Source organism: Arthrobacter sp. FB24 (genome assembly GCF_000196235.1).
Classification (GTDB): domain Bacteria; phylum Actinomycetota; class Actinomycetes; order Actinomycetales; family Micrococcaceae; genus Arthrobacter.
Window position 1 is genome coordinate 2870880 of the sequence record NC_008541.1, and the last position, 56242, is coordinate 2927121.

Here is a 56242-nt window from a genome sequence, read left to right on the forward strand (position 1 = left end):
GAGGTAGGGCCACATGGCTTCCAGTACTTCGCGGCGGACCGGCGTGGTGGCCGCTGCGTCCAGGAAGATCATTGCCGTTCAGCCCACCGTCAGTTCAACGTCCAGGCCCAGGTCAAGGGCGATGACGCTGTGGGTGAGGCCGCCGATGGAAATGACGTCCACACCCGTGGCAGCGATCGCTGCCACGGTCCCGAGGCTGACGTTGCCGCTGGCTTCCACCCGTGCCCGCCCGTCCACCAGGGCCACGCCGGCAGCCAGTTCCTCGAGCGTGAAGTTATCCAGCATGATGGTGTCCACTCCGGCGGCGAGAACAGGTTCCACCTGCTCCATCCGGTCCACTTCAACCTCGAAGTGGGTGGTGTGGCCGAGCCGGGCCCTGGCTGCCTTGAGCACAGCCGTGAGTTTCGCCGGGTCCCCTCCGGTGATGACCGCCAGGTGGTTGTCCTTGGCCAGCACGGCGTCGGACAGGCTGAAGCGGTGGTTGGCGCCGCCGCCGCAGCGAACGGCATAGCGCTCCAGCACACGCAGGCCCGGCGTCGTCTTCCGCGTGTCGGTGATCCGGGCTTTGGTTCCCTGGACGAGGTCCACGAATTCGGCCGTCCTGGTAGCGATCGCACTCAGCCGCTGGACGAGGTTCAGTGCCACGCGCTCCGCCAGGAGCACCGCCCGGGCGTTGCCGGTAACCCTCGCCAGCGTCGCGCCCGCGCCGAACCGTTCGCCGTCCGCTACCAGCAGCTCGACGACGGCGTCCGGGTCCGTGAGCTTCATGGCCGCGGCGAACACGGCTCCTCCGCTCAGGACTCCCGGCACCCGGGCGTTCAGCACCGCCGTCGCGCGTGCCTCCGCCGGGATGAGGACCTGCGAGGTGATGTCGCCGTAGGGGGCGTCCTCGGCGAGCGCAGCGCGCAGCACTTCCTGCACAGCGGTTTCGGGAAGGCTGCCGGTCAGTTCAACGCCCGTCGGGGCAGTCGATTCGGGGGCTGTCGTTTCCTGGGCAGTGGCGGTCATGAGGAAATCCTTTGCATGGAATGGGTATGGGCTGGGGCATGGTCCGTATCCGCCCGGTAGTGGGCGCCCACGGAGGCAGTCCGGTTCCGGGCGGCCTCCACGAGTAGCCGGGCGGCCAGCAGCAGGTTGCGGTCCTCATGCCCGCGGGGATCGTTTCCTTCCGGGCCGCCGGCGGAGTCCGCCCACCGGGCAAGCTGCGCGGCCGCGGCATCGAGTTCAGGACCCGTGCGCAGCACCCCGGCAGCACTAGTCATCAGCCGCCCCAGAGCGTCCCGGGAAAACGGCCCGGGATCAGGCGCAGTCATCACAACACCTTCGGGCGCAGCCGGTGAAATTTTCGGAGCGGCACCCAAGGCTGCGTGCCCGCCGTCGTTCGAGGGTGTTCCGGCAGCGTGCGTCAAGGGGAGGCCGCCAGCGGCCGAGACAGCACGCGGAGGAACAGCGTCGCACGACGCCGCAGGCCAGTCACTCGACGGTTCCCCGCCAAGGAAGGACTCCACAGCACGCCGCCCGAAGACAAGCCCTTCGAGCAGAGAATTGCTGGCGAGCCTGTTGGCGCCCTGGGCGCCGGTGCAGGCCACCTCGCCCGCTGCGTAGAGTCCCGGGACAGTGGTCCGCCCGTCCACGTCGGTTACCACTCCGCCCATCCAGTAATGGGCGGCCGGAGACACCGGCAGCGGTTCAGCGGTCCAGTCGTAGCCTGCTGCTGCCGTGGCGGCGGAGATCGTGGGGAACCGCCGTGCCAGGAAACCGGAACCCCTGGCCGCTTCAATGCCCCGGGCGTCGAGGAACACCGGGCTGTCCGCCGGTGCGCCGCTCCGGACCAGATGCAGCGCGATGCTGCGGGAGACGACGTCGCGCGGCGCGAGTTCCGCGTCGGGATGATAGTCCGGCATGAAACGGTGGCCGTTGGCATCCAGCAGCACCGCGCCTTCGCCGCGGACTGCTTCAGACACCAGCAGGGGCGGCGGGCCCCCTGCTGTCTCCGGCATCGCCATGGTGGTGGGGTGGAACTGGAAGAATTCGAGGTGGTCCACGGCGGCGCCGGCACGCCAGGCAAGCGCCAGCCCGTCCGCCGTGGCAACCGAAGGGTTGCTGGTGCGTGCGAAGATCCTGCCCGCGCCGCCGGTGGCGAGCAGCACGCCCGCCGCCCTCAGGCTCTTGAGTTCGCCGTTCTGCAGGTAGTTCACGCCGGTCACCCGGCCGTCCGTCGTCGTCAGTTCCGTGACGAAAGCCCCTGTTTCCAGACGGAGCCGGCCGGACACTGCACGTTCCAGGACGGCGGCGATCAGGCCGCGGGCAATGCGGGCGCCGGTGGCGTCGCCGCCGGCATGCAGGATGCGTGGCGCGGAGTGGGCGGCCTCGAGCCCCAGTGCGGTGTCCCCCTGCGCGTCGGCGTCGAAAGTGACTCCGTATCGGCGCAGCCCGGCAATGTCCCGCACTGCTTCCGTGCAGAGGATCCGCACGGCTTCGAGGTTATTCAGGCCCGCACCGGCCGCCAGCGTGTCGGCGACATGCGCATCCACAGTGTCGCCGGGGGCGGCTTCGCCGGGCTCCAGCACGGCCGACACTCCACCCTGCGCGTAGAACGTGTTGCTGTGCTCCAACTGCCCCTTGCTCAGCAGGACCACGTCCGCCGCAGAGCCACCCTCGGCGTCGGCCGCCAGCAGCGCTGCGTAGAGCCCGGCAATTCCGCTGCCCACCACCACGAGGCGGCGGCGCTGCATCACAACTTCGAGCGTGCCGTTGCCCGCCGCACGGGCCGTGGTCACGGCCGCGCCGCCAGCATCCGCTCAAGGGCCACGCGCGCCGGGGCGGCGACGTCGTCATCCACGGTGATGCGGTTCAGGGTTTCACCGTTGACCAGCGCCTCCAGCACCCACGCGAGGTAGCCCGGGTGGATCCGGTACATGGTGGAACACGGGCAAATCACGGGGTCCAGGCAGAAGATGGTGTGCTGGGGGTACTCCGCGGCGAGCCGGTTGACCATGTTGATCTCGGTGCCGATGGCAAACGTGGTCGGTTCCGTGGCTGCCGCGATGGCCTTCCTGATGAAGTCGGTGGAACCGGCGGAATCGGCGGCGTCCACAACTTCCATGGGGCACTCTGGGTGCACGATCACGTTGACGCCCGGGAATTCGACGCGGGCCTTCTCGATCTGCCCTACGTTGAAGCGTTTGTGCACCGAGCAAAAGCCGTGCCAGAGAATCACGCGGGAATCGAGCAGGGTCTGTTCGTCATTGCCTCCGAGGTCCTTGCGCGGATTCCACATGGGCATCTGCTCCATCGGCACGCCCATGGCCTTGGCGGTGTTGCGGCCCAGGTGCTGGTCCGGGAAGAAGAGGACCCGCTGGCCGCGCTGGAAGGCCCATTCGAGAACCGTGGCGGCATTGGAGGACGTGCAGACGATGCCGCCGTTCTCGCCACAGAAGCCCTTGAGGGCGGCGGAGGAGTTCATGTAGGTGACCGGGATGACCGGAACCCGGCCGTCGGCGTCAGGCTCGGTGCCGAAGAGTTCCTCAAGCTGCTCCCAGCACTCGGTGACGGAATCGATGTCCGCCATGTCCGCCATGGAGCAGCCCGCGGCGAGGTTCGGCAGGATGACCGCCTGGTCCGGCTTGGACAGGATGTCCGCGGTCTCGGCCATGAAGTGGACTCCGCAGAAGATGATGGCCTCGGCGTCGGGCCTGGTGAGCGCGGCGTTGGCCAGCTGGAAGGAGTCGCCCACGAAGTCGGCGTATTCAATGACCTCGTCCCGCTGGTAGAAGTGCCCCAGGATGACGGCCTTGTCCCCGAGGGCAGCTTTGGCCGCCCGGATACGGGCGTCCAGTTCGGCGTCGCTGGCCTTCTTGTATTCCTCCGGCAACTGGCCCTGGCGCGGCGTGGCGGCGGGGGCGACGTCGGCGCTTGAGGCGCCCGGACCGTAGGCGGGCACACCGGCGAGGGCTTCGGCGAGATCGTAGTCCCACGGCCCGCGGGCCAGTGCGGGGCTGCAGGTGGCGGCGGCCGTGGCGGTTCCTGCCGCAATGCCTGCGGCCCGCTGTTCGGCCTGTTCGCGAGTGATCAACTGGATTGCCGTGTTGACGCTGCTCATGGTGTGCTCCTGTTATCTGGGTCAAGGCCGGGGCGGCCGGTAAAGCGGTAGAGGCGGGGAGGTCGGTGTTTTCCGCCCTGCAGGTATTCGCCGGTTTCTTCGATTTCCGGCGTGGACTTGAGCTGGCGGCGGAAGTTTGCCGGGTCCAGCTCACGGTCAAGGACGGCTTCGTAGACCTCCCGGACCTGGGCCAGGGTGAAGTACTCCCCCAGCAGGTGGTAGGCAACCGAACCATAGGCCAGCTTGTTCCGCAGGCGCCCGAGGGCGTAGTCCACGATCGCGTTGTGGTCGAAGGCCAGGTCTCCCAGGCGGTCCGCGCGGAACCACCGGACGTTTTCGGACTCGTCGGCGAGCGCGGCTTCCGTGGGCTGGACCAGCGCCCAGTACACGATGGACACCACGCGCTGGGTCGGAGAGCGGTGGAGGCCGCCGAAGGCGTAGAGCTGCTCCAGGTAATTGGGGGCAAGCCCCGTGGTTTCCCGCAGGTTCCGGGACGCCGCATCCTGGAGGGATTCGGCGTGGGTCAGCGGACCTCCGGGCAGCGCCCATAGGTCCTTGAACGGCTCACGAATGCGGCGCACCAGCGGGAGCCACAGCGTGGGACGTCCGGACGTCTCGCTGGGACGGAGGGCGAAGATCACCGTGGAAATAGCGAGCGACGGCGGCGCCGATTGCCGCTCGGCAACGTTGGCAGAGCTCGTATACACAGCGGTTCACCCCGCTTTCCTCGCGCCTGGCGGCGCTTCTGGGCTTCGACCGGCGTCCCCTTCCGGGGCGCTTCGGCTAGTTATAGTCAACATGACTAGAACTAATGGTACGACTGCCGGGCTCCCAGGCAAAATGCTTCAGGTCACATTGCGGCAGCGGCCTCGAGCAACGGCAGGGTTCGGCCCTGGAAGTGGGTGTTCAGCACAATCACGGACGAGGACCGCAACACCGTCTTGGTGGCGATCATGGCGTCCAGAACCCGCTGCAGGTCAGGGTTGGACCGAGCCACGATCCGTGCCATCAGGTCCGAACTGCCGGAAACGGTGTGGATTTCCGTAAGTTCGGGAATGCGGGCCAGCGCTTCGACCACCGCGTCATGGCCCAGGTCCTGGTTGATGGTGAGCGAACAGAACGCCACCACGGGGTAGCCGAAGCGGGACGGGTCCGGCTGGGGTACCCAGGAACCGATAACCCCGCCGGCGGTCATCCGATCCAACCGGGACTGGACCGTGGCGCGGGCAATCTTCAGGACCCGCGAGGCTTCGAGCACCGATGCCCTGGGTGAATCCGTGAAGAATCGGACAATTTTGGCATCCAGCGCGTCCACGTTCATCGATTTTCCTTTCAACCTGGCCGAACAGCTCACAAATCGCCGGAAAAAAGGCGCTTTTCCCGCAAACTGCCCCCATGCTCTCACGAACGGCGTGCGAAGTGTCCCGCCCGGGGCGGTAAATTCAATATGTCCCAAAAGGACCAGACCACCGACCACAAGAAGGTTCGCAAGCATGACGATGAAGTCCACCGCAGAGCGCCCATCCACCTCGCTCGGCCACAGCATGAAACCCCGCCAGCTCACCATGATGGGGCTGGGAAGCGCTATCGGAGCCGGACTGTTCCTGGGCTCGGGGGCGGGCGTCCAGGCGGCAGGACCGGCCGTTCTGATCTCCTACCTCGTGGCCGGCACACTGATCATCCTGGTCATGTGGGCCCTGGGCGAGATGGCTGCAGCCAACCCGAGCAGCGGCGCGTTCTCCGTCTATGCGGAGAAGGCCATGGGCCGCACGGCAGGAGCAACCGTGGGCTGGCTGTGGTGGCTGCAGCTGGTGGTGGTCATTGCTGCCGAGGCACTTGGCGCAGCCGGCCTGCTGTTCACGGTGTGGCCCGTGGTTCCCGTCTGGGCGCTGTCCCTGGTCTTCATGGCCCTCTTTACCGCCATCAACCTGGCCGGCGTGAACAACTTTGGCGAATTCGAGTTCTGGTTCGCAATCCTCAAGGTGGCGGCAATCCTGATGTTCCTTGGCATCGGAACAGCCCTTCTCCTGGGCCTGCTGCCCGACGCACCAAGCCCGGGCCTGGGCAACATCACCGGCGACTTTGCGCCGGCAGGCCTCGGTGGAATTGCCACGGCGCTCTTTGTGGTCATCTTCGCCTTCGGCGGCACTGAGATCGTGAGCGTGGCTGCCGCTGAGACCGAGAACCCGCGCCACAGCGTGGGCCTGGCCATCCGCACGGTGCTTTGGCGAATCCTTGTGTTCTACGTCGGCTCTGTCTTCGTCATTGCCGCCGTCCTGCCTGCGACTTCCGAATCCCTGTCGTCACCGTTCGCCGGCGTTCTCGACGCCGCACGCATCCCGGGTGCGGGCACGGCCATCACCCTCGTGGCAGTCATCGCGCTACTGTCCGCCCTCAACGCCAATCTCTACGGCTCCTCCCGGATGATCTACTCCCTGGCCCACCGCGGCGAGGCTCCGCGCTTCCTATCGAAGCTGAACAAGGCCAGGGTGCCGATGGTTGCCGTGGGCGTATCCGTGGCCTTTGGCTTCTTTGCCGCCGTACTGGAGCTCCTTTTTCCCGAACAGATCCTGCCGGCGCTCTTCCAGCTGGTGGGCTCAACCTGCCTCATGGTCTGGGGATCCGCCCTCATCTCCCAGCTGATCCTGCGCCGCAGGGCGGACCGCGACGGCACCGAGCTTCCGCTGCGGATGAAGGGCTTCCCGGGCCTGACGATCTTCGGACTGGTCCTGCTGGCACTGATCTTCGCGGTCGGCTTCAGCGGCGCCGAGAGCAGCCGGCAGCTCTTCAGCACCATCGCCCTGGTTGCCGGGATTGCCGCCGCCTGCTGGTTCGGGGCAAAAGTGGCAGCGTCGCGCCAGGACACCGCAGGCAAGTAGCGGGCCAGCTGTACAAATTGCCATGCAGGACGGCGTACGTCATGGCAGCTTTCGGCAATCTGGCTAGTGAACCATAAACTGATTGCCCGACATTCCGTAGGTGACTAGGGTCACAGCTATGGATAGCACGCCTTCCGCCGGCAACGACGCCGGCCAGCTGCCGGAACCACTTTCCGGCCTGCTGTCCGGTCAGCCGGCCGGGCCGCTGACCGCCGGCCAGCTCCGGGAACTGTATTCGCTGATGGTGGCGGTCCGGCACCTGGACACCTCCGCGATCGCCTGGCAGCGGCAGGGCCTCATCCCCGGCTACGCCCCCGAACTGGGCCAAGAGGCCGCCCAGGTGGGAAGCGGCTACGCCGTGGACACTGCCCGCGACTTCGTCTTCCCCACGTATCGCGAAATGGGCGTGGCCCGGGCCATGGGCGTGGACATGGTGGCCTACATGTCCACGCACAAGGCCACCTGGCACGGCGGGCTCTACGACCCCCTGGAATCCCGGCTCGCACCGATCCAGGCCGTGGTGGCCGGATCCGTGCTCCACGCGGTGGGCTGGGCCCACGGACAGACCCTGGATCAGACGGACGGCGTGGCAATGGCGTATTTCGGCGACGGCGCATCCTCCCAGGGCGACGTCCATGAAGCCATGAATTTCGCGGCAGTCATGAGGGCTCCGGTGGTCTTTTTTGTCCAGAACAACGGCTGGGCCATCTCGGTTCCCACCGAACGCCAGGTGGCCGGCGGCTCGGTGGCGGCCCGCGCTGCCGGCTACGGCATCCCGGCACTGCGGATCGACGGGAACGACGTCGTAGCAGTGGTGGATGCGACCCGGCGCGCCTTTGCGCACGCCCGGGCCGGCCATGGCCCGGTCCTCATCGAGGCAATGACCTACCGCCGCGGCCCGCACTCCACGTCCGATGACCCCGGCCGGTACCGTTCGCTCAACGAAGAGCGCGACGACGCCGGGGAAGATCCGCTGGAACGGTTCCGGAAGACGCTGCTCGCCGACGGCGTCGCCGACGAGGCCTTCTTTGCCGAAGCCTTGGCAGCCGCCAAAGCCGAAGAAGAACACATCCGGGCGGGGATCCAGGCGCTCGGCTCACGCCCCGGCACCGAAATGTTCGACCTGGTCTTCCAGGAAACCACGCCTGCCCTGCAGGCCCAGGCCGCCAACTGGCGCGAGGAGTCCGAACATGTCTAGCGCCATCCTGGAAGGCGGGGCCGGCATGGCCGACGGAACTCCACGCCGCGGAGTGGAACAGCTTTCCATGCAACAGGCCCTGAACCGGGCACTGGACGAGGTGCTGGCCGGAAACCCGAAATCACTGGTCTTCGGTGAGGACTGCGGCCGGCTGGGCGGCGTGTTCCGCATTACGGACGGTCTCCAGGCGAAGTATGGCCCCGGCCGGGTGTTTGACACCCCGCTGGCCGAGTCAGGCATCCTGGGCATGTCCGTGGGCCTGGCCATGGCCGGTTTCCACCCGATTCCCGAGGTCCAGTTCGACGGCTTCGCCTATCCGGCCATCAACCAGATCGTCTGCCAGATTGCCCGGATGAACTACCGCAGCCGCGGTACCATGCCGATGCCGATCACCCTGCGCGTGCCCAGCTTCGGCGGTATCCGCGCCCCGGAGCACCACGGGGAAAGCCTTGAAGCGCTCTTTGCACACGTGCCGGGCCTGAAGGTGGTCTCGCCTTCGAACCCGCATGAGGCCTACCACCTGCTCAAGTACGCCGCCACGCGGCCGGACCCGGTGATCTTCATGGAGCCCAAGTCCCGCTATTGGCAGAAAGGCGAGGTCGACTTCGACTCGGCAGACCCGTCCGGCTCCCCCGCCGGCGGCCCGCCCACCGGCGCAAAGGTCATGCGCGAAGGCCGCCACCTCACCCTCGTTGCCTGGGGCGCCATGGTGGCCCGCTGCCTGCAGGTCGCCGAGCTCGCCGCCGAGGACGGAATCGACGTCGAGGTCCTCGACCTGCGCTGGCTCAAACCGATCGACGAAGCCGCACTGGCGGCGTCAGTGCGGAAGACGCGGCGCGCCGTCGTCGTCCATGAAGCACCGCGGACTTCGGGGCTCGGCGCCGAAGTGGCCCAACTGATCACCCAAAGCTGCTTCGACACCCTCAAGGCCCCCGTGGAAAGGATCACCGGCTTCGACGTCCCGTACCCCTCCGGCGACCTCGAAGATGAATACATCCCGAACATTGACCGGATCCTCTTCGGGATCCAGCGAGTATTGGAGTACCGCCGTGGCTGAAATTTCCTTCCCGCTTCCCGATCTCGGCGAGGGCCTGATCGAGGCGACCGTGCTTGAATGGCTGGTTTCACCCGGTGACCAGGTGGAGCGGAACCAGCCGCTCGTGGAGGTGGAGACCACCAAATCAGCTGTTGAACTGCCCAGTCCGCAGGCGGGTAAAGTGGTGCGTATCCACGGCGGGCCCGGTGACAGGATCAATGTCGGCGAGCCCCTGATTGTGTTTGAGGTACCGGACAACACCGCCGGTATCGTGGGCACGGTCCCGAAGGAAGAGGCACCGAAGCGCCGGGTCCGCCTGAGCGCCGTACTTGATGAGGACTGACACCATGAGCGGCAGGCACACCGGCGAGCAGCACCACCACACGGTGGAGGGCACCGACCCCCAGCTTTATGTGGAGGTGCACGAACCGGAAACCGATGCCGGCCTGCGCCCCGTCCTGCTACTGCACGGATTTTCCTCCTCCACCAAGCTCAACTGGCAGGACACCGGCTGGCTGGCAGCCCTGCTGGACGCCGGCCGCCGCGTCATCACCGTGGACCTGCCCGGCCACGGCCGCAGCGGAGCTCCGGAAGACATGGACTCTTACAGCCCCAGCAGGATCCGCGCGGATCTCCTGCAGGTGGCGTTCGACGCCGGCGTCCGTCCTTTGCGCGACGGCGACCCCGCCAGCGGCCTTGACGTGATCGGCTACTCCCTGGGGTCGCGGCTCGCCTGGGAATTCGGCGCCACCCAGCCGGAACTCGTTCACCGGCTGGTCCTTGGCGGCCCCAACATCGCGGACCCGCTGGCGGCCTTCGACCTGGTGGCCGCACAGCGCTACCTCGCCGACGGCACGCCCATTGCGGACGGGTCCACGGCCGCCCTCCTGAAGATGGCCCTGGGGCTGCCCAGCAACAATGTCTTCGCGCTGTTGTCCCTGGTGGAAGCGATCAAAGGTGAGCCCTTCGATCCGGCCGAAGCCGTCCCGCATATGCCCATGCTGCTCGTGGCCGGGGAGAAGGACGACCGCGCAGCAACCATGCCCGAGCTCGCTGAACTGGGGGCCAAAACAGGGGCGCTTGTGGAACAACTACTGATCCCGGGCCGCAACCACAGCAATGTGATCACCAGCAGGGCGTTCAAGCAGGCAGCAACGGAGTTCCTGGGCGTTTAGTTCGGGGCCCAAAAACGGCGGGCGCGGACCGTAATGGTCCGCGCCCGCCGTCGCACATTCGAGGCCGCCTGGTTCAGCCAGCCGTTAGTGGTGGCTGCTGACGCCCAGAGGGCGGCCCTTGGTTTCCCCGGCAAGGAGTACACCGGCTGCGGAAATGACGCAGAGGACCATGATGTAGATGCCGATCGAGCCGGTCCACTTGGTGCTCTGCAGGAGCGTCTCCGCGATGGTGGCGGCGAACGCACCGCCCAGAATCGCACCGAACGCGTAGCCGATGGAGATGCCTGAGTAACGGACGTTGGCTGGGAACATCTCGGCGTACATGGCGGACATCGGGCCGTAGGACAGCCCCAGGCCGACGGTCAGCACGAAGAGTGCCACGCCGTAAAGCATGATGTTCTTGGTGTCGATCAGGGCGAACATGGGAATCATCCAGGCGAACACGATGCCGTAGCCGATGAGGAAGGTCTTGACCCGTCCGATCTTGTCGGAGAGCCAGCCTCCCACCAGGGTGAAGATCAGCCAGCCGAAGGATGCGAGCGTGGTGGCGAGGAGGATCTCCGCGACCGGCATCTTCAATGACTTGGTGGCGTAGGAGATGAAGAAGGCGATCAGCAGGTAGCCGGCTGCGTTGTTGCCGATGAAGATCATGGTGGAGTAGAGCACGGACTTCTTGTGGAACTTGATCAGCTGGCCGAGCGGAGCCTTGGCTTTCTCCTTGCGTTCGATCATTTCCTGGAAGACCGGGCTTTCGGCCACCGCACGGCGGATCAGGTAGCCCACGACGATCAGCACGATGGACAGCAGGAACGGCACGCGCCAGCCCCAGGAGGCGAAGTCTGCCTTGGACATGCCGGTGTTGAGGAAGTACAGCAGGCCCGTTGCCAGGATCATGCCGACGGGAACGCCGATCTGCGGGTAGGCGCCGAACAGGCCCCGCTTGCTCTTCGGAGCGTGCTCCACAGCCATCAGGGCAGCACCGCCCCATTCACCGCCGGCAGAGAAGCCCTGGATGACGCGGAGCAGGATCAGCAGGATCGGAGCCCAGACGCCGATGTCGTTGTAGGTGGGCAGCATGCCGATCAAGGCAGTGGCTGCGCCCATCATGACGAGCGTGAAGACCAGCATGGCCTTCCGGCCCAGACGGTCGCCGAGGTGGCCGGCGATGATGGCGCCGAGCGGACGGAACAGGAAGCTGATGCCGATCAGCGCGAAGGAGAGTATCTGCGCAAGGCCGGGGTTGGACTGCTGCAGCGGGGTAAGAAACAGCGGCGACAGCAGCGTTGCCGTCAGCTGGGCGAAGATGAAGAAGTCGTACCACTCGATGGTGGTGCCTACCAGCGTGCCTGCGAGAACTTTCCGTTCCTCGTGCTTGCTGCTGGGACCCGCCTCTGAATCGACGTGTGAAGTTGCGGTCATTGGAACTCCGTGGCTGTGGGCAGTACCGAAAAGTGCTACTACCGAATGTGGAATGACGCCGAGCGAATTACCGATCGAACGGTCAGTTGGTATGAGGATACTCGAATGTGTGACAAAGCGCACTAATTCTTTTGGGTTCCGCTGCTTCCGGCCTTCTGGGCGGCGGCAGCAGGACCCGGCGGGCGGGACGGTCAGTCCTGCCTATTGAGGAATTCGCGGACCCTGGCCCGTACCGGCTCGCGGTCGTAGCTGTTGACCAGAGCACCGGCCATTCGGACGGGATCACCGAAGAAAAAGTACTCGTAAAGGGACTGCCGGCCCGAGAAGCCTGAGATGGAGGCGTCAAAGGCAAGCTTGAACAGGCGGACACGTTCCGGGCCGGTGAGTGTCTTACCTTGCAGGTACATCTCGATGTCCGCCCTGGCCTCGCTGTTGACATCGGCCTCACCGGGTAATGCCATCAGCCCGGACGCCGAAAACTTCCGGATGATCTGCGGGAAGCGCTGGGCAATTTTGGGGTACCAGTTCCTGGCGGCATTCAGCGTGGTCCACTTGGGCAGCATGACGCCGGCCTCGTTGAGGCCGGCGTCCGCCTCCGACGCACGGACCAGCGCCTTGCCGATTTCGACGTCGATGATCAGTTCCGCGATGTCCTCCTGGATGTGCTGGAAGCCGTCGATTCCGATGGACTCTGCCAGCTCTGATGCCAGGCCAAGGAAGAACTCGCTTTTGGCGATGGTCCGGGTCACCACCTGGTGAGTCATGAGGGCGCCCGCGCCGGTTTCCGTATAAAAGGCGTTACAGAGCTGCGGATGGCCAAGCATGAAAATCCGCTCGCTTGGCACGAAGACGTTGTCGAAGATGGCCACCGCGTCCATTTCCTCATAGCGCGAGGCAAGTGGTTCGTCATGCGTGCTGCCGCCGTTGTACAGCGAAGCGCGGCAGAGGTAGCGCAGGCCCGGCGCATCATTGGGGATGGCGAACGCGTAGGAATAGGGGGCATCCTCCGGAGTGCCCCGCAACACGGTGGACGGAAACACCAGGAGCTCGTCGGCAATGGGAGCGATCGTGGCCAGCATGCGGGCGCCGCTGATCACAATGCCGTCATCCCGCTCCTCGACGATGCGCGCCGACAACTGTCCACCCATCTGCTCGGAGCCCGAGACGGAGCGGTTGACCTGGGGCGGGATGAGCGTGTGCGTGGCCAGGACATCATTTTCCCGCGCCCATTCGTAGTATCTGCGGATGTTCTCGCCGAATTTGGGGTCGGCCTGCGAGAACCACTTTTCCGCGGTGCTGAGCGCGGTCAGGGAGGAATTCATGTAGTCCCCGGAGCGGCCAAGGAAGCCGTGGGAGGATTCGGCCCAGGTGGAAATGGCCCTGCGCCGGCGCTGCAGGTCCTCGATGGTCCTGGGAACCAGGAAGGACGCATTCACCAGGTCGCCGGTGGTGGGCGAGGTGTACGTCAGCGCTTCCTGGTGGGCGGGGTCGTGCTGCATGTCGAAGAGCTTGGCGTAGGACCTGGCCACATTCCGGAAGGCGGGATGCTCGGCGATTTTTTCACTGACGACTTCCCCGTCGATCACCACGTGGGGCGTCATGGCGTTAAGTTTGTCCAGGTACTGGCGGCCGGTGCGGATGCCCATTGTTCTTTCTCCAGTCTTCGTTGAGCTGCAGTTGTTTCTACCTAATGCGGGACGTCGGGGCTACAGCAGGTCCTCCATGCCCAGCTGGCTTTCCGGGATGGTGGTGTAGCTGCCGTTCGCGAACGCCAGGGCGTCGCCGCTGCGGTAGTCGAAGTTCACCACTTCCCCGAGATATAGGGTGTGGTCTCCGCCGTCGTATTCAGCCCAGGGCCTGCACTCGAAGTACGCAAGGACTCCGGCGAGGCGCGGCGCCGTGCCACCTTCCACCCACCGGGGTTCCGGCCCGGGCCAGCCGGCGAAATGCGTGGCCAGGTAGCGCTGTTCGGCGCCCAGGATGTTCACCGCAAAGGGACGGCCAGCGAGCTCGTCGTGCGCCCTGGCCGTCCTGGCAATGCTCACCAGGACCAGTGGCGGCTCCATCGAGACGGACGTGAACGAATTGACGGTGATGCCGTGCCGCTTGGTAGCGCCGTCGAAGGTCACGATCGCGACGCCGGTGGCGAACCTCCCCAGGCTCCCGCGAAAATGATGGGCCCTCGGAGCCGACGTATTGGCGGCGGCTCCGGGTGCCTCCCCCGGGCGGGGCTTGGCAATCATCATTGACCCCTTGGATGGTTTGCTCTGTAGTCGATCTCTAGGAGAGCCATTTCTTGCAAAGGTCCGTTCTTGCAATGCAAATCTTGCTATGCCCTATTCTTGCCTTGTTCTATAGTTGAACATATAGTTCCCATATGGAACGCTAGCCCAAAGTGAGTTGCAACACAAGACCTGCAGGGCGGAGCGCCACTGTTCCCGGCCTAGGATGGACACCATGACTCAGACCGCCGGCGCCCGCACGCAGTCCGCGACCGCCCAGGCTTCCCCGTCGCAGACCCTTTCACGCGGAATCCGCGCGCTGGAAATCCTGGCGGAAGCAGAGCAGCCGCTCACGATCGCGGAACTTGCCGACGCGATGGGCGTCCACCGCTCCGTGGCCTACCGCATCCTGCGCACTTTGGAGGATCATTCGCTCTTGGTCCGGGACGACGCCGGCAAGGTCCAGCCCGGGCCCGGCCTGGCGGTCCTGGCCCGCGGCGTTTCACGCAACCTGCAATCTGCGGCCCTGCCCGAGCTCACCCAGCTTGCGAACACCCTGAACATGACGGCCTTCGTGGCGGTGTGGGACCACCAGGACTGCATCACGCTCGTAACGGTGGAGCCCAGGCACTCGGCGGCAACAGTGGTCCAGCACCCCGGTTCCCGGCACCCGATCAGCGCCGGCGCCCCGGGTATAGCCATCCAGTCGGCCCTCACGGAACAGGACTGGACCGTGCTGGCCCCGGACATCCCCTACCGGCCCGAGGCAGCCGAAGCGCGTCAACGCGGCTACGCGGCAAGCCATGATGAAGTCATTGCAGGGGTTTCGTCCTTGGCCGTCCCCATCAACGTGCCGGGCGGCCGCCCGGCGTCGGTTGCCGTTGTCTACATCCGTTCAACGCAGGACCCGGCTGAAGTGGCAGCGGCCCTGACGTCGAGTGCCGCGCGCATCGAGAAGCAGCTGCTCTAGGGCGCCCATTGGGCGCCCCGGTTAGCGGCTGCCGGTGCGGTTGCCCCGGCGGCTTGCCCTGCCTTTTCGGAGGACGACGGCTGCGGCGGCCCCCAGCAGGAAGAGCGCCGCTGCGGCACAGACCGGTACCAGGAACGCTGCGGAGTACCCGTGGTGCTGCGCCAGCTGTCCCGCGACCGAGGACCCCAGTGCCGTGCCGGCAACAATGCCGCTGGCCAAGGCTGTCATCACGGTTCCCAGGCGCCCGGCAGGAGCCACTTCCCCGCCGATGGCGAACACGGTGACCATCAACGGGCCCACCGGCAGTCCCAGGACGAGAAGCACAAGCACCATGGGGAGCGCCGATTCCGGCAGCAGCAGGAGCACCGCAAGGCCGGCCATCAGCATGGCGCTGACCATCCACCGTGCCGGGAAGGTGAATCTCTTGGACCAGTAGGCGACACTCAGTGCGGCCGCGGCGGAGCTGAGGCCCATGACGGCATACAACAGTCCGGCAATCTCGGCCGTGGCAAAGCTCGCCGAGAAAGAGCTCAACCCCGTCTGGGTGGAACCGAAGAATGTTCCCATGCACAGCATGGCAAGGAAAGGCAGGGCAACGGCAGCCATACCGCGGGAGTCCGTTTTCCGGGAACCGGCAGTGGAGTCCGCGTTGGTGGCCACGGCGTCGCGCGGCGCCGCAGGGTCCGCAACGGCCGGGGTGCCCCGGCGGCGACGGCGCACGCTTAGCGGGACGGCGAGGTGCGTGCGGTGGACGGCGAATGCGGGAACGAGGGTGAGCGTCAGGCTTGCGGCCACGGCTAGCGGGAGCCACGGGGCAATCAGGCTTGCGAGGATGCCCACGAGTGCAGGGCCGAGAACGAAAGTCAGCTCATCCGCGGTGCTCTCGTACGACAGGGCGGCATCCAAATCCTCCGCTTTGCCGCTCTGGCTTCTCGCGGTAAGGGCCATCCAGCGGACACGGGCGAGCGGGCCCACCTGGGGGCAGCTGGCTCCCGCCACGAAAGCCGCGGCAAGGACGGGGAGCGCCGCTGCCACGTCCTGGCCGGCGGGTACGAGGTACGCCATGAGGATCAGGGCCACCACCGCGGCAGTGTTGAAGACTGCGGCGAACAGCAGCACGGGGCGCTGTCCAAGCCGGTCCGCCCATGCACCCAAAACAGGCGCTCCCAGAGCTGAACCGATGCCTACGGCACCGGCTGCTGCCCCGCCAACTGCGTACGAGCCGGTGACGGCCGTAACGAGTGTCAGGGCGCCCACCGTCAGCATGGCCAGGGGCAGCCGGGCAAAAAGGCCAATCGGGATGAAGCCCTTGCCGGCTAATAGCGGAAGCCGGGCAAAGCGGCCTCCCGTGCTCGCAGGAGGGCTCGGGAAAGCCTGCCCGGGCGGGGCGGAGGGCTTTGCGCCGTCTGTAAGTTCGCTTGCGGCAGTGCTTGTGGCGGCGGATGCCTGGGAAGATAGTGAAGGGGTCATTGTTCCGGGTTCGCTCAATGGTGCGCATCGTCCCTCCTCCCGATGCGCGCGACCCGGTAACTCCACAATTGTAGCCGAGGGCCCGGAGCGTGGCCGGGTGCACCGGGCATAAAAAGCGCGCGGACCCGCGGCGTCAGGCCAGGGCGTCGTCCGAAATATGGAGAGTGGAACCGTTCCGCCCCTTGACCACCTGGAGCTGGGTGCTGATGCGCTGCTTCATCTCGGGCACATGGCTCACCAGGCCGACCACACGGCCGCCGTCCCGAAGCCCCTCAAGGGCATCCATCACTTGTTCCAACGCCTGCTCGTCGAGGCTGCCGAAGCCCTCGTCCACGAAGAGTGTCTCGATGTCCACTCCGCCGGACTCCTGTTGCACCACATCCGCCAGACCCAGCGCCAGGGCCAGGGAAGCCATGAAAGATTCACCGCCGGACAGCGTGGCGGTATCCCGGCGGTGACCGGTCCACTGGTCCACGACTTCCAGGCCAAGACCGGATTTGGCACCGCGGGCGGCCTTGGCGTCCGTGTGCTGCAGGGTGTACCGGCCATCGCTCATGCCGACCAGCCTCTCCGAAGCGGCAATGGCCACTTGCTCGAGCCTCGCCGCGAGTACGTAGCTGTTCAGGCTCATGCGGTAGGTGTTGTCGCCGGCGCCGCGGGCGGCCTCGGCCACCGCCGTGAGCAGCGCGGCACGTTCCCGCGGACCTTGGCCCGATGCCGCCAGCCGGCCGTAGTCCTCCGCGATCCGACGGAGGGTAAGGACTGACTTCTCGGCGAGCCCCGCCGCGACAACGGCTTGCCTGGCCATTCGTTCAGCGGCAGCGTCCTCCGCGCGAAGCTGTTCCAGCACGCTGGCCTCTACCGGGCCGTCGTCCTCAAGCTCGCGTGTGGCAAGGATCAGTTCCTCGCTGGCGAAGAGTTCCCCGACGCGGGCTTCTTCGTCTTGGCCGGCCCGGATCGCGGCTTCGAGCATGGCTGCTTCCGGGACCGGGAGCAGGACGGACCGTGCCGCCGCGGCTGATTCGAACCCGGACTCCGGAAGCGCCTTGTCCAACTGCTGGCGGGCATCCCTGGTGCGCAGCCCGGCCTGTTCGAGGCCGCTCCTCGCGGCGTCTGTTCGTTCCAGGAGCGCCGTGGATTCGTCGAGGGAGCTCAGGCGGCTGCCGAGGGTCGGGTAGCCCGCACGCAGTTTGCCCAGCGCATCATCCAGGGCGTCCGTCTGTTCCAGGACTTCCATGAGGGTGGATTCAGTCTTCGCCATTCCGGAATCGGCAGCGGCCTGGGCCGATTCGGCAGCATCGATGTGTTCGTCCAGTTCTGCCTGGCGCTCACGGCTGGCGGCGAGGTCCGCGGCCGCCCTGACTGCCTCGTCCGCTCGCTCCTTCGCCTGGGCCGCGTCTGCGCGGGCTTCCTCCAGCGGGAGATCACCGCCCTGGGCCGCCAGCACGGCGACCAGCTGCCGCGCTTCGGCCAGTTCTTTGCCCAGCGCCGCCAGGACCGCTTCCGCAGCCTCGCAGGCTTCCTGGGCCGCGCGTTCCGCGTCAGCAACGGCCAACGCGGCGGTGGCCGCCGGAGCCGGAGAAGGGTGCTCGGGGCTGCCGCACACGGGGCAGGGTTCGGTCGGCCGCAGCTGGGAAGCAAGCTCCGCAGCTGCATTGGCGAGCCGCTCCTCCCTCAGGTCCAGCCACCGCTGGCGGTGGTTCTGGTGGTCGTCCCGGGCCAGGCGGTGCCGTTCGGCAACGCCGGAACTGACCCGGACCGCTGCAGCGTGGCGGCCGACGACGGCGACGAGTTCCTCCGCAGCTGCGGCCTCCTTGGTCCGCAGCTGGGCTTCGGCAGCGAGTTCCTCGAGGGGCTTCACGCCCGCTAGCAGTTCGGCGGCCTCCGCCCGCAAACCTTCAAGGGCGGCAGCGCCGGCCCGCCTTCTCTCACGCAACTCGGTGAGGGTTTTCCGAAGTTCCGCGCCGCGGGCCACCATCCCGGACAGCCTGGCCTCGTCCGGCAGCCGTTCCTCAAGCACCGCGCGGAGGGACCGCAGGCGGCTGAGTTCACTCCGTACTACTGCAGCATCGAAGAAGTGCTCGTCCGCGCTGCCGCTTTCCTGGCGGGCGTAAGCGGACAGGGCTGCGAGTTCGGCGTCCACGAGGACCGCAGCGCGCAGTTCGTCGACCGCCGCTGCCATAGCCCGGGCGGCCCGTTCTTCAGCGATGTCGGCCTTGTCCAGGGCCTGCAATTGGCCGCCCAGTACCTCGGCCTTGCGGTGCAGGCCAAGTTGCCGTGCCTTGTCCCGGAGTTCAGGCGCTGCGGCGTCTGCAGCCGATCTCCGGCGTTCCGCCGCAGCGAGTTTGACCTGGCGGGCAGCATGCGCTTCGGCGGCTTCAAGGCGGCGGGCAGCCCCGGCGCGTCCTGCGGCCGCTTCGTCCGCTTCAGCATGCGCTGTCACGGCCCTGGCCGCGGCGGTGTCCTGCAGCCATTCGAGAAGGAGGTCTGCATCCTCCGGTGCTGCCGGGACATCCGGCAGTTCCTGTTCCGGCGGAGTTACTTCAGACCTGGCCTGTGCAAGCAGGAGGTCCAACTGGCTGTTGAGGCTGGCCACCTGTGCGCGGGCATCCGCGGCACGCCGGGCCAGCTCCTGTTCCACGGCCTCAAAACGCTCCGTGCCGAACAGGCTTTGGAGCAGTTCCAGCCGCTCGGCCGGTTTGGAGCGGAGAAAAGCGGCGAAGTCACCCTGCGGCAGCATGACCACCCGGGTGAACTGCTCACGGTCCATGCCCAGCACGGAGCTGATTTCCGCGCCGGCTTCATCGTTCCGGCCGGACTTCTCGATCCACTGCCCGTCAACGCGTTCGCGCAGCAGGGTGTTGGCCTTCTGTTCAGTAAATCCGTTCCGGCCCCTGGCGCTGGGCCTGTTCCACGCAGGAATCCTGGAGACTTCAAAATGCCGCCCCTTGGCTGAAAACTCGCAGGTGACGCGCGGTTCCGCGGCGGCGTCAGCGTGGTCGCTGCGGAGGCGCTTGCCCTCCTGGCGTGCACCGGGCACGGACCCGTACAGGGCAAAGCAGATGGCATCCAGCACGCTGGTCTTGCCGGCGCCGGTTGCGCCGTTCAGCAGGAAGAGCCCGTGCGCGCTGAGTCGGTCAAAGTCGATGTGCTCGGTGCCTGCGAAGGGGCCGAAGGCGGATATCTCGAGCCGGTGGATCCTCACAGTGACACCTCTGCCAGCCGTGCGGCGTCGAGGGCTTCCCGCAGGACAGCCGCCTCGGCGTCGTCCGTGCTGCGGCCGCGGACGTGTTCCAGGAAGCCGCAGCAGATGGACAGATCGTCATCTGCTGCGGCGAGCCTGGTGCTGTAACTCGTCCTCACGTCAGCCGCAGCGCCTTCGGGCTCGAAACCGAGGACCAGGGTGCCGGGAAAGCGGGCCCGCAGTTTGTCCATGGCCTGGGCGGGACGCTGCGGGTCCGTCAGGGTGATCTGGCAATAGGCGGCCTCGGCCCAGGCATGTTCCTCGGCTGAGAGGAGGTGGTCGATAGTGCCGCGCAGCACGGCGAGTGCCCGCGGCGCTTCCCAGAAGACCTCCGTCACGTCGGTGATGCCGGTGGCATCCGCTTCGATCAGCCAGCCGCCTTTCCGGTGCCTGGCTTCCGAGAAGGAGTAGGCAAGGGGCGACCCGGAGTAGCGGACGGTTGGCGACAGCGACTGCCTGCCGTGCAGGTGGCCCAGCGCGGTGTAGCCGAACCCGTCAAAGAGGTCCAGCGGGACAGCTCCGACTCCACCGATGCTCAGGTCCCGTTCGCTGTCCGAGCTGATCCCGCCGCTCGCGAATGTATGGGCCAGCACAACCGAATGGACCGTCCTGGCCTTGGACCGGGCGGCCACGTCGGTCCGGATCATTTCCGTCGCCGCACGCGTGACTTCGAAGTGGCTTGCGGGTTCGACGCCCAGTTGCCCGGCGACCAGCCGGGGCTCAAGCCAGGGAATGCCGTAGACGGCCAGCACTGGACCATCCGCCGCGGTGTCCAGCGGCAGCAGGACCGGTACGACCAGTTCGGCGAGCCGCGTACGCAGGTGCACTCCCCCGCGCTCCAGCAGCCGTGAGGCAAAGCCGAGGCGGATGGCGGAATCGTGGTTTCCGCTGGTGAGAACCACCTGCGCACCCGCCTCCGTCAGCCGCACGAGGGCGTCGTCCAGCAGGCGGACCACATCAACACCCGGCAGGGCGCGGTCGTAGACATCACCGGCGATCAGGACAACGTCCACCTTCTCGTCACCGACGAATTCGACCAGCTGGTCGATGAAGCGCTGCTGGGCATCCAGCATGCCGACGCCGTGGAACGACCTGCCCAGGTGCCAATCGGAAGTGTGCAATAACCGCATGTTCTTAAGCTATCCGCGGGTACCGACAGTTTTGCGGCACAGACACGGCACAGCTGAGCAACTACTGTCCGCGCTTGCCGTCAAAGAAGTCCCGGACGTCATCGTTGGCAGAGGCGCCGGCAGCCGGCGCGTCGGAGCGGCCGGCGGCGTCACCTTCAAAACCGGTGGTGTCATCGTCAACATCGTCGTGCAGATCGTCATCGGACTCGTGCGCAGCGTCGTCGGCGTCCGCCTGGGCGGGGGACGGAGCAGCCGCAGGGGTGTCGGCGAACCCGCGGAACACAAGGCCCGCGATGGCGGCACCCACCAGCGGGGCCACCCAGAAGAGCCACAGCTGCTCGAGGGACCAGGTGTTGCTGAAGATGGCCGACGCGGTGGCGCGCGCCGGATTGAACGGTGTGTTGCCCACGGCCTGCCCCAGCTGCAGCAGGACGGCGAGCGTGAGTCCCACCGCGAAGGGGGCTGCGGCTTTGTTGGTGTTGCGGGCAGCTGTGGTCCCCAGGAAGACGGCTACCAGGAGCGCAGCGCCGAGTACCTCGACGAGCAGGACTCCGGCCATGGGAGCCTGGATGATGGAATGCTCGCCAAAGCCCGCCGTCACGGTGTCAAAGGCGGCGCGGGTGTCTTCGATTTTGGGCACCGTTCGCAGGATTCCGAACAGTGCCAGGGTGCCGGCGGCGGCGCCGACAAGCTGCGCGCCGACGTACGCCGCAGCTTCCGGCAGCCTGATGCGGCCCGCGATGGCGTTGCCCAGGGTCACTGCCGGGTTGAAGTGGCCGCCGGAGATATAAGCGAAGGCGAGCATAGCGGCCGTGACGGCAAGCCCGGCGGCCAGCGAGGCGGACAACGGGTTGGACTGCGGAATCGTGAACAGCGGCACGCCCAGTCCGGCGATCACCAGGAAAAGGGTTCCAAAGGCCTCCGCCGACAGACGTGCCGCAAGCCCGGGTGTGAAAGCCTCCGGAGCGGAGCGCAAATCGGGACTTGTGGTCTGGCGTGCAGGCACGGGGGAGGTCATGTTCTGGAAATCCTTTGCTTCGTAGCCCGCCCGGTGATTCCGGCGGGCGTGCGGGCGGCAGTGCGCCCGGCAATGTACTGTCCGACGTATTCTGCCAACTGAGTCTGGACGCTTGCTGGGTTCGAGCTTAGCCCGCGGCACGCCGTCGCAGCGACCGGGGCCCCTGCTACCGGCGACTCAACGGGCCTGCCCGGGGTAAATTTACAGTCATGAGCACTGAACCTTCCCGCCCGCCGGCACCGACGCCCCAGTCCCGGATCCATGGCTGCCTGCTGGGCGGCGCCCTGGGCGATTCCCTCGGCTATGCCGTGGAATTCGACGATATTTCCGCCATCCGGAGCCGCTTTGGCCCCGCGGGACTTCAGGATTTTTCAGCGCTCGACGCCGGCAGCCACTTTTCGGACGACACCCAACTGACGCTGTATACAGTGGACGGACTCGTGGAGGCGCTGGAGTGGGCCAATGCCGGCACAGCCGCCGATGCCAACGCGTGTGTGTGGCTCGCCTACCTGCGTTGGCTGGCCACGCAGGGTGTGCCTGTCCCTCCGTCGGCTCCGGTTCCGCAACCGCGGTGGATCGACGGCCAGGCGGCCCTGAAGCACCGGCGTGCGCCCGGAAACGCCTGCCTCAGCGGCCTGGCCACGGGTGAAATGGGAACCGTGTACCGTCCGGTCAATCCGGAGTCGAAGGGCTGCGGAACGGTGATGCGCTCGGCGCCGTTCGGCCTGATTCCGCATATTCCTGCCGACGCGATGTACAAGCTGAGCACCGACGCGGCTTCATTGACCCACGGCCACCGTTCAGCGCGGCAGAGCGCAGGGACTTTCAGCCTCCTGATCCATGCCCTTGTAAGTGGCCAAAGTCTCCTGGACGCGGCCAACTATGCCTTCGCCCATGCCCGGGGCCGGGACGACGCAGAGCCGGCGCTTATTGCTCGGCTGGAGCGGGCCTTTCAGCTCGCGGGAGTTTCCGGGCACGCGGGTGCCGGCCGCCGCCTCGGCCCCGAGGACCTGGTGCGGGAACTCGGAGAGGGCTGGGTGGCAGAGGAAGCCCTCGCCGTCGCGCTATACGCGGTGCTGGCCACAGCACCGGCACGGGATAAGGCGGCCGACGCCGCGCCGGAGATCGCGGGCGTGGACCCGCAATCACATTTCCGCGAGGCCATTGTGCTGGCCGTGAACCACAGCGGAGACAGCGACTCCACCGGTTCCATTGCCGGAAACATCCTGGGAGCCCTGTACGGCGAGGAAGGCCTTCCGGCGGAGTGGCTGGAGTCCCTGGAAGCACCGGAGGTCATCCGGGGCATGGCCGGTCAACTGGTCAAGGTTACGATCGCCTGAGGGCGATGTTGTTGCAGGCCTCGCAGATGTCCTCCGGGATGAGCCCGCGGCTCTGAAGGAAACCGAAGATCGCGCAGCCCAGGCAGAACCCTGCGAACGCCTCCAGCGAGGCTGCAAGGACCAGGACCGCCAGGAGCACCCAGGCAGCCGGTGCGAGCCCTGCCGCGAGCAGCAGCGCCGCGGCAGTCGACATGGCTGCACCGATGCCCTGCGCGAAGCGCTTGGGCGGACCGGGCACAAGCTTGGCCCGCCCGAGGCGCGGCGCCAGGACCTTGACGGAGAGCTGGGCCAGCGGGGAAATCCTGGGGCCGAACAGCACGCGCAGCCAGAAGCCGGCGGCAATGACAGCCAGTCCCCAGCCCCAACCGGTCAACAGCGTGACGGCGGCCAGCACCACAACGAGGCCCGCGGTGATCCTGGCGGCATACTCGTTGACCGGGTTGGGGAACTCGAACACCTTGCGCCAGTCCACCCCGGCGCGCCGGTTGTCCTCCGCAATGGCAGCGCCGGCGGCGGGGGCGGCATCAGCCGCGGTGACAGTGGTGGAATCGGTGACCCGCAATTTGCCCATGGTGCAAGGCTAGGAGGCCGCCGGCAGCACCGGAAGCATTGTTGCGCCGTATGACCGTCCGGCGCCCCTCCGGCGACCGCCCGTGAAGCAGCAGCTACATCAGGGCGGCGGCCGCGGTCACCTGCCCGCCGACCATTTGCAGGAACTCACCTTCGGACAGCACCTCGATGCGCTGGCCCCGCTCGTGGAGTTCCAGGACCCGCCGCGCCTTGCCCGTCAGGCGGCCGGAGCGGAGGTCCGAAGCCACAAAGCCGTCGCCGACCACCAGCACCGTGGTCCGGCCGGTCACCCGGCTTTCCGGCTGTGCACCGAACTCCGCGGACAGGACCTTGGCTTCGGGCCTGGGCATGGCCAGCTCGCCCGTGAACACGACAGTCTGCCCGAACAGCGGATGGCCGGGTTCGGCGTCGGAATTCGGCGCGGGGTTGGCCCCTTCCTCAGGCCAGCCTGGCGTGAACGGCCGTGCCGCGGTTCCGGTGCCGCCCGCCGCGCCCAAGGCTGTCAAGGTTGTTTTCGACAGACCGTCGCGGGCGGGATCAAACGCCTGCTGGTGCTGCAGCGAAAGCCCAAGGGACAGATAGAGTTCGGCGATGCTGCCGGCGCCGTTCCGTCGCGCAATGTCGATCAGGATTCCAGCACATGCCCTGGCATCCTCAGCCGCGTCGTGGTGGTTGACCAGCGGGACGCCGGCTTCCTCGGCAGCGTAGGGCAGCGAATTGGAGACCAGCGAATAGCAGCGGCGGGACAGCATCACCGTGCACACATAGTCGTAGGCGGGGCCCGGCAGCCCGGACACTTCCAGTGCTGACCGGATCACGCCCAGGTCGAAGGCCGCGTTGTGCGCGGCCAGGACATCGCCGCCAATGAATGCGCCGATCTCGGGGAAGAGTTCGCCAAAGCGCGGCAGGCCGGCCACGTCCTCGGGCCTGATGCCGTGGATCCGCACATTGTGGTAGTCGAACCGGTCGTGGTCTTCAGGCGGACGCATCAGCCAGGAGGCCTCCTCCACCACCACGCCGCCGCGGACCTTGCTCAGGCCAACGGCGCACGGCGAACCGCGGAAGCCGTTGGCTGTCTCGAAGTCGATCGCCGTAAAGTCCAAACCCACGGCTCAACTTTACCGCCGGCCGGCCCGTGCCCCGGCACCGCACCCCCGCCTGTCGCTGGTGTCGGTGGTCACGCGACGCCCTTGCGGGACGGGCCCGGCACCGGCGGTCCAGTAACCTTGAGTGGTGAACCTACATGCGATGAGTGACTTTGCCGTGTCCACCCTCGGGGGTGCGGGACCGGTGCAGCCGCACCTGGCCTCGTTCCTTCCCGACTGGCTCAACCCCCAGATCTTCCTGGCCGATCCGGCACTTGCCCCCTGGGTGGTGCTGCTGGTCTGCGGCATCATTTTCGCCGAGACGGGTCTGCTGATCGGATTCTTCCTCCCCGGCGACTCCATGCTGTTCACTGCCGGCCTCCTCGTGGCCACGGACACCATCAAGTTCAACATCTGGCTGTTCTCCGCGCTGATCATCGTTGCGGCCATCATCGGCAACCAGACCGGCTATCTCATTGGTTCCAAAGCCGGCCCGGCCATTTTCAACAAGCCGGACTCAAAACTGTTCAAGCGTGAAAACGTCGAAAGCGCGCACGCCTTCTTCGAAAAGCACGGCGGCAAGGCGCTGATCCTGGCGCGCTTCGTTCCCATCATCCGCACGTTCGTACCGGTCATCGTGGGCGTCGCGCAGATGAGCAAGCGGAAGTTCTTCCTCTTTAACGTCATCGGCGCCGTGCTCTGGGGCGGCGGCGTCACGCTGCTCGGCTACCTGCTGGGTGACCGGGTGCCGTGGGTCCGTGAAAACCTGGACATCATCTTCATCGTGATCGTGCTGGTCTCCGTGATCCCCATCGGCATCGAAGTACTCCGCGGGCTGTCCGCCAAGCGTCAGGCCGATCACTTCGGCACGGACGCCGTGGACGAGTTCATCGAAGAGCACGAACCGGAAGAAGAGCGAAAAACGAACATGTAGCTCCGGCTGACGGATAGCACTGCACATGACTGAAGGCGCCCCCGTGCGGGGGCGCCTTCAACCGTTTCCGGGACCGCTAGACCCTGTTCCGCAGGCCTTGTTCGGCCAACGCCTCGACGATGGACGGCAGCAGCGCCCTGAACGCCTGGCCCCGATGGCTGATGGCGTTCTTTTCCTCCGGGCTCAACTCGGCGCAGCTGCGGTCAAGGCCACTCGGCTGGAGCACGGGGTCGTAGCCGAATCCGCCCTCGCCACGCGGCTCGCGCAGCAGCGATCCTTCGAGCTGGCCATACTCCACCACCTCGCGCCCGCCGTCCGCTGCCGGGCCGGGCACGGCGAGCGCCGCGGCACAGACGAAAGCGGCGCCGCGGTACTCGTCCGGAACATCGGCAAGTTGCGCCAGCAGAAGCTGCAGGTTGGCGTAGTCGTCGCCATGCCGGCCGCTCCACCGTGCCGAAAAGATTCCCGGTGCCCCGCCAAGGACATCCACCGAGAGGCCCGAATCGTCGGCAATGGCCACCAGGCCGGTAGCCTCCGCCACTGCCCGGGCCTTCAGCAGCGAGTTCTCGGCAAACGTCACGCCGGTTTCGGCGACATCCGGCGCGCCGACGGCACCGGCGTCCACCACCTGGGTGTCGACGTCGAGCCCTGGCACCTGTCCGCGCAGCAGCTCCCGCAGTTCCCTGAGCTTGCCCTTGTTGTGCGTTGCCAGGACCAGCACCGGAGCCGCAGCGGCGGGGGCGGGCAGGCCGTCATGGCGGATCCCGTCGGGCTGGGTCACGGGGCTTCCGCCAGGGTCTCGCGCTGGATGGCGGCGAGCTGCTCGGTGCCCAGCAGGGCCAGGTCCAGCAGCTGGTTCAGCTCGTCGCGGTCGAAGGGTGCGCCCTCCGCGGTGCCCTGCACCTCCACGAACTTGCCTGAACCGGTGACCACCACGTTCATGTCGGTCTCGGCGCGAACATCCTCGACGTAGGGCAGGTCCAGCATGGGGACGCCGTCGATGATGCCGACCGACACGGCGGCGATCGTGTCGATGAGCGGCTGGGCGTTCTTGGAGATAATCTTGTTTTCCCGTGCGAAGCGGATGGCTTCCGCGAGCGCCACATAGGCTCCGGTGATGGCGGCGGTGCGCGTGCCGCCGTCGGCCTGCAGGACATCGCAGTCCAGCACGATCGTGTTTTCGCCAAGCGCCTTGGTGTCGATGATGGAACGGAGCGAACGGCCGATCAGCCGGGAAATCTCGTGGGTGCGGCCGCCGATCTTGCCCTTCACGGACTCACGGGCGGATCGGGTGTTGGTGGCGCGGGGCAGCATGGCATACTCGGCGGTGACCCAGCCACGGCCCTCCCCCTTGAGCCAGCGCGGCACGCCTTCGGTGAGGGAAGCCGTGCACAGCACCCGGGTATTACCGAATTCGATCAGGGCCGAACCTTCGGCCTGCTTGGACCAGCCGCGGGTGATGCTGATCGGGCGGAGCTGATCAGGGGTACGGCCGTCGGCACGAATGACGGGGGTGGCAATTGCTTCAGAAGTCATGCCTTTAGCTTATCGACCCGCCCCGGCCTGCCCGGACCACAACTGCCCCGTGCGGCCCGCGCCTCAGATGGTGTAGTGCACGCCCGCGACGGCCACAGCAACGTGCTGGCCGAAAACCTTCTTGGCTTCCGCCATTACGGTTGTCTGCGAAGTCCACACCGGAATGTGGGTCAGCAGCAACCGGCGGGCACCGGCGGCCACAGCGGCCTCGCCAGCGCGTTTGCCGGTCAGGTGGACGTCCTTGATGTCGTCGTCGCGGCCTTCCTCGAAGGCTGCCTCGCACAGGAACAGGTCGGCGTCCTTGGCGGCGTCCTCCAGCCCGGAACACGAGTCGGTGTCACCCGAGTACGTGAGGACACGGGTGACGGGCATGCCGTCCCCGGACGGTTCGGTGACTTCGACGCGAAGGGCATAGGCCTCCTCCACGGGGTGGTTCACCGCGAAGGGCGTCACGGTGTACGGCCCGACAGACACCGACTGCCGTTCCGTCCAGTTGGTGAAGTCGAATTCCTCATGCATGCCCGGGTCCAGTTCCAGCCCGTACGCCGTGGCCATCCGGTCGGCCGTGGCGGCAGGTCCCCAAACCGGGATCCGGTCACGGCCCCAGCCGCCCGGCTTCCAGCGCACGGCCACGTGCAGCCCGCACAGGTCCATGCAATGGTCCGGATGGAGGTGGGTGAGGAAGATCGCGTCGATGTCCTCCAAGTCCGTGTACCGCTGGATGGCGCCCAGTGCCCCGCTGCCAAGGTCCATGACGATCTTCCAGGTCCGCTCGCCGTCGTGGGCAGTCAACAGGTAGCACGACGCCGGAGAGCCCGGTCCGGGGAAGGACCCGGTGCAGCCAACAATGGTCAATTTCACCGGCGGGACCCCCCGGCCGCGGATCCGCCGACGAAGTTGGAAATCCGTGGCCGGGAAGCGCCGGCCTGCGCGGCCGCGATCATTTCGGGCGTAATTTTCGCCAGGCTGCCGGTGGGGTACTGCGCGGCGACGTGGTCCACATGCCGGACGCTGAGCACCTCGGGCCCTAGGAAACGCCTGGCCAGGGTTTCGAACTGGCCTGCTTCACCAGTGGCAATGAAGTGGTGCTCGGGCGGTGCTTCAAGGGTCCGCTGCAGGTCGTGCGAGACAAGCGCCCGGTACACGTCTTTGGCGGTTTCCTCGGCGCTGGACACGAGGGTGACGTCCTCCCCCATGACGTAGGAGATCACTCCGGTGAGCAGGGGGTAGTGCGTGCAGCCAAGCACAACCGTGTCCACGCCGGCGGTGCGAAGCGGCTCCAGGTACTCCCGGGCCACGGCCAGCAGTTCCGGGCCCGTGGTGATGCCGGCCTCCACGTAGCTGACGAATGCCGGGCATGCCACGGAGGTGATGTGCAGGTCGGGCGCGGCGGCGAAGGTGTCCTCGTAGGCGCGGGAGCCTATGGTGGCGGAGGTACCGATGACGCCCACCCGGCCGCTCCGGGTGGCGGCCACTGCCCGCCGCACGGCAGGCTGGATGACTTCGATGACGGGGATCCCGTAGCGGGCCGTGTACCGTTCACGGGCGTCCCGCAGCACGGCGGCGGAGGCCGAGTTGCAGGCGATGGTCAGCAGCTTGACACCGGAGTCCACCAGCTCATCCATGACGCCGAGGGCGTTGGCACGGACCTCGGCGATGGGCAGCGGGCCGTAGGGGCCGTTGGCCGTGTCCCCCACGTAAAGGATCGATTCATTGGGCAGCTGGTCGATGATGGACCGCGCCACGGTCAGTCCTCCGACGCCGGAGTCGAAGATGCCGATGGGCCGCGAGCCCATGGGGCTGTCGTCCGGGCTGCTCGCTGGGGATTCCGCCACAGCTGGCGCTGCCGGATCCATGCTCGATGCTGAAGTCATGATTATTCGAGGATAGGGCTTCCCTGATGGTGCGGCCATTACATTGTGTCGCCCGACTCATGTCGGATGGGTCACACTTGGTCGGCCGCCCGCACGGGAACGCGGGCCGGTTCGGTCAGCCGCGCGACTCCATGGACTGCAGCATGGCCTGCACCAGCGATTCCTGCAGCCACGTGGTGAAGTTGTAAACCAGCGCGAGGTAGCTTTCAACATCCTCGGCCTGGGACCAGTCCTGCATGGTATGGACATGTTCGGCGTCGGCGTCATCCCGGATGTCGAGTCTTTCGGCCAGGACAAGCCGGACGTCGTTGAGCGCCTGCGACCAGTGCCTGGCATCGGCCTGCGAAAGAACCAGTTCGTTGGTGTCCAGCCCCAGGGCGGCTGCCCGCAGGGCGCCGATTTTGTTTTCCCGCAGGGAGCGTTCCGTGAGCTGGCGGAACTCCAGTGAGGCGGCGTCGTCGTCCTTCGTCACATTGGGCAGCAGCCGCCGCAGTGCGCGGTCCGACGGTTCCCGGACATTCATGTCCAGCCCGATCAGGGCGGTGAGCGGATCTTCGCTGGCACTTTCGGCCGGCTGAAGCATGGAAATGACGTCGTCGATCAGGCTGCGCAGCAGTTCCCGTTCCGCCGGCTCCAGGTACCCGGTAATGCCTTTGATCCCGTATTTGAATGCCTTAGCCACGTTTGCCTTTGCCCTTGCCGGATCCGCCGTCTTTTCCGCCGCCGGCGGCTTTTTCCACCGTCGCCCACAACCCGAAGCCATGCATGGCGACGGCGTGCTGTTCCACCTGCTCCTTGCTGCCGTGCGCCACGATGGAACGTCCCTTCTTGTGGACCTCCATCATGAGCTTGTTGGCTTTGGGCTCTGAATAGCCGAAGTAACTCTGGAAGACGTAGCTCACATAGCTCATCAGGTTGACGGGATCGTTCCAGATCACCAGGTTCCAGGGAATGTCCGGGGCCGTCAGGGCGTCGGTGGACGTCACAGTTCCGGTCTGGGTGCTCTCCCGGGTGTCAGGGCCGAGCGCAACGCTTAGGGTCATCTGTCCATTCTAGGGCGATGCGCACTAGAGTGAATTCGTGAGTACCTCTGCTGGCTGGGACCATCCCCGCACGTCCTTGTACACCGACCATTACGAGCTGACCATGCTCCAGGCCGCGCTGCACTCCGGTGCCGCACACCGGAAGTCGGTGTTTGAGGCGTTCGCCCGCAGGCTCCCGGACGGCCGCCGCTACGGGATCGTGGCCGGAACAGGCCGGCTGCTGGAGGGCATCGCGGACTTCCGGTTCGGCGGCCCCGAGCTGGATTTCCTCCGCAGTTCCGGAGTGGTCAACGCCGAAACCCTGGACTACCTGGCCGGGTTCCGTTTCACCGGGGACATCTGGGGCTATGCCGAGGGCGAAGCGTATTTCCCCAACTCCCCCATCCTGATTGTGGAGTCGACGTTCGCGGAGGCCTGCATCCTGGAAACCTACATTCTCTCGGTGCTCAACCACGACAGCGCCATCGCCTCCGCGGCGTCCCGGATGATCACCGCCGCAGGCAACCGGCCCTGCATCGAAATGGGGTCCCGGAGGACCCAGGAGGAGTCTGCGGCCGCGGCAGCACGTGCCGCCGTCATCGCCGGCTTCGACAGCACTTCCAACCTCGAAGCCGGCCGGCGCTACGGCATCAAGACGGTGGGCACCGCCGCCCATTCCTTCACTCTTCTGCACGACACCGAACGGGAAGCCTTTGAGGCGCAGATCGCCTCCCTGGGCAGCGGAACCTCGCTGCTGGTGGACACGTACGACGTCGAAGCGGCCGTCCGTACGGCCGTTGACCTGGCGGGTCCCCAACTGGGGGCCGTCCGGCTGGACTCCGGGGACCTCGTGGCGCAGGCCCAGTGGGTACGTCAATTGCTGGACGAACTGGGCAACGAGAACACCAAGATCGTGGTCACCTCCGACCTGGATGAATACGCCATTGCGGCGCTGCAGTCGGCGCCCGTTGATTCCTATGGTGTGGGCACCTCGCTGGTCACCGGCTCCGGCGCCCCCACCGCGAGCATGGTGTACAAGCTCGTCAGCCGCACGGACGACTCCGGGGAATTCGTGTCCGTGGCCAAAGCGGCCAAGAACAAGACGAGCAAGGGCGGCCGGAAGTACGCGCTGCGGAGACTGAATGAACGGGGCGTCGCCACCCACGAGATCCTAGGGGTGGGCTACCGTCCCGAGGACGACGGCAACGACCGCCAGTTGCTGCAGCAGTTCATCAAGAACGGCGAGCTCCTCCCCGGCTGGACCGGAACCGAGGGCGTCTTCCGCGCCCGCCAGCGCCACATGGACTCGATGGCGGAACTGCCGCCCGTCGTCAACCGCCTGCAGCGCGGCGAGGCGGCCATTCCCACCGTTTATGAGGAGAACTGATGTCACGCGCCCTGATCATTGTTGATGTGCAGAACGATTTCTGCGAGGGCGGATCCCTGGCCGTCAAGGGCGGGGCCGACGTCGCGGGCGCCATCAGCGAGTACGTGGACGCCTGCCACGGTCAGTTCGACCACATCGTGGCTACGCAGGACTGGCACATCGAGCCCGGCGCCCACTTCTCCGAAGCCCCCGACTTCATCGACAGCTGGCCTCCGCACTGCGTTGCCGGCACGCCCGGCGCGGAGCTGCATCCGGACCTGGACACCGAGTACATCCAGGCCTATTTCCGGAAGGGCCAGTTCACTGCCGCCTACTCCGGCTTCGAAGGCATCCTGGCTCCGGAGGACGAGGTGCCTACGGGCGAGAGAAAACCCGGTGCCCTTCCTTTGCCGGACGACGCTGAGGAGCTCACCGCGGCTTCATTCGCCGACGAGGACGCCATCGGCCTGGACGACTGGCTGCAGAGCCACGACGTGGAGGACGTCGTCATCGTGGGCATCGCCACCGATTACTGCGTCATGGCAACGGCCCTGGATGCCGTCCAGGCCGGCTATTCGGTTACGGTGGTCCGGAACCTGACGGCCGGGATCGCTGCCGACCTTGACGACGCCTTCGCCGAGATGGAACTCGGCGGCGTGGACCTCGCCTGATCCGGCGCTCCTTCGACAGCCCGCCCCGGCCGCGCCCTACCTTGCCGCGCCCTACTTGCGGCCGATGAACCAGTCCTGAAGCTTCCGCAGCCTGGCCTGCAGCTGTTCCTCATTCGCCTGCGCCACCGGCGGGCCGCCGCACACGGTGCGGAGCTTCGTGTGCACCACGCCGTGCGGAGTCCCGGTCCGGGCGGACCAGGCAGCCACGTTCTTGGCAAGTTCGTTGCGCAGGTCCATCAGCATCCGGTGGTCCGGCACGGTGGGAGCCGGTGCGCTCTCGGGAGCCCTCAGCTTCTTGCGGCTCTGCTGTTCGTGCTGGCGCTGGCGCAGCAGCGTTCCCACCTGCTCGGCGTCCAGCAGGCCCGGAATGCCCAGAAAGTCCAGTTCGTCGTCGGATCCGATGTCGCCGCCGGTGCCGAACTCGCCGCCGTCGAACAGCACGCGGTCGAATGATGCCTGCGAGTCCAAGGCCTCGAACTTGCCCTTGGTGAGGCTGTCGGAGGCCTTGTCCTCCCGGTTGGCCTCGTCCATGAGCGAGTCTTCGGGGTTGAACAGGCCGTCAGCGTCCTCTTTCTCCGGCCGGTCCAGGGCGTGGTCCCGTTCGGCTTCCATCGAGTTCGCCAGCGCGGTCAGCTGGGGCACTGACGGGAGGAACACGGAGGCGGTTTCGCCGCGCTTGCGGGCGCGCACAAAACGGCCCACGGCCTGGGCGAAGAACAATGGCGTGGACGTGGAGGTGGCGTAAACGCCCACCGAAAGCCGGGGCACGTCAACGCCTTCGGACACCATGCGGACGGCCACCATCCAGCGTTTCTCGCTGGCGGTGAATTCCTCGATCTTGCTGGAGGCCTTGGCGTCATCAGAAAGGATCACGGTGGGAGATTCACCGGTGATCTTCTTCAACTGGCCGGCGTAGGCGCGGGCAGCGTCGTGGTCTGTGGCGATCACGAGGCCGCCGGCGTCAGGCACGGTGCGGCGGACCTCGCTCAGGCGCTTGTCCGCCCCGGCCAGGACAGCCGGGATCCACTCGCCGGCCGGGTTGAGGGCCGTCCGCCAGGCGTGGGCAATGATGTCCTTGGTGACTGCCGATTCACCCAGCGAAGCCGCCATCTCCTCACCGCCGCTGGTGCGCCAGCGCATTTGTCCCGAGTACGCCATGAACATCACCGGACGGACCACATGGTCGCGGAGGGCGTTGCCGTAGCCGTACGTGTAGTCCGCCTTGGAGCGGCGGATGCCGTCCCGGTCCTCGGCGTACTCCACAAACGGAATGGGCGATGTGTCGGAGCGGAAGGGCGTTCCCGTCAGCGATAGCCGGCGTGCGGCGGGGTCGAAGGCCTCACGGAGGCCGTCACCCCAGGACAGCGCTTCGCCGCCGTGGTGGATCTCGTCGAGGATCACCAGGGTCCGGGCCGCTTCCGTCTTGGCGCGGTGCAGCATGGGCTTGCTGGCCACCTGGGCATAGGTCACGGCCACGCCGATGAAGCCACGGCCGTGCTGTCCGTCCGAGTTCTTGAAGTTGGGGTCGATCGCGATGCCGACCCGTGCCGCCGCATCAGCCCACTGGCGTTTGAGGTGGTCCGTGGGCGCCACGATGGTCACACGGTTCACGGTGCCGGCCTCGATCAGCATCGACGCCACGCGCAGGGCGAAGGTGGTCTTGCCTGCCCCGGGGGTTGCCACCGCCAGGAAGTCCTTGGGGCCGGTTGCGAAATAGCGGTCGAGCGCTTCCTGCTGCCATGCACGGAGCTTCGGCGCGGTTCCCCACGCTGCCCGTTCCGGGTAGGCCGGTGGCAGCGTTGGCCCGCCAAAGAGTGTCTCCGTCACGCAGAGCCCTCAATTCCCCGCATTGCGGCAGCCGTGAGCGAAAGACACATAAACATAAACACCAATCTGTTCCGGAGGAGCCGCACTGGTCCGGTCATCAAAATCTTAGTAGGCACGGGGACACGCGCAGCAGAGATCAGCGCCCCGTGGTTGTATTGCCCCGCCACCGCAGGACGGGCCGGTCACCCGAATCAGCCGGGTGACCGGTAACCGGCACTACTTGCCGGAATCGCCGTCGGAGCCCTTGCCGCCGTCCGAACCGGGACGCAGGCCTTCATAGACCTCTTTGCACTGCGGGCAGACCGGGAACTTCTGGGGATCGCGGCCCGGGGTCCACACTTTTCCGCACAGTGCGATGACCGGATCGCCCGTCATGGCGGATTCCATGATCTTTTCTTTGCGCACGTAGTGGGAGAACCGTTCCCGGTCGCCGGGTTCCACTTCCTGGCGCAGTTCCTCGCGCTCGATAGTGGCTGTGGACGTTCCTGCTCCGGAAAGCTCACGCATCGGGTCGTTTTCGAGGGGGTCCGTCATGCTAGTCATGGCATCCATCTTAGCCGTTGCGCCGGACAAAAAACCGGACCTCCGGGCTACAGGCCCTGCCAGGCTGGCTTGCTGTCATAGGTGTGGCGGTAGTAGTCCGCCAGCCGCAGGGATGACGCGGCGGCCTCGTCCACCAGGACGGTGACGTGCGGGTGCATCTGCAGGACGGACGCGGCACAGATGGCGGCCACCGGACCTTCCACGAAGTCCCGGACCGCCTGCGCCTTCTGCGCACCGGTGGCAATCAGGATGACATGGCGGGCGTCCATGATGGTGCCCAGCCCCTGGGTGAGCACATGGTGGGGAACATCATGGATGTTTGTGAAGAACCGGGCGTTGTCCCGGCGTGTCTGTTCGATGAGGCTCTTGATCCGCGTCCTGGACGCCAGCGAGGAGCCGGGCTCGTTGAATCCGATGTGGCCGTCGGTGCCTATCCCCAGCAGCTGGAGGTCCACCCCTCCGGCGGCCTTGATGGCGTCTTCGTAGGCCTGGCAGGCCGCCGGAATATCCGCCGCGGAGCCGTCGGGGTGATGCACGTTCCCGGGAGCAATGTTCACCCGGTCCGTGAACTCCCGGCGGATGACCTCGCGGTAGGACTGCGGGTGCCCCGGTTCAAGCCCCACGTATTCGTCCAGCGCAAACGCCTGGACGCGGCTGAAGTCAAGGCCGGCCTGCCCGTGCCGGCGGGCGAGTTCGTCGTAGACCGGCAGCGGTGAGGACCCGGTTGCCAGACCGAGCACCGCGTCCGGTTTCCGGCGCAGCAACGCCTCGATGGCATCCGCGGCGAGCGCCCCGATCTGTTTGCTCCCCGGAAGAATAACCACTTCCATGGCCTACCGCCTTTCGCATCCTGTAGTACCCATCATGCCCCTAACGGTTGACTGAGAGCTGAGCCAGGAGTTCAGGGCCGCGGGCGTCGAGCCATTTCCCGCCGAGTCGGACCCCTGCGGCGAAGAGGAGCAACCCCAGGGCCGGGCCCAGCACCAGGTTGATCCATCCTGGCACCATGCTGCCCGTGACGGACTGCGCGACCACCAGGGCAGCTTCCGGCAGCACCAGCACCAGCAATATGCCCATCCCGCCGAACTGCACCGCCATGGTCTGGGCGACGTTTCCCGGTGGCTTCTTGAACGGACTGTCGCCCGGAAGCGGGACCGCCACCGTATACCGTGCCGAGATGACCGATGCCAGGCCAAGGCCGGTGAACAGGACACCCAGGGAGAGTCCGAGCCGCGCCGGCAGCCATTCCCAGTCGCCGGTAAAGAAGAACGGGCCGACGCTGAAGACCAGCACGATGGGAAATGCGAACGCCAGGCAGGCGAGGGCGCGCCCGAGCCTGTCATGGACGCCGCGGACCCCGCTGGACAAATGCAGGGCGAACGCCGTGTTGTCATAGGACACATCCGCGGAAATCGACCACGCCAGCAGGAACGCTGCCAACGGACCGATGATCGCCAGGACCCCGTAGTTCCCGGTCTGGCTCGCCTGGAAGAACATGAGGACGGGCAGCAGCGGAATGACCACCAGGGATCCCGAGTACCGGGGGTCCCGGATCCAGTACGTGAGGGCCCGGGCCGTTATGGCGCCGGTGGGCGTGGCCGGCAGCACCCCGAAGAGGCCCATCCGGCCGGCGCGCTTCCTGCCGCTGGCAGCGTAGGGCGGTGTGACCAGGGCACGCTGCAGGAGCATCTTCCAGCACCAGGCCAGGCCTGCCAATGTTGCCAGGGCGATCAGGAGCTTCAGCACGGCAGGTCCGTACTGGCCTGCCGCGGTGTCTCCGCCCAGCGACCACGCGGCACCGGCCGGTGTCCAGGCCAGGATCCGTGCGAGGCCGGACAGGAAACCGGCGGAGCCGGCGGCTCCCTGGGCCAGGAATGCCACGATCGGCCCCATCAACATCAGCGGCACCATAAAGGCGAGCGCACTGACGTCCTTGAACCGCCGGGAGGATGCCAGGCCGGCAGTCGCCGTCGTCACCACTTTGGAAAGGACAATGCATGTCAGCACGCCCAGGACGGCTCCCGCTAAGGCGGCCACAGCCGGGGGCCATCCCCTGCTCCAGGTGCCCACCGTGGCCAGCGCTACGAGTGCGGTTGCGATGCCGGGGATCCCGATCAGTCCGCCGAGGGCCAGGCCGGTGAGCAACTGGGGCATGGGGACTGCCGCGGTGGTGAAGCGCGCCGGGTCCAGGGTCATGTCAGCTGAAGAGGCAATGACGGGAACCAGTGCCCAGCCCAGGAACGCTGCGACACCGCCCAGTACCACCACGGTCTGGGCGAGCTCCAGGCTTGCGGTCCGGAGCAGCACAAGCGCCACCCCAAAGAAGCCGGCAATGCCGACGGCGTACAGTCCCCCGATGATCAGCCCCAGCAGCTGCCAGGGGCTGCGCCGGAGGCTGTTGCGCAGGAGCGTCACTTTGAGCCTTAGAAGGTGCGCAACCATTCCAGGCCCTCCGTTTGGCTGCGGCCGCCCACCAGCTGGACAAACCGGTCCTCCAGCGAAGCTCCGGCCCGGACTTCCTCCACCGTGCCGGCCGCCAGCAGCCGGCCTCCGGCAACCACGGCAACGTGGTCGCACATCCGCTGCACCAGGTCCATGACGTGGCTGGAGACGATCACCGTCCCGCCGGATTCAACATAGCGGTCCAGGATGTCCCGGATATTCGCCGCGGAAACCGGGTCAACCGACTCAAAGGGTTCATCCAGCACCAGCAATCTGGGGGCGTGGATGAGGGCGGAAGCCAGGGCGATCTTCTTGGTCATGCCGGCGGAATAATCCACCACGAGGGTTCCGGCGTCGGCGCTGAGATCAAGTGCGGCGAGGAGTTCCGCCACCCGGGCGGACACCACGTCCTTGTTCATCCCCCGCAGCAGGCCCGCATAGCTCACCAGCTGTTCGCCCGTCAGCCGGTCGAACAGCCGGACGCCGTCGGTGAGGATGCCCATAAGCTTCTTGGCGTCAAGGGGCCGGGCCCAGACGTCCACGCCGTGCACCAGCGCCGTGCCGAAGTCCGGCCGGAGCAGCCCCGTAGCCATGGAAAGCGTGGTGGTCTTCCCTGCGCCGTTGGGACCCACAATCCCGTAGAAGGACCCTGCCGGCACATCCAGGCTGATCCCGTCCACCGCGATCTTCCCGCCGAAGCGTTTTGCCAGGCCGCGGATCGACAGGGCGGGAACAGGGTGCTGCTGGGGGCTGGCCGGCGGACGTATCCCGGGTTGCGGTTCAGTCATGGTGCCAGCGTAGCCTCCCGGGCGCCTCGGGAGGATCGTCCGAAAGGGCTACTTCCTAGAACGAGTGGCGCGGAACGGCGCGTTCATATTGCGGGACCCACGGCAGCTCGTGGCCGAGCTCGAAGGCGGCGCGCAGCCACCAGTGCGGGTCGCGGAGGGCAGCGCGGGCAATGAAGACCCCGTCCGCCTGTCCGGTGGCCACAGCGTGTTCCGCCTGCCCGGCCGACGTGAGCAGTCCCACGGTGCCGGTGCGGACGCCTGCCTCGCGACGGATCCGGGCCGCGAACCCGGTCTGGTAACCCGGGCCGGCCGGAATCTGCTGGTGCGCCACGGCACCTCCGCTGGAGACGTCCACCAGGTCCACACCGCGTTCTGCGGCGGCACTGGCCAGCCGGACCGAGGCGGCGGCGTCGATACCGCCGTCGGCCCAGTCCGAGGCGGAGATGCGCAGCAGCAGCGGCATCGAATCAGGGATGACATTCCGTACTGCATCCACCACGGCCAGGGTAAGCCGGTTGCGCCCGGGCTCGTCGCCGCCCCAGGCATCTGTCCTGTCGTTGATCAGCGGGCTCTGGAACTGGTGCAGCAGGTAACCGTGGGCGCCGTGGATTTCAATTGTGTCGAAACCTGCGTCGACCGCCCGGACGGCAGCCGCTGCAAAATCCGCAATGACGCCGTCAATCTCCGCCGCTGTCAAGGCTGCAGGTGGCGCATAGCCGTCGAACGCCCCGGTGCCGGGCCCCACTGTCTCCCAGCCGCCGTCGGACGCCGGCACTGAGCCGTGCTTCCCCGAGAAGGGCCAGTAGGTCGAGGCCTTGCGGCCCGCGTGCGCCAGCTGCGTGCCGATTTTTGCGTCAGCAGCGCCGTAGCGGTGCACAAACGCCGTGATCCGCTCCCACGCCGCGGCCTGTTCGTCGTTGTAAAGGCCTGCGTCACGCGGGCTGATCCGGCCTGCCGCATTCACTGCGGCCGCCTCGGTGAGGATCAGGGCCGCTCCCCCGGCGGCGAAGGACCCCAGATGCATGAGGTGCCAGTCATGCGGGACGCCTTCACCGGTGTCCGGGCCGCAGCTGTACTGGCACATGGGCGAAACCCAGCCGCGGTGGCGCAGCTTCAGCGAGCGCAGCTCCAGCGGTGAAAACAGGGCCGAGTGCATTAAAACAGCACCCGCGCCAGTCCCTGCCGCGCCTTGGCAACGCGTTCGTCAGACGGACCCACCACCTCGAAGAGCTCGAGCAGCCGTACGCGGGCGGTCTCACGCTCCGGGCCGAAGTTCCGGCCGATGAAACCGACGATCCGGCCCAGGGCGTCATCGATGTGCCCGCCGGCGATGTCCAGGTCCGCCACGCCCAGCTGCGCATCAAGGTTGTCCGGCTCTTCGGCCGCGAGTTTGCGGAGCGCTTCGCCGTCCGGACCGGTCAGGGACTGCAGCCGCGCCATCAGCTCCACCTGGGCGACTCCTGCCTTGGCTTCGGCATCCGCCGGCATCTCCAGCAGGGCCTGGCGGTAGGACGCGGCAGCGGCAGCGTAGTCTCCCGCCTCGATGGCGTCGAAGGCTGCCTGGTGCAGTGGCGGCAGCGGGGCCGGTTCGGCCTCGGCAGTTGCGGTGCCTGCACCGCCCAGGCTGCCGGTGACGCCGTTGGCGGCTGCAACCTTAAGCAGTTCATCCAGCAGGCTGCGCACCTGCTGTTCGTCGGCTCCGCCCTGGAACAAGGGAACGGGCTGTCCCTTCACCACCGCCACGGCGGTGGGGACAGCCTGGACCTGGAATGCCTGGGCAAGCTGGGGGAAGGCGTCGATGTCCGCGGCACCAAGGACCAGCCGGCCGCCATAGCTGTTGATGATGCCTTCAAGGACGTTGATCAGGTCGCCCGAGGCGGGTGAATAGCTTGCCCAGAGGCCGAAGACCACAGGCACCTGCGCGGACAGCTCAACGAGCTGCTGGAAGTTTCCCTCGGTGACATCCACGCGGAGCGGCTGGCCGCCGGTGTCCGGCGCCGTCCCCTGGGCAGAGGCCGGCTGGCCGGGGCCAGGCTGCCCGCCGGCGGGCGACTGCCCGGCCGGTGGCGCGGTGCGCTGTTTCAGGCTGGAAAGGTCGACGGCGCCGCGCAGGTTGAGCTGGCTGGCAGCGGCTGAAGGGACTGGACGGGAGGCTGGCGAACTCATAGCCTCCACTCTAGCCACTCCGGCCGCTGCCGGTCATACCCGCGTCGGAGGCTACTTGAAGCTGGCTCCCACAAGTCCGCGGGTGGCGGCCACGAGCTTCATCGGGTCCTTGGATCCGGCCGGCGGGATGTAGACGGCCGCTGACTCGGCGAAGTTGAGCACCATGCCGGAGCTCGTTTCCTTGCCGCCGGCCAGCACGGCTGCGTCGTCACCGATCGCCAGCTTGTCGCCCTCAGCCTTGGGTGTGCCGTCGAACGCGAAGTTCAACCGGCCCAGGACCAGGGCGCCGCCGTCCGCGGTGCGGAATACCACGGTGTCCTCGGGGACCACCTTGTGCGTGAAGCTGAAGTTGCCGTTGACACCGGTCTTGGCCACATCGGCCTGGTAGGCCAGGGTGTCGGCGATGTACGGCGAGGACTGGCCCTCCACGAGCTTGTCCTTGAACGTCGAATCTGCCTTGGTCAGGCGGTCGCCCAGTCCGGCTAGGGCTTCCTGGCCGCTGTAAAGCAGGCCGGACTTGTCGTCAGCGGCAAGGGTTTCCGTTCCGGTGCGTCCGATGGCGGGGAACGTGGTGCCCGGCTGCAGCGGGGTGGTTTCTACGAGCTTGTAGTTCTCGCGGGGGGATTTCTGCACGAGGGTCAGTAGCTGGGGCACAACGTTGCCCTCGCCCTGGGTGACCGCCAAGACCGAACGGGGCCACGCGCGCTTGCTGGTGACGACGGTGGTCAGCAGCTTAGTGGCGCGGACAGGCATGCGTGCCTCGTATGCGCCCACCTGCGAGCGGATTTTGTAGTTCTGGGTGCGGACCTCAAGCTCGGTGCGGTCCACACGGGGCTTCAGCTTGGCTGCGTCCTTGGCGGCGTCGCCGGCGTCCACGGTACTGGAAACCTGTTCCAGGATGCGGCGGAACTGGGCATCCAGCAGCACCGGTGAGTCGGGGGCGGTGTCCGCGCCGGCTGCCTCGCTTGATGACGGCGACGGAGCGGGGCTCGTGGCTGCCTGGGCAGCTACGCCGGTTCCGGCCACGATGGTGGCGGCAAGGGCGGCCATGGCCACTCCGGCGCGCGTGGGGCTGAAGGTGGCGGTGCCGGGACGCTTGTCGACGGGCGACTCAGCGGGCGAGGGTGCGTCAGGCGCCGGCGTGCCGGCCGGGCGGGCTGCGCGTGCACGGCGGATCAGCTTGTCCTTCAGGGATTCGCCGGCGTCGTCCCCGCCAACTCCGGCGGGCTTGCCGCCCTTGGGCTTGATCACCAGCAGCGCCAGACCGGCCAGCATCAGGAGTCCGCCGAGCACCATCAACGGCACGGCCCACGGAGTTGACGTGTCATTGGGGAACGTCATGGAGATGGACGACGGTGCCGGCTTGGTGCCGTCCGAGGCCAGCAGGAGCGACCACTCGCCGTCTGCGGGGGCGCTCCAGGTGTAGTTCAGTTCACCGCTGGCGTTCTCGGTGGTAACCCAGAGATCGGAGCCGGCGGGCGATGGCGCGGCTGCTTCGCCGTCCGTGTGCGTGAGCTGGAGCGATTTGCTGTCTTCGGAAACGCCGGAGACCGTGTTGTGGGCCGTTTTGCCTACCCAGGCGTCGACGTCGTCGGGACGGCCTGCCGCCAGCATGAAGCTGCCTTCGCCCTTGACATTGATCTTGACCGTACCCCCGTGAAGGGTCCGCAATTTTTGGTCGATAACGGTCAGTGGTGCGGCGGTGCCGTCGGATGGCGCCGAGGCTGTCACGGTCTCGGCCGGAGCCCAGATGGTCTTCTGTCCTACGCCGGCCAGCAGTGTCAGGAGGCCGAGCAGCACTAGTGCAACTGCAGTCTTGAAACGCAAAGGGATACCTATCATCAGCGGGGGTTTACTTTCAATAGTAACCATTTTGTTACCAATGAGTCAGATCGGAGCTTGGTTCCCAGCCTAGGGCAACCGGCCGCGCCAAGGGGAAAACAGGGCGCTGACAGGCCTGCTGATAGTGTTTGCGATGATCATCACACGGTCCCGCAGCAGCGGCGCCACAGACGGTAAAGGGCCCCAAAACGCAGTGACTGAACACACGGATTCGTCCACCCCAGGACACGAAGCCACGCCCGAATCCGGTCCCCGGGAGAATGCCCCGGGCAGTTCGCAGCACGAGCGCAAACCGGTGCTGCCGGGCCTGGCCGCGGCACTGCTGCGCAGGCTGCGGACGCCCCTTCCCGGTGCGCAGCCCCGGCTCCGCTTCGAGATGCCGCCCGACTTCGATGAAGATTCCATTACACCCGAAACCGAGACCAGTACCCGCTTTGGGCATCCCGGTCCGCGGATGTCGTCCCAGCATCCCTTATATATGGGTTTCATGGGCACCGTGGGCGTCGGGCTGGCCTTGCTCGTGTATTGGATTGGGTCGAACACCACACAGCTCCTGCTCTGGATCGTGACCGCGCTGTTCATCGCCCTGGGCCTGGACCCTGTGGTGCGCTGGCTGGAAGGACGCAAGCTCCCGCGGCCCATCGGCATCCTGGTCTCCGTCACGGTCCTCGTCTCCGCTGTTGCCGGATTCTTCGCCACGCTGATCCCCACCATCGTCCAGCAGGTCACCCAGGTCGTACAGGAAGCACCCCGCTGGATCCAGGACTTCATCGATTCGGATTTCTTCCGCAGTGTTGACGACCAGTTCGGCGTGCGGGAACGCATCACGCAGGAGCTGGAAAAGTTTGTCAACAATCCGGATGCCATGGGTGGCATCTTCGGCGGCGTCGTGGGCTTCGGATCGACGGTGGCCAACGGACTCTTCGGAACCCTGATCGTCCTAGTGCTCAGCCTTTACTTCCTCGCGGCCCTTCCCGCCATGAAAAAGTGGGGGTACCGGCTGGCGCCCCGCTCGCGCCGGGCCCGGGTGGAGGCGCTTTCGGAAGAGATCACCGGGTCCGTGGGCAACTACGTTATCGGCCAGGCCTGCGTCGCCCTCCTCAACGCGACGTTTGCGTTCATCGTGATGTCCATCGTCGGCGTTCCGTTTGCCGTGCTGCTGGCGTTCGTCGTGGCCCTGCTGGCTTTCATCCCCCTGGTCGGCGGAATGATTGCGGGCGTGCTGGTCACGCTGATCGCGCTAACCGCAGGCTGGCAGACCGCCCTTGTCTACGCCATTTGCTACTTTGCCTACCTGCAGTTCGAGGCCTACTTCATCTCACCCCGCATCATGCAAAAAGCTGTGGCTGTGCCGGGCGCAGTGGCTGTCATCTCGGTGATCGCCGGAGGCAGCCTCCTCGGCGTCCTCGGCGCCCTCATCGCCATTCCCACCGCTGCCGCGGTCATGCTGCTCGTGAAGGAAATCTTCATCGTCCGCCAGGATAAGCACTAGCCCCGGGGCTTACGGCGTTGCCGAGGCGACGGGCCCGCTCCATTCCTGTGGCAGGCCGTCGGGGCCAGCGCCCCGCACCGTGACCTCGTCCACGATTTCGTTGAGCACCCGGGAGGCGTACTTCTCCCCCACCCACAGGTGCTTGGCGCCGTCGACACCCACAACCTCCGCCTGCGGCACCAGGCTGAAGCGCTCTGCGGCGGCCGCCGGCTGGAGGTAGTCGTCATGTTCGGGGACCAGCACTTTCATGGGCTTGCCGGAGGCGGCCCATTCCTGCAGGTGCGCGTCTGTAGCACGGTGCAGCGGGGGTGAAAGCAGCACGGCGCCTTCCACCAGTGATGCCACGGGATCCGTTGCGCCGTACATGAGGGCCAGCTCCGTTCCGAACGACCAGCCCACCAGCCAGCGGTTGGGCAGATCCCTGGAAGCTGCGAACCGCACGGCCGCCTCGACGTCGAGCCGTTCACCGATGCCTTCCTCGAACCGGCCCTCGCTAGTGCCGCGGGGCGAACTGGTCCCCCTGGTATTGAACCTGAGGACAGCGACGCCGGCGAGTGCCGGCAGCCGGTAGGAGGCCTTGCGATAAACGTGCGAGTCCATGAAGCCGCCATGGGTGGGCAGGGGATGCAGTGTGATCAGCGTGGCACTGATCCCGCCCGATTCGGGGACAGCCAGCTCGCCAACGAGGACGTGACCATCCTCGGTACGTAGTTCGATGTTTTCCCGGCGGGCCGGGAGGACGGTTGAAGCCCGGATGGCGGTTGCTTCGGAGGGCTGGCTGAATACGAACGACGCCGGGTCAAAAGTCATGACTAACAGCTTAGCGATAGCGGTACGTGCGTGACGTCCAGCAGTTCGAGTGCCAGTGCCTGCGCTCCGCAAGCCCCGCGGCCGCGCCGAAGAGGTGGTCCTCCGCCCAGACCACCAGGTGCTCCACGCCGGGAAGGACTGCAGTCGAGCAACCCGGACAGATGTAGGCTTTCTCGGCCCGTTTGGCCGTCATGGTGCGGACCATCCACTCGCCGTCGGGGGCACTTTCCCGCCGCGCGATCCCCGACCGGGCGCGCTCAAGGTCAAGCTCCGGCACGGGACCCGCGGCGTGCTTGCGGCTGGTCTGTCCCAGCTTTCCGGAGGCGGCACGGCGGGGGCGGTTGGAACGGGGCATGCTTCCATTCTGCCCCAGCACACGACCGGCGCTGTCGCTGCGCTGTCGCTGCGCTGTCGCTGCGCGGCGCCCAGAAGGTAGTGTTTACCGGGTGCGTTTAGTCATAGCCCGTTGTTCTGTTGATTATGTCGGCCGCCTCAAGGCCCATCTGCCTCTTGCCACCAGGCTTCTGCTGGTCAAGGCGGACGGGTCCGTGCTGGTGCACTCCGACGGCGGCTCCTACAAGCCGCTGAACTGGATGAGCCCTCCGGCCAGCCTTCGGGTCTCCACTCCCGACGAAGTGGACCTGGAGCTCGGCGTCACTGAACAGTGGACGGTCCAGTCCGCGAAGACCGACGACCGGCTCATCATCAACATCCACGAGCAGCTGCACGATACCTCCCACGAGCTGGGCCAGGATCCGGGCCTCATAAAGGACGGCGTCGAGGCTGACCTGCAGCGGCTGCTGGCTGACCAGATCGAGCGCCTCGGCACCGGATTTTCCCTGATCCGGCGCGAGTACTTCACCGCCATTGGTCCCGTGGACATCCTCGCCAGGGACGCCGACGGCGCCACGGTGGCCATTGAACTCAAAAGGCGCGGCGACATCGACGGCGTCGAACAGCTGACCCGCTACCTTGAGCTCCTCAACAGGGATCCGCTGCTGGCACCGGTCCGCGGCATCTTCGCCGCGCAGCAGATCAAGCCGCAGGCCAAGGTGCTGGCCAACGACCGCGGCATCGACTGCGTCACCCTGGACTACGACGCCATGCGCGGCGTGGACGACAGCGAATCACGCCTCTTCTAATAGGCGGCCGGTCATTCGCCCGGTGCTCTGTCATAACGAAGCGGTTCACAAGGACTTTACGCAAAATTTATCGAATTCCCTCTTTTGCCCGTTGACCTGACGCAACCCACGTGAAATTCTTATATAAGTCTTTGTGTAGGTGTTTTTCATGCTCGCAAGACATGTTGCGAGCGCGAAGCTTCGTCAGCTAGTGTCCGGTACCACCGGGCGGCAAGCCAGGATTCTTCTCGCGGAGTGACCAAGTACGGCACGAAGTGTGCCGCACTTAAGCAAGTTCCATAATGAGGAGAAATAAATGGCACAGGGAACCGTCAAGTGGTTCAACGCTGAAAAGGGCTTCGGCTTCATTACCCCGGACGACTCCGATGGTGATGTCTTTGTTCACTACTCTGAGATCCAGACCGGCGGATTCAAGACCCTCGACGAGAACCAGCGCGTTCAGTTCGAGATCGGTCAGGGCGCCAAGGGCCCCCAGGCTACCGGCGTAACTCTGGTCTAGTCCCTCGTCGGATTGCCGCCTGTCGGCGGCTTCCTGCGAATCAATGATCCCCGGCATTAGTGCCGGGGATCATTTTTTTGGGAATTTTCCATTGGCCGTTCGACGCATTGTTGCTTGTCACAAATGTTTTCGGAATCTGAAATCATGATGCCCGGAAATTTCAACGGGCGTTACGGAATTAGCTGACCATTGTCCTCAGCAGCCGGGCGCTCTGGCGGACCGATAGACCCGGCAGATAGGCGCGGCTCAGGGCCCGGCCAATCGCCGGCAGTTGGAGGGGGTCCTGGTAGTAGAGGTAGAGCGTGCGGTAATCAGGCTTGAACCGGGATTTGAAGGTGGCCAGGGAGCGGAATCCGTACACCGGTTCGAGTGCCCGCCCCACCACATCAAGGATCGCCGTGAGGGCCTCGGGCTCCCGCGCCCTCCCCCGGTCCGGTTCCTGGTCCTTGTCACGGCCGGTGTCCTGGTCCGAATCCCGTGGTGCGTCGGACACTGCCGCTTCCTCCGGCTCCTTAGCCAGGGGCGAGCCGGAGAGGGAAATAACTTCCACCGAATTCCGCAGCTCCAGTACTGCGGAGGCAATCAGGAACTCCATAACTCCGGGGAATCCGTCCTCCCGCCGGCGCATGAAATCGAGCGTCCAGCTGACCACCCGTCCCTCCTCATATACCGGCAGCCAGCTGGTCACGCCATGCACCAGGCCGTCAGGGTCGACTGCGACGCAGCACAGCACGTCGTCGTCCATCAGTTCGTCCATGCCGCCGAGCGTAAATCCCATCTCCGGAACGGATTTCTGCGCAGCCCATTCCTCGGATACCTCGAGGAGCTGGGCGCGCAGCGCGGCGGGGAACCCGCTGTAGCGTCCCCAGACGGCCGTCACGCCGGTCTTTCGGGCACGGTTCAGTGCAGTGCGGACGTTTTGCCATTCCTTGCCTTTGAATTCGAGTTCCCTGACAGCGAGCCGCGTCTCCTGCGCGACGGCCACCCTGCTGAACGCACGGGAGTGCAGCATGGGCCACAGCTCGTCGGTGCAGGAATAGAAACATGGCACCAACGCATGCTCGGCGCAGTACTGCATGAATCCGGCAGCGGCTTCCTCCCGCAGCGCCGGGTCTCCGAAGGGACCGCCCAGCGTGAGGGCAACACTGCCATGCTGCTGGTAGGCCACCCCGGCATCCCCGGCCGGTGTGAACCAGTACTTGTTCGGTTCCCACAGCGCCATCCAGGAAAGTGAGTCGCCGCCGCGGCGCACCAGCCGGCGGGCCACATCCCTCTCCACGACACCAGCGCCGGCGCCGTGGTGCCGCCCCAGCAACACCATCCACACGCCTACGAGTGCCACCGCCCAGAACGCGATGCCGGAATAGGCAAACAGGAAAGCCTCCACAGATTGCCTGTCCTGGAAAATGCGGTTGTAGAGACTGGGGATGGGAACCGGAAGGTATTGGCGAGCCAGCTCGGCCGCGAGCCCGGACAGTCCGCCGTCGCGCTCCATTCCGCCGGCACCCAGCCATGCGATGGTGTAGGTACCGGCAAGTGCAAGCCACGTTGCTGCCAGCACCCGGGTCAGGGTACGCCGTCCCCTTGCCGAAGTTTCCACACGGAACTGGCGCCGGTTGATCCACAGCAGCAGGATGAGGAGCAACGGGACAGCCACGAGCGGGAGCACGTGGACGAATCCTGAGCCCATCACGGCCGTGTGCGGCCGTGACGGGTAGTGGGGTATCCGGGCAAACAGCGTGAGGTACACGGCAGACAAGGCCGTGACGGCCAGCTGGACCCCGATGGTGATCCGCCAGGCAAGCCTGCGGCCACGCCGCAGGCCGTCCGCGCAGATCAGCAGGAGCAGTACCGGCACTACGGCCAGTGCAAGGCCCAGCGGTCCGGCGAACCCCGTCCGCCCGATTTCCAGGCAGCTCACGTCAACAGTGCCGCCGCAGTTCTGCTCAAGCTGGCTCAGGGTGGGCAACGGGTTGAGGACCACGTCCCGCAGCAGCGCCAGCGGCCCGGTGGGACTGCGGACGGCGGCGGTCAGGATGGGGCCGACGGCGAAGATCCCCACGATCAGGGCCAGCAGGTTGCGCGTCTCGCGGCCGGTGGAGCGGTGCCGGTGTAGGGTCCCCTGGTCGCTCTGGATCCACCACCCGGCAGCAAGCCCCGCCAGGGCACCCAGGAAACCGACGACCGTCTCCGGATGCCCCACATAGAGGACGAGCAGCAGCGACGCTGACACGATGCCCGTACGCAGTCGCCGCTGCCACAGGGTGGGCGCTAGGCCGCTGGCCCCCAGCACGGCAGCCAGGACCGCAGCGTAGGGGCCAATGAGCCGGGCATCCACCATCAGGCCAAGCCATCCGTCCCCGGCGAAGCGGGCGAGCTGGGTGACCAGCAGAAACAGTGAGACGGCCGCGAACTGCCCGCCGAAGAAGAACGCCGCGGTCCGCAATGTGCCCAGCCGGCGCTCGGCCAGGCCCAGGAACAGCAGGATCATTGTTGCGGCGGTGAGGTACGCGGCGGGGTTCGTGGCAAAGAAGAGCGATGTAAACATGGACCACCAGCGGCCGTCCTTCAGGGCGGCCGCGTGCACCGAGGCCACGTCAAGAAGTGCCTCCGGAGGCCCGGACAGGAAGCTGTTGGTCGCCGCGCCGGCGCCAAGGAACAGGCCAAGGACGGCCAAGGTAAACGGCACGGCCTTGAAGTGCTCCTGCATGCGGCGCAGGGCCCGAAGCGCAACGTCAGACCACCTGACGCCGCCGTCCGGCACGGAGCCCTTCCTGACGATCACCTGAGTAGAGTTCCCTTGCCCGTTCATGGCGCGATTCCCCACCGTGGTGCCAGGAAATCCAGGGCGGCCGGGAGTGCCTTGGATGCCGCCTCCCAGGAATGTCCGGTATTGGCAACCGGGTCGGCCTGAACGGCGAAGCCTGCCCGCCGGGCCGCTGCGGACAGCTCATCCATGTAGGCGAGGAATTCCGGGTCCCTTGCTCCGGCGCCGAAATATATGGCGTGACCCTCAAACCGTGTTCTAGCCATGATGTTCAAGGGAGTCTGCTCATCAAAGGCTGCAACATCGCCGCCGAACGACGCGTCAATGGTCTTCTGCCGCTCCTTCGCCAGTGCCGGCTCCCGTTCGCTCGAGAACGCAAGGACCGAGGCGTAAGTGCCGGGATGGCGGGTTCCCATCTGCAATGCGCAGGTGGCACCAAAGGAAAATCCGCCCGCAGCCCACTGCCGGTGGTCCGCGGAAACGTCCAGGGTCTGCTTGATCCAGCGAGGTACATCCCGCGCAAGAAACGTATCAGCCTTGGCTATGCGGCTATCCATGCAGAGAGTATTGGCCGACGCTGTTCCGTTGGGATCCACCACCACGACAACCGGGGCCACGCCGTCGTGGTCCGCTGCGAAGCGGTCCATCCGGCTGCGCAGCGCCCCGCCTGTGAGCCAATCGGCCGGCCCTCCGGGCTGTCCTGAAAAAAGAACAAGGACGGGAAGCGCCGGGCGGGGCACAGCCTGGTAGGCGGGCGGCAGGTAGACATATGCCTCACGGCTGCTGAAACCCGAATCAGTGCCCGGGATTTGCGCCTTCCGCACAACGCCGTCGGCAGGCATTCCCTCCGGCGGCCGCCAGGCTGCCAGGGCCGTAGGGGCGGCGGCCGCGGGCTGGCGTTCCAAACCGGCTTCCAGCGGCTGGATCCTGGCTACGGCGGTGCCCATCACATCACTCACCGTATGGTTGAGGCCGAAATAGGCGTTGATCTGGACGGCACCGAGCAGGAGGACTCCCAGGATCGACGCCACGGCGGCGGCCCTCCCCCGCCAGGTGTGCACGCCGGCCGGCGGGGAAGGTCCCTCCGCCGGAGAGGAGCGTCGAAGCTTCCACAGCCGGAGCACCCCTAGGAAGAGGGCGAAGACCATTGCCACAAACCACGCGAGTACTTCGCGCGGGAGACTCTCGGGCAGGGCCGAAAAAGTGTAAATCAGCAGCCAGTGCAAGGCGGCCACAACGCCGGCCGCCAGCAGGAGGGCAGCGCCGGCGCTCAGGGGCCAGCGGCGTCCGCGTGCCCACAGCAGCCAGCCAAAGCCGGCGGCACCGGCGGCCCAGGCAACCCACAGCACAGGTCCGTCGGTTAGATGGACATCAGCGACGAGATCCACCGGCGTTAGCGCCAGGTGCCCACACCGATGACCGGCCCGGCTTCCAGCCACGAGGACAGTCCTGTGTAGGCGTCGAACTTCATGGCCAGCAGGACGTCCTGGCCTTCGTAGTGAAGTTCCACGATGACTGAGTCAGGCTGGACCTTCACGAGTTCCGCTTCGGTGGGCTGGCGGCGTCCCACGAGTTCCAGTGAACTGCGCCGGAACGTGTATTTGGGGCGGACGCTGAGCGAGAGCAGCTTGAACCACTCAAGGTCGTTGTCCTGATAACGACAAACCCCCATCTGCCAGCCCTTTCCGGCCGTGCAAATGGAGGCGTCCACTGTGCCCAGGGCACGCCGCAGGTTAAAGCGGCGTACCCCGGACAGGCACAGTGCAAAAATCAGCAACGCAAGGACAGTTGCCAATGCGATGAACGGAAAACCAGGATCGTTCATCAAGGTCGGGCTAGCGGATCCCCGCAGTAGCTGCTTCACCCATTTGGGCGTTGTCAGCGACAATGACCACCCTGTTGTTGTCGACGGAGAAGAATCCGCCGTCGACAACTACAGCAATGCGTTCACCGGAAACCGGCTCAATAGCCAGTTCACCCTCGGCCAGAATCGCCAGCAGGGGCGAGTGGCCGGGCAGGATTCCGATTTCACCATCGCTGGTGCGGGCCTTGACCATCTTGGCCGCTCCGGACCACACGAAGTGGTCCGCTGCGACAATCTCAACCTCAAGCTCAGCCATATTACTTGGTCTGTTCCTGGATCTTGGCCCACTGGCGCTCAACGTCATCCAGGCCACCGACGTTGAAGAACGCCTGCTCTGCAACGTGGTCAAGCTCGCCGTCGCAGATGGCGGTGAAGCCTTCAACCGTGTCCTTGATGGAAACGGTGGAGCCTTCGACGCCGGTGAACTGCTTGGCGGTATAGGTGTTCTGGGAGAGGAACTGCTGGATGCGGCGTGCACGCGACACGACGATCTTGTCCTCTTCAGACAGTTCGTCAACACCGAGGATGGCGATGATGTCCTGGAGTTCCTTGTTCTTCTGCAGGATCTGCTTCACACGGACAGCCGTGTTGTAGTGGTCCTTGCCGATGTACTGGGGGTCCAGGATACGGGAGGTCGACGTCAGCGGATCCACGGCCGGGTACAGACCACGCGAAGCGATTTCACGGGAAAGTTCCGTGGTCGCGTCGAGGTGTGCGAAGGTGGTGGCCGGTGCCGGGTCGGTGTAGTCATCCGCGGGAACGTAGATGGCCTGCATCGAGGTGATGGAGTGGCCCTTGGTGGACGTGATGCGCTCCTGGAGGAGACCCATCTCGTCGGCAAGGTTCGGCTGGTAACCCACGGCGGACGGCATGCGGCCGAGAAGGGTGGAAACCTCGGAGCCTGCCTGCGTGAAGCGGAAGATGTTGTCGATGAAGAGCAGCACGTCCTGGTTCTGCACATCGCGGAAGTACTCCGCCATGGTCAGAGCGGACAGCGCCACACGCAGACGCGTTCCCGGCGGCTCATCCATCTGGCCGAATACAAGGGCGGTGTCCTTAAGGACGCCTGCCTCTTCCATTTCAACCCAGAGGTCGTTACCTTCACGGGTACGCTCGCCGACACCGGCGAACACCGAGGTGCCGCCGAAGTTGCGGGCAACACGGGTGATCATTTCCTGGATCAGCACGGTCTTGCCGACACCGGCGCCACCGAACAGGCCGATCTTTCCACCCTTGATGTACGGGGTGAGGAGGTCGATCACCTTGATGCCGGTTTCCAGCATCTCGGTGGAGCCTTCGAGGGTCGCGAAGGCGGGAGCCTTGCGGTGGATCGCCCAGTGGTCCGAAGCCTGGATCTCGGACTCGTCAACGTCGAGCGGCTTGCCGAGGACGTTGAAGATGTGACCCTTGACGCCGTCGCCGACGGGCACGGTGATGGGCGAGCCGGTGTCCACGACGTTGGTGCCGCGGACGAGTCCGTCGGTGGCCTGCAGGGAGATGGCGCGAATGAGGTTGTCACCCAGGTGGAGGGCGACCTCGAACGTGATGGTCTTGGTCTCACCGTTGAGAGTAATCTCCGTGGTGAGTGCGTTGTAAATCGAGGGGATTGCGTCAGCCGGGAATTCGACGTCGACAACCGGGCCAATAACACGTGCAATACGGCCGGTAGCACCGGACGTTGCGGCTACGTGTTCGGTAGCGGTGGCAGTCATCTCTCTCACTTCACTCAGTAGATGGCGTGGGGGTTAAGTTTATCTTTTAGTGCAGGTACAGCTGGATCCGGAACCGTGCTGGCTAGGACGCGTTCAAAGCGTCGGCACCGGCCACGATTTCGGAAAGCTCCTGCGTAATTTCAGCCTGGCGGGCAGTGTTGCGCAGACGCGTGTACTTCTTGATGAGGTCCGTGGCGTTGTCGCCGGCAGACTTCATCGCCCGCTGACGGGCTGCGAGCTCGGAAGCTGCTGCCTGCAACATGGCGGCGAAGATACGTGATTCGATGTAGCGCGGCAGCAGGGCATCGAGCACCTGCTCCGTTTCCGGCTCGAATTCGTAGAGCGGCAGGAGGTCCGATTCGGACGCGGCCTGCTCTTCGACGACCTCGAGGGGAAGCAGGCGGATGACCGTCGGTTCCTGCGTCACCATGGACTTGAAGCGGGTGTAGACGACGTGGATCTCGTCCACGCCTCCCTCTTCGTAGGCGGTGGCAAAATCCTCGAGCAGCGCTGCGCCGATTTCCTGAGCGGTCGCAAACACCGGCGAATCGGTGTTCCCGGTCCATACCTGTGCGTAGGGACGGTTGCGGAAGTCGAAGTACGCCTGGGCCTTGCGGCCGACAACGTATGTCTTGACTTCTTTGCCTTCCTCACGGAGCAGCTCGGTGAGGCCTTCCGCCTGCTTGAGCACACTTGCCGAGTACGAACCTGCGAGGCCACGGTCCGAAGTGATGACCAGGACGGCGGCGCGGCGGATCTGCTCGGGCTCGGTGACCAGCGGGTGGTCGATTTCACTCTGGCTTGCGACAGCAGAAACGGCACGCGTGATCGCGTTTGCGTAAGGCAGTGAAGCCGCTACGCGTGCGCGGGCCTTGCCGATGCGCGAGGTAGCGATCAGTTCCATCGCCTTGAAGATCTTGCGCATCGACGTCGTCGAGCTGATCTTCTGGCGGTAGACCCGAATCTGGGCTCCCATACTTATCCTTTCCTAAGATCCCGGTGGCCGGGACTGCCGGAACCCGTCTGGGTCCCGGCAGTCCCTGCCAGCGAAACTAGCGCTTCTGCTTGACGATTTTTTCCTGGTCGACCTGCGCCTCGTCGATGGGAGCGTATTCCTCGTGCCCCGCACCAACCAGGAGGTTGTCGCCCTCGCCGAAGAAGCCCTTCTTGAAGGCCACGATCGAGGTCTTCAGTGCTTCAGCGGTGTCATCGTCCATGACGTTGGTCTGTGCCAGCGTCGTCAGGATGGAGGACTTGTGCTTCAGGTGCTCCAGGAACTCGGTCTCGAAGCGGCTGATGTCCTCAACCGGAACGTCGTCCAGGTAGCCGTTGGTACCGGCCCAGATGGACACAACCTGGTTCTCGACCGGGAACGGCGAGTACTGGCCCTGCTTGAGCAGTTCCATCAGGCGTGCACCACGGGTCAGCTGCTGGCGCGATGCGGCGTCGAGGTCCGACGCGAACATTGCGAACGCCTGCATGTCGCGGTACTGGGCCAATTCCAGCTTCAAAGTACCGGAGACCTTCTTCATCGACTTCACCTGCGCTGCGCCACCCACGCGGGAAACGGAGACACCCACGTCGACGGCGGGACGCTGGTTGGCGTTGAAGAGGTCCGACTGCAGGAAGATCTGGCCATCGGTAATGGAGATCACGTTGGTCGGGATGTAAGCAGAGACGTCGTTTGCCTTGGTCTCGATGAGCGGCAGGCCGGTCATCGAGCCTGCGCCGAGCTCGTCGGAGAGCTTGGCACAACGCTCCAGCAGACGGGAGTGCAAGTAGAAGACGTCACCCGGGTAGGCTTCGCGTCCCGGCGGGCGGCGGAGGAGCAGTGAAACTGCACGGTAGGCCTCAGCCTGCTTGGAGAGGTCATCAAACACGATGAGGACGTGCTTGCCGCCGTACATCCAGTGCTGGCCGATAGCCGAACCGGCGTAAGGAGCCAGGTACTTGAAGCCTGCGGGGTCGGACGCCGGGGAAGCCACGATGGTGGTGTATTCCAGTGCGCCGTTGTCCTCGAGCGTCTGGCGAACAGCCGCGATGGTGGACGCCTTCTGGCCGATGGCCACGTAGATGCAGCGCACCTGCTTGGTGACGTCTCCGGAAGCCCAGTTGGCCTTCTGGTTGATGATGGTGTCGATAGCGATTGCCGACTTGCCGGTCTGGCGGTCGCCAATGATCAGCTGACGCTGGCCGCGGCCGATCGGGATCATGGCGTCGATAGCCTTCAGACCGGTCTGCATCGGTTCGTGAACCGACTTGCGCTGGGTCACGCCGGGCGCCTGGAGTTCCAGTGCACGGGTGGTCTCAGCCTTGATTTCGCCGAGGTCGTCGATCGGCTGGCCCAGCGGGTCAACCACGCGGCCGAGGAAGGCGTCGCCAACCGGCACGGACAGAACCTGACCCGTGCGGTGGACTTCCTGGCCTTCTTCGATTCCGGTGAAGTCACCGAGGACGATGACACCGATTTCGCGGACGTCGAGGTTCTGGGCCAGGCCCAGCGTGCCGTCTTCGAAACGAAGCAACTCGTTCGCCATGACCGAGGGAAGGCCCTCAACACGGGCGATGCCGTCACCTGCGGTGGTCACACGGCCGACCTCTACGCGCTCTGCGTTTCCGGGTTCGTAGGACGCCGCGAACTCGTTCAACGCAATACGGACGTCGTCGGCGTTGATGGTCAATTCGGCCATCTGCAGTCCCTGCTCTCCTGTTTTCGTGATCATCGTTGTCACGATGACCGGGGTTTCTATCAGTTAAGTTGTGCTTGTCCGGTTAGCCGGCAAGCTGACGCTGGAGCTGGCCCAGGCGGGTGAGCAGCGAAGCGTCTACCACTTCATCACCAACCTGGATCCGGATGCCACCGATCAGTGCCGGGTCAACGTTCATGTTGATCTTGAGCTCGCGCCCGTACAGGGCGTTCAGCCCTGCCTGCAGCCGGCCGGTCTGCGACTCCGTCAGCGGACGGGTGACGCTGACCGTTGCGATCCAGCGCTGCTGGCGCTTGGCTGCAAGTTCTGCGAACCGACGCACAAGGTTGGTCGCCTTGAGGCCACGGGGATGCGAAACTGCCTGTCCGATAAGGACTTTCGCTTCCTCGCTTGCATTGGGAACGAGCTTTTCGGCGAGGGCAATCTTGGCAGCCGGGCTCGCCTGCGGCTCGGACAGAGCACGCTGTACCTCGTGGCTGGAATCAACGGCGTGGTTGAAGGCGAACAGATCGTTCTCCAGCGCTTCCAGTCCGGTGATTCCTGAGGCAGAGACGGCCGACTTGTTCTCAGCAACGGCTATTACCACCGAAGCGGCAAGAGTCTCGAGTGCATCGCCGATATCCCGAGCCGACGCCCAGCGTGAACCGGCCAGTCCGCTCGCAATTTCCGCAGCATCGGTGGAGACTTTTCCACCGAAGAGCTGCTTGACCAGTGCCGACTTTTCGTCGCCGCTGCGGGACGGGTCAGTCAGGGCACGGCGCAAGCCAGCCGAGCTGTCCACTGTTCCCAGGATTCCGAAGAGTTCCTTTGCCAACTGCAGCGAAGCGAAGGGAAGCTTGGCTTCCAACGCAACCAGCGCCGCGGTCAGCGATTCGCTCGATACACCTGCCATTACTTAGCTGCACCTGCGTTCTGGTTCTCCAGATCTGCCAGGAAACGGTCAACCACACGGGCTGCACGTGCATCATCGCTCAGTGACTCGCCGACGATGCGGCTTGCCAGGGTGGTGGCCAGCGTGCCGACTTCGGCGCGCAGGGACACAACGGCCGCCTGGCGCTCGGATTCGATCTGCGCGTGGGCGTGGGCGGTGATGCGGGCAGACTCTGCAGCTGCCTTTTCCTTCAGGTCCGCCAGGATCTGAGCGCCTTCTGCACGGGCTTCCTCGCGGATGCGGTTGGCTTCTGCACGGGCGTCGGTGAGCTGCTGCTTGTACTCTTCGAGTGCAGCAGAAGCCTCTGCCTGGGCCTTTTCGGCCTTGGCAATGCCACCTTCAATAGCCTCGGCCCGCTCTGCGAACGTCTTCTCGAACATCGGGACAACGAACTTGACCACGATGTAAAAGAGGACAGCAAAGCCGGCCAGGACTACGCCCATTTCCC

General features: G+C 66.0%; 53 protein-coding genes (2 of these 53 only partly in view). 13 read left to right on the forward strand and 40 right to left on the reverse strand.

The genetic code is table 11. The annotated features are described in order from the left end of the window. The 6 genes from ARTH_RS12990 to ARTH_RS13015 all read right to left on the reverse strand — a co-directional run. Nucleotides 1–72, reverse strand: partial view of a cysteine desulfurase family protein gene (locus ARTH_RS12990; RefSeq protein WP_011692398.1) — the beginning only. 1074 nt of this gene lie to the left of the window's left edge; only the first 72 of its 1146 coding nucleotides appear in the window; it begins with the start codon at nt 70–72; its stop codon lies beyond the left edge, outside the window. Nucleotides 73–78: 6 nt separating this feature from the next. Then, the gene (gene nadC / locus ARTH_RS12995) at nt 79–1008 is read right to left on the reverse strand and encodes a carboxylating nicotinate-nucleotide diphosphorylase (RefSeq protein ID WP_011692399.1); all 930 of its coding nucleotides are present in this window, start codon (nt 1006–1008) and stop codon (nt 79–81) included. After that, entirely contained in the window at nt 1005–2735 is a 1731-nt protein-coding gene (locus tag ARTH_RS13000; RefSeq protein ID WP_043430804.1) for an L-aspartate oxidase, read from the reverse strand. Before ARTH_RS13000 ends, nadC begins: the two co-directional genes overlap by 4 nt. A 41-nt stretch (nt 2736–2776) precedes the next feature. Continuing rightward, nucleotides 2777–4102 carry a quinolinate synthase NadA gene (nadA, locus tag ARTH_RS13005; RefSeq protein ID WP_011692401.1) on the reverse strand — a complete coding sequence of 442 codons (1326 nt, stop codon included), beginning with the start codon at nt 4100–4102 and terminating at the stop codon, nt 2777–2779. Further along, nucleotides 4099–4809 carry an NUDIX hydrolase gene (locus ARTH_RS13010; RefSeq protein WP_011692402.1) on the reverse strand — a complete coding sequence of 237 codons (711 nt, stop codon included), beginning with the start codon at nt 4807–4809 and terminating at the stop codon, nt 4099–4101. Before ARTH_RS13010 ends, nadA begins: the two co-directional genes overlap by 4 nt. Nucleotides 4810–4952: 143 nt before the next feature. After that, on the reverse strand, nt 4953–5423 hold the full coding sequence (locus ARTH_RS13015; RefSeq protein WP_011692403.1) for an Lrp/AsnC family transcriptional regulator: 471 nt from the start codon (nt 5421–5423) through the stop codon (nt 4953–4955). A 172-nt stretch (nt 5424–5595) separates the two neighbouring features. Here ARTH_RS13015 and ARTH_RS13020 point away from each other — a divergent pair, with 172 nt between their 5' ends. From ARTH_RS13020 to ARTH_RS13040, 5 genes are all read left to right on the forward strand, one after another. Beyond that, complete coding sequence (locus ARTH_RS13020) at nt 5596–6981, forward strand: amino acid permease (protein ID WP_011692404.1); 1386 nt, start codon at nt 5596–5598, stop codon at nt 6979–6981. A gap of 118 nt (nt 6982–7099) precedes the next feature. Beyond that, on the forward strand, nt 7100–8179 hold the full coding sequence (locus tag ARTH_RS13025) for a thiamine pyrophosphate-dependent enzyme (RefSeq protein WP_011692405.1): 1080 nt from the start codon (nt 7100–7102) through the stop codon (nt 8177–8179). Further along, nucleotides 8172–9236: an alpha-ketoacid dehydrogenase subunit beta gene (locus ARTH_RS13030; RefSeq protein WP_011692406.1), complete on the forward strand. Its 1065-nt coding sequence runs from the start codon at nt 8172–8174 to the stop codon at nt 9234–9236. Before ARTH_RS13025 ends, ARTH_RS13030 begins: the two co-directional genes overlap by 8 nt. Further along, entirely contained in the window at nt 9229–9558 is a 330-nt protein-coding gene (locus ARTH_RS13035) for a biotin/lipoyl-containing protein (protein WP_011692407.1), read from the forward strand. Before ARTH_RS13030 ends, ARTH_RS13035 begins: the two co-directional genes overlap by 8 nt. A 4-nt stretch (nt 9559–9562) precedes the next feature. After that, nucleotides 9563–10390, forward strand: coding sequence for an alpha/beta fold hydrolase (locus ARTH_RS13040; protein ID WP_011692408.1), 828 nt, complete (start codon nt 9563–9565; stop codon nt 10388–10390). An 84-nt stretch (nt 10391–10474) separates the two neighbouring features. Here the strand turns inward: ARTH_RS13040 and ARTH_RS13045 are convergent, their stop codons facing one another. From ARTH_RS13045 to ARTH_RS13055, 3 genes are all read right to left on the reverse strand, one after another. Next, nucleotides 10475–11809, reverse strand: a complete 1335-nt coding sequence (locus ARTH_RS13045; RefSeq protein WP_011692409.1) for an MFS transporter — start codon at nt 11807–11809, stop codon at nt 10475–10477. Nucleotides 11810–12000: 191 nt separating this feature from the next. Further along, nucleotides 12001–13455, reverse strand: coding sequence for a 4-hydroxyphenylacetate 3-monooxygenase, oxygenase component (gene hpaB / locus ARTH_RS13050; protein ID WP_011692410.1), 1455 nt, complete (start codon nt 13453–13455; stop codon nt 12001–12003). A gap of 60 nt (nt 13456–13515) precedes the next feature. Then, nucleotides 13516–14052 carry a flavin reductase family protein gene (locus tag ARTH_RS13055; protein ID WP_011692411.1) on the reverse strand — a complete coding sequence of 179 codons (537 nt, stop codon included), beginning with the start codon at nt 14050–14052 and terminating at the stop codon, nt 13516–13518. 214 nt (nt 14053–14266) lie between these two features. On the opposite strand from ARTH_RS13055, the gene ARTH_RS13060 reads away from it, so the two are divergent. Continuing rightward, nucleotides 14267–15001 (forward strand): IclR family transcriptional regulator, encoded by a 735-nt coding sequence (locus ARTH_RS13060; RefSeq protein ID WP_011692412.1) that lies wholly within the window; start codon nt 14267–14269, stop codon nt 14999–15001. 21 nt (nt 15002–15022) lie between these two features. Here the strand turns inward: ARTH_RS13060 and ARTH_RS13065 are convergent, their stop codons facing one another. The 4 genes from ARTH_RS13065 to ARTH_RS13080 form a co-directional block, all read right to left on the reverse strand. After that, nucleotides 15023–16471, reverse strand: a complete 1449-nt coding sequence (locus ARTH_RS13065) for an MFS transporter (protein WP_011692413.1) — start codon at nt 16469–16471, stop codon at nt 15023–15025. Nucleotides 16472–16604: 133 nt separating this feature from the next. Further along, nucleotides 16605–19676, reverse strand: a complete 3072-nt coding sequence (locus ARTH_RS13070; RefSeq protein ID WP_011692414.1) for an AAA family ATPase — start codon at nt 19674–19676, stop codon at nt 16605–16607. Beyond that, a complete protein-coding gene (locus ARTH_RS13075; protein WP_011692415.1) occupies nt 19673–20845 on the reverse strand; it encodes an exonuclease SbcCD subunit D in 1173 nt (390 codons plus the stop codon). Before ARTH_RS13075 ends, ARTH_RS13070 begins: the two co-directional genes overlap by 4 nt. A gap of 61 nt (nt 20846–20906) precedes the next feature. After that, on the reverse strand, nt 20907–21863 hold the full coding sequence (locus tag ARTH_RS13080) for an MIP/aquaporin family protein (protein WP_011692416.1): 957 nt from the start codon (nt 21861–21863) through the stop codon (nt 20907–20909). A gap of 209 nt (nt 21864–22072) precedes the next feature. Between ARTH_RS13080 and ARTH_RS13085 the strand changes: the two genes are divergently transcribed. Further along, on the forward strand, nt 22073–23203 hold the full coding sequence (locus ARTH_RS13085; protein ID WP_011692417.1) for an ADP-ribosylglycohydrolase family protein: 1131 nt from the start codon (nt 22073–22075) through the stop codon (nt 23201–23203). Here the strand turns inward: ARTH_RS13085 and ARTH_RS13090 are convergent. Together ARTH_RS13090 and ARTH_RS13095 are read right to left on the reverse strand one after the other, a co-directional pair. Beyond that, a complete protein-coding gene (locus ARTH_RS13090) occupies nt 23190–23774 on the reverse strand; it encodes a DUF4395 domain-containing protein (protein ID WP_011692418.1) in 585 nt (194 codons plus the stop codon). The genes ARTH_RS13085 and ARTH_RS13090 overlap by 14 nt on opposite strands. A 94-nt stretch (nt 23775–23868) precedes the next feature. Then, complete coding sequence (locus tag ARTH_RS13095; RefSeq protein ID WP_011692419.1) at nt 23869–24882, reverse strand: exonuclease domain-containing protein; 1014 nt, start codon at nt 24880–24882, stop codon at nt 23869–23871. Between the two features lie 139 nt (nt 24883–25021). Here ARTH_RS13095 and ARTH_RS13100 point away from each other — a divergent pair, with 139 nt between their 5' ends. Continuing rightward, entirely contained in the window at nt 25022–25792 is a 771-nt protein-coding gene (locus ARTH_RS13100; protein WP_011692420.1) for a VTT domain-containing protein, read from the forward strand. Between the two features lie 76 nt (nt 25793–25868). Here ARTH_RS13100 and rdgB read toward each other — a convergent pair whose 3' ends face one another. From rdgB to clpS, 6 genes are all read right to left on the reverse strand, one after another. Continuing rightward, complete coding sequence (gene rdgB, locus ARTH_RS13105) at nt 25869–26573, reverse strand: RdgB/HAM1 family non-canonical purine NTP pyrophosphatase (RefSeq protein WP_011692421.1); 705 nt, start codon at nt 26571–26573, stop codon at nt 25869–25871. Beyond that, nucleotides 26570–27328, reverse strand: coding sequence for a ribonuclease PH (rph, locus tag ARTH_RS13110; RefSeq protein ID WP_011692422.1), 759 nt, complete (start codon nt 27326–27328; stop codon nt 26570–26572). The genes rdgB and rph overlap by 4 nt, the downstream gene beginning before the upstream one ends. A gap of 63 nt (nt 27329–27391) precedes the next feature. Continuing rightward, on the reverse strand, nt 27392–28189 hold the full coding sequence (locus tag ARTH_RS13115) for an MBL fold metallo-hydrolase (RefSeq protein WP_011692423.1): 798 nt from the start codon (nt 28187–28189) through the stop codon (nt 27392–27394). Continuing rightward, nucleotides 28186–29241: a glutamate racemase gene (gene murI, locus ARTH_RS13120; protein ID WP_011692424.1), complete on the reverse strand. Its 1056-nt coding sequence runs from the start codon at nt 29239–29241 to the stop codon at nt 28186–28188. The genes ARTH_RS13115 and murI overlap by 4 nt, the downstream gene beginning before the upstream one ends. Nucleotides 29242–29317: 76 nt before the next feature. Then, entirely contained in the window at nt 29318–29884 is a 567-nt protein-coding gene (locus ARTH_RS13125) for a DUF2017 domain-containing protein (RefSeq protein WP_011692425.1), read from the reverse strand. Further along, complete coding sequence (gene clpS, locus ARTH_RS13130; protein ID WP_011692426.1) at nt 29877–30245, reverse strand: ATP-dependent Clp protease adapter ClpS; 369 nt, start codon at nt 30243–30245, stop codon at nt 29877–29879. Before clpS ends, ARTH_RS13125 begins: the two co-directional genes overlap by 8 nt. Nucleotides 30246–30282: 37 nt before the next feature. Between clpS and ARTH_RS13135 the strand changes: the two genes are divergently transcribed. After that, the gene (locus tag ARTH_RS13135) at nt 30283–31611 is read left to right on the forward strand and encodes a nicotinate phosphoribosyltransferase (RefSeq protein WP_011692427.1); all 1329 of its coding nucleotides are present in this window, start codon (nt 30283–30285) and stop codon (nt 31609–31611) included. Further along, nucleotides 31611–32261 (forward strand): isochorismatase family protein, encoded by a 651-nt coding sequence (locus tag ARTH_RS13140; protein ID WP_011692428.1) that lies wholly within the window; start codon nt 31611–31613, stop codon nt 32259–32261. The genes ARTH_RS13135 and ARTH_RS13140 overlap by 1 nt, the downstream gene beginning before the upstream one ends. Before the next feature lie 51 nt (nt 32262–32312). On the opposite strand, the gene ARTH_RS13145 is transcribed toward ARTH_RS13140, so the two are convergent. The 8 genes from ARTH_RS13145 to ARTH_RS13180 form a co-directional block, all read right to left on the reverse strand. Further along, nucleotides 32313–34088, reverse strand: coding sequence for a DEAD/DEAH box helicase (locus ARTH_RS13145; protein WP_011692429.1), 1776 nt, complete (start codon nt 34086–34088; stop codon nt 32313–32315). A 216-nt stretch (nt 34089–34304) separates the two neighbouring features. Further along, complete coding sequence (locus ARTH_RS13150) at nt 34305–34640, reverse strand: DUF3039 domain-containing protein (RefSeq protein ID WP_043429870.1); 336 nt, start codon at nt 34638–34640, stop codon at nt 34305–34307. A 38-nt stretch (nt 34641–34678) separates the two neighbouring features. Next, nucleotides 34679–35461: a glucosamine-6-phosphate deaminase gene (gene nagB, locus ARTH_RS13155; RefSeq protein ID WP_011692431.1), complete on the reverse strand. Its 783-nt coding sequence runs from the start codon at nt 35459–35461 to the stop codon at nt 34679–34681. Between the two features lie 40 nt (nt 35462–35501). Next, on the reverse strand, nt 35502–37073 hold the full coding sequence (locus tag ARTH_RS13160; protein WP_011692432.1) for a hypothetical protein: 1572 nt from the start codon (nt 37071–37073) through the stop codon (nt 35502–35504). Beyond that, entirely contained in the window at nt 37055–37861 is an 807-nt protein-coding gene (locus ARTH_RS13165; RefSeq protein WP_011692433.1) for an ABC transporter ATP-binding protein, read from the reverse strand. The genes ARTH_RS13160 and ARTH_RS13165 overlap by 19 nt, the downstream gene beginning before the upstream one ends. Before the next feature lie 55 nt (nt 37862–37916). Continuing rightward, nucleotides 37917–39017, reverse strand: coding sequence for an NADH:flavin oxidoreductase/NADH oxidase (locus ARTH_RS13170; RefSeq protein ID WP_011692434.1), 1101 nt, complete (start codon nt 39015–39017; stop codon nt 37917–37919). Further along, on the reverse strand, nt 39017–40027 hold the full coding sequence (locus ARTH_RS13175) for a tetratricopeptide repeat protein (protein ID WP_043429872.1): 1011 nt from the start codon (nt 40025–40027) through the stop codon (nt 39017–39019). Before ARTH_RS13175 ends, ARTH_RS13170 begins: the two co-directional genes overlap by 1 nt. A gap of 51 nt (nt 40028–40078) precedes the next feature. After that, nucleotides 40079–41869 carry a hypothetical protein gene (locus ARTH_RS13180; protein WP_052309695.1) on the reverse strand — a complete coding sequence of 597 codons (1791 nt, stop codon included), beginning with the start codon at nt 41867–41869 and terminating at the stop codon, nt 40079–40081. 193 nt (nt 41870–42062) lie between these two features. On the opposite strand from ARTH_RS13180, the gene ARTH_RS13185 reads away from it, so the two are divergent. Then, the gene (locus tag ARTH_RS13185) at nt 42063–43361 is read left to right on the forward strand and encodes an AI-2E family transporter (RefSeq protein WP_043430814.1); all 1299 of its coding nucleotides are present in this window, start codon (nt 42063–42065) and stop codon (nt 43359–43361) included. Between the two features lie 9 nt (nt 43362–43370). Here the strand turns inward: ARTH_RS13185 and ARTH_RS13190 are convergent, their stop codons facing one another. Then, on the reverse strand, nt 43371–44171 hold the full coding sequence (locus tag ARTH_RS13190) for an alpha/beta hydrolase (protein WP_011692438.1): 801 nt from the start codon (nt 44169–44171) through the stop codon (nt 43371–43373). Between the two features lie 10 nt (nt 44172–44181). Then, the gene (locus ARTH_RS13195) at nt 44182–44526 is read right to left on the reverse strand and encodes a hypothetical protein (protein ID WP_011692439.1); all 345 of its coding nucleotides are present in this window, start codon (nt 44524–44526) and stop codon (nt 44182–44184) included. Between the two features lie 91 nt (nt 44527–44617). Here ARTH_RS13195 and nucS point away from each other — a divergent pair, with 91 nt between their 5' ends. Both nucS and ARTH_RS13205 read left to right on the forward strand, forming a co-directional pair. Further along, a complete protein-coding gene (gene nucS, locus ARTH_RS13200) occupies nt 44618–45313 on the forward strand; it encodes an endonuclease NucS (RefSeq protein WP_011692440.1) in 696 nt (231 codons plus the stop codon). A gap of 295 nt (nt 45314–45608) precedes the next feature. Then, nucleotides 45609–45812 (forward strand): cold-shock protein, encoded by a 204-nt coding sequence (locus ARTH_RS13205; RefSeq protein WP_011692441.1) that lies wholly within the window; start codon nt 45609–45611, stop codon nt 45810–45812. 178 nt (nt 45813–45990) lie between these two features. Here the strand turns inward: ARTH_RS13205 and ARTH_RS13210 are convergent, their stop codons facing one another. The 9 genes from ARTH_RS13210 to ARTH_RS13250 form a co-directional block, all read right to left on the reverse strand. Next, the gene (locus tag ARTH_RS13210; protein WP_052309791.1) at nt 45991–48522 is read right to left on the reverse strand and encodes a bifunctional lysylphosphatidylglycerol flippase/synthetase MprF; all 2532 of its coding nucleotides are present in this window, start codon (nt 48520–48522) and stop codon (nt 45991–45993) included. Between the two features lie 98 nt (nt 48523–48620). After that, a complete protein-coding gene (locus ARTH_RS13215) occupies nt 48621–49967 on the reverse strand; it encodes an alpha/beta hydrolase (RefSeq protein ID WP_011692443.1) in 1347 nt (448 codons plus the stop codon). Between the two features lie 5 nt (nt 49968–49972). Beyond that, complete coding sequence (locus ARTH_RS13220) at nt 49973–50404, reverse strand: DUF2550 domain-containing protein (RefSeq protein ID WP_011692444.1); 432 nt, start codon at nt 50402–50404, stop codon at nt 49973–49975. A 10-nt stretch (nt 50405–50414) separates the two neighbouring features. Next, the gene (locus tag ARTH_RS13225; protein WP_011692445.1) at nt 50415–50699 is read right to left on the reverse strand and encodes a F0F1 ATP synthase subunit epsilon; all 285 of its coding nucleotides are present in this window, start codon (nt 50697–50699) and stop codon (nt 50415–50417) included. Between the two features lies 1 nt (nt 50700). Then, nucleotides 50701–52155: a F0F1 ATP synthase subunit beta gene (gene atpD, locus ARTH_RS13230; RefSeq protein ID WP_011692446.1), complete on the reverse strand. Its 1455-nt coding sequence runs from the start codon at nt 52153–52155 to the stop codon at nt 50701–50703. A gap of 82 nt (nt 52156–52237) precedes the next feature. Beyond that, nucleotides 52238–53131, reverse strand: coding sequence for a F0F1 ATP synthase subunit gamma (locus tag ARTH_RS13235; protein ID WP_011692447.1), 894 nt, complete (start codon nt 53129–53131; stop codon nt 52238–52240). Between the two features lie 76 nt (nt 53132–53207). Continuing rightward, the gene (gene atpA / locus ARTH_RS13240) at nt 53208–54845 is read right to left on the reverse strand and encodes a F0F1 ATP synthase subunit alpha (protein WP_011692448.1); all 1638 of its coding nucleotides are present in this window, start codon (nt 54843–54845) and stop codon (nt 53208–53210) included. 82 nt (nt 54846–54927) lie between these two features. Further along, a complete protein-coding gene (locus ARTH_RS13245; protein ID WP_011692449.1) occupies nt 54928–55755 on the reverse strand; it encodes a F0F1 ATP synthase subunit delta in 828 nt (275 codons plus the stop codon). Next, nucleotides 55755–56242: the 3' portion of a F0F1 ATP synthase subunit B gene (locus ARTH_RS13250; RefSeq protein ID WP_011692450.1), read on the reverse strand. The gene runs 61 nt beyond the window's last position; the window shows 488 of its 549 coding nt (coding positions 62–549); its start codon lies off the right edge, out of view; its stop codon occupies nt 55755–55757. The genes ARTH_RS13245 and ARTH_RS13250 overlap by 1 nt, the downstream gene beginning before the upstream one ends.

What these genes read in the sequence shown, in the direction of transcription:
- ARTH_RS13020 (WP_011692404.1), top strand. Translation starts at nt 5,596, where the DNA reads ATGACGATGAAGTCCACCGCAGAGCGCCCATCCACCTCGCTCGGCCAC.
- ARTH_RS13195 (WP_011692439.1), bottom strand. Translation starts at nt 44,526, where the DNA reads ATGCCCCGTTCCAACCGCCCCCGCCGTGCCGCCTCCGGAAAGCTGGGA.
- ARTH_RS13085 (WP_011692417.1), top strand. Translation starts at nt 22,073, where the DNA reads ATGAGCACTGAACCTTCCCGCCCGCCGGCACCGACGCCCCAGTCCCGG.
- ARTH_RS13075 (WP_011692415.1), bottom strand. Translation starts at nt 20,845, where the DNA reads ATGCGGTTATTGCACACTTCCGATTGGCACCTGGGCAGGTCGTTCCAC.
- ARTH_RS13025 (WP_011692405.1), top strand. Translation starts at nt 7,100, where the DNA reads ATGGATAGCACGCCTTCCGCCGGCAACGACGCCGGCCAGCTGCCGGAA.
- hpaB (WP_011692410.1), bottom strand. Translation starts at nt 13,455, where the DNA reads ATGGGCATCCGCACCGGCCGCCAGTACCTGGACAAACTTAACGCCATG.
- atpA (WP_011692448.1), bottom strand. Translation starts at nt 54,845, where the DNA reads ATGGCCGAATTGACCATCAACGCCGACGACGTCCGTATTGCGTTGAAC.
- ARTH_RS13090 (WP_011692418.1), bottom strand. Translation starts at nt 23,774, where the DNA reads ATGGGCAAATTGCGGGTCACCGATTCCACCACTGTCACCGCGGCTGAT.
- ARTH_RS13080 (WP_011692416.1), bottom strand. Translation starts at nt 21,863, where the DNA reads ATGACCTCCCCCGTGCCTGCACGCCAGACCACAAGTCCCGATTTGCGC.
- ARTH_RS13205 (WP_011692441.1), top strand. Translation starts at nt 45,609, where the DNA reads ATGGCACAGGGAACCGTCAAGTGGTTCAACGCTGAAAAGGGCTTCGGC.
- ARTH_RS13015 (WP_011692403.1), bottom strand. Translation starts at nt 5,423, where the DNA reads ATGAACGTGGACGCGCTGGATGCCAAAATTGTCCGATTCTTCACGGAT.
- ARTH_RS13100 (WP_011692420.1), top strand. Translation starts at nt 25,022, where the DNA reads ATGAGTGACTTTGCCGTGTCCACCCTCGGGGGTGCGGGACCGGTGCAG.
- ARTH_RS13160 (WP_011692432.1), bottom strand. Translation starts at nt 37,073, where the DNA reads ATGGTTGCGCACCTTCTAAGGCTCAAAGTGACGCTCCTGCGCAACAGC.
- clpS (WP_011692426.1), bottom strand. Translation starts at nt 30,245, where the DNA reads ATGACCCTAAGCGTTGCGCTCGGCCCTGACACCCGGGAGAGCACCCAG.
- ARTH_RS13190 (WP_011692438.1), bottom strand. Translation starts at nt 44,171, where the DNA reads ATGACTTTTGACCCGGCGTCGTTCGTATTCAGCCAGCCCTCCGAAGCA.
- ARTH_RS13245 (WP_011692449.1), bottom strand. Translation starts at nt 55,755, where the DNA reads ATGGCAGGTGTATCGAGCGAATCGCTGACCGCGGCGCTGGTTGCGTTG.
- ARTH_RS13000 (WP_043430804.1), bottom strand. Translation starts at nt 2,735, where the DNA reads ATGCAGCGCCGCCGCCTCGTGGTGGTGGGCAGCGGAATTGCCGGGCTC.
- ARTH_RS13235 (WP_011692447.1), bottom strand. Translation starts at nt 53,131, where the DNA reads ATGGGAGCCCAGATTCGGGTCTACCGCCAGAAGATCAGCTCGACGACG.
- ARTH_RS13055 (WP_011692411.1), bottom strand. Translation starts at nt 14,052, where the DNA reads ATGATTGCCAAGCCCCGCCCGGGGGAGGCACCCGGAGCCGCCGCCAAT.
- ARTH_RS13170 (WP_011692434.1), bottom strand. Translation starts at nt 39,017, where the DNA reads ATGCACTCGGCCCTGTTTTCACCGCTGGAGCTGCGCTCGCTGAAGCTG.
- ARTH_RS13210 (WP_052309791.1), bottom strand. Translation starts at nt 48,522, where the DNA reads ATGCAGGAGCACTTCAAGGCCGTGCCGTTTACCTTGGCCGTCCTTGGC.
- nagB (WP_011692431.1), bottom strand. Translation starts at nt 35,461, where the DNA reads ATGGAAGTGGTTATTCTTCCGGGGAGCAAACAGATCGGGGCGCTCGCC.
- ARTH_RS13040 (WP_011692408.1), top strand. Translation starts at nt 9,563, where the DNA reads ATGAGCGGCAGGCACACCGGCGAGCAGCACCACCACACGGTGGAGGGC.
- ARTH_RS13150 (WP_043429870.1), bottom strand. Translation starts at nt 34,640, where the DNA reads ATGGATGCCATGACTAGCATGACGGACCCCCTCGAAAACGACCCGATG.
- ARTH_RS13060 (WP_011692412.1), top strand. Translation starts at nt 14,267, where the DNA reads ATGACTCAGACCGCCGGCGCCCGCACGCAGTCCGCGACCGCCCAGGCT.
- murI (WP_011692424.1), bottom strand. Translation starts at nt 29,241, where the DNA reads ATGGCCGCACCATCAGGGAAGCCCTATCCTCGAATAATCATGACTTCA.
- ARTH_RS13045 (WP_011692409.1), bottom strand. Translation starts at nt 11,809, where the DNA reads ATGACCGCAACTTCACACGTCGATTCAGAGGCGGGTCCCAGCAGCAAG.
- ARTH_RS13140 (WP_011692428.1), top strand. Translation starts at nt 31,611, where the DNA reads ATGTCACGCGCCCTGATCATTGTTGATGTGCAGAACGATTTCTGCGAG.
- atpD (WP_011692446.1), bottom strand. Translation starts at nt 52,155, where the DNA reads ATGACTGCCACCGCTACCGAACACGTAGCCGCAACGTCCGGTGCTACC.
- ARTH_RS13225 (WP_011692445.1), bottom strand. Translation starts at nt 50,699, where the DNA reads ATGGCTGAGCTTGAGGTTGAGATTGTCGCAGCGGACCACTTCGTGTGG.
- ARTH_RS13180 (WP_052309695.1), bottom strand. Translation starts at nt 41,869, where the DNA reads ATGATAGGTATCCCTTTGCGTTTCAAGACTGCAGTTGCACTAGTGCTG.
- ARTH_RS13220 (WP_011692444.1), bottom strand. Translation starts at nt 50,404, where the DNA reads ATGAACGATCCTGGTTTTCCGTTCATCGCATTGGCAACTGTCCTTGCG.
- rph (WP_011692422.1), bottom strand. Translation starts at nt 27,328, where the DNA reads ATGACTTCTGAAGCAATTGCCACCCCCGTCATTCGTGCCGACGGCCGT.
- ARTH_RS13030 (WP_011692406.1), top strand. Translation starts at nt 8,172, where the DNA reads ATGTCTAGCGCCATCCTGGAAGGCGGGGCCGGCATGGCCGACGGAACT.
- nadC (WP_011692399.1), bottom strand. Translation starts at nt 1,008, where the DNA reads ATGACCGCCACTGCCCAGGAAACGACAGCCCCCGAATCGACTGCCCCG.
- ARTH_RS13165 (WP_011692433.1), bottom strand. Translation starts at nt 37,861, where the DNA reads ATGACTGAACCGCAACCCGGGATACGTCCGCCGGCCAGCCCCCAGCAG.
- nadA (WP_011692401.1), bottom strand. Translation starts at nt 4,102, where the DNA reads ATGAGCAGCGTCAACACGGCAATCCAGTTGATCACTCGCGAACAGGCC.
- ARTH_RS13065 (WP_011692413.1), bottom strand. Translation starts at nt 16,471, where the DNA reads ATGACCCCTTCACTATCTTCCCAGGCATCCGCCGCCACAAGCACTGCC.
- ARTH_RS13175 (WP_043429872.1), bottom strand. Translation starts at nt 40,027, where the DNA reads ATGAGTTCGCCAGCCTCCCGTCCAGTCCCTTCAGCCGCTGCCAGCCAG.